The following is a 56109-nucleotide window of genomic DNA, read 5'->3' as shown; positions in this document are numbered from 1 at the left end:
GTCGTCGGCGATGCGATCGAGGATCTCGTTGATGTTGGTCTCGAGCGTTTGCAGGTCATCCTCAAGCTCGTCGATGTCAGTGTCCTCGTCGACGGCTTCAAGCTTCTGCTCCAACTCATCGAATTCACCCCCCAGATCCTCGAAGTCGTCCCCGAAATCGGAGACGTCTCCGACCTCGTAGGAGAGCCCAAGACTGAAGACTCCCATGCGTACGCCGCGCTCACTACCGGCAATCGGGCCGGCGGGGTTCTGCTTGCTGCCCTGGGTGTCGGCGAAGCGGGTGGCGTCGCCGAAGCCGAGCGCCGAGCCCGGCGGCTGGTGGTTGGCGGTTGCGGTCAGGGGGAGCAGCGCGGCCAGCGCCGCGACGGGGAGGGTGTGCCTGCGCATAACGGGTCTGCCTGCCGTTCCGGGGAGCTACCCGAGGGTATCGGCTGGTCGCCTCCGCCCTTGAGCGGTCCGCCGGGGCTTCCGCCTGGCAGCAGACCCGCCGGCTCAGCCGACGTTGACGGCGCGCACGGGCTGGGCGCTGGCTGGCGAGCGCTCCGCCTCCGCCGGTGCCTCGCCGTCGGCCGGGAAGGCCACCAGGTGCTCGGTATCCAGGGTCAGGCCCACGTCGTCGCCGACGGCGTAGTCGCTGTGGCTTGGGGCTAGGGCCAGGAGCTCGACCCCATCCGGCGTGCGCAGGGTGTAGAGGGTCTCCGCCCCCTTGAAGGCCTTTTTCACCACCCGGCCGTAGAGGCCCGAGGGCGCCTCGCCCATGCGCACGTCGTCCGGGCGCAGGAGCACATCCACCCGGGTGCCGGCCGGCCACGGGAAGCCGTGGCTGCCGCGCAGGGTGCCCAGGCTGGTCTGGATGCGCTCGCCGTCGATCAGGGTGCCGGAGATCATGCTGCCCTGACCGATGAACTCCGCGGCGAAGCGGTCCGCCGGCTCGTGGTAGAGATTGAACGGCGTGTCCCACTGCACGATGCGCCCGTCGCGCATCAGGCCGATCTCGTCGGCCATGGCGAAGGCCTCGTGCTGATCGTGGGTGACCAGGATGGCGGTCATCTGCTGGTCGCGGAAGATGTCGTGGAACTCGCGGCTGAGCCGTTCGCGCAGCTCGACATCGAGGTTGGAGAAGGGTTCATCGAGCAGCACCAGCTGCGGCTGCGGCGCTACCGCCCGGGCCAGCGAGACGCGCTGCTGCTGCCCGCCGGAGAGCTCGTGGGGGAAACGATCCCCATAGCCCTGCAGGTCCACCAGCTCGAGCAGCTCGTCGGCGCGGCGGCGGCGCTCGCGGCGGTTGAGCCGGCGCAGACCGAAGGTGATGTTGTCGTAGATGTTCAGGTGCGGGAAGAGGGCGTAGTCCTGGAAGACCATGCCCATGCGCCGTTTCTCCGGCGGCATCACGTAGCCGGGGAGTGAGAGTGGCTCGCCGCGGACGCGGATCTCGCCGTTGCATAGTGGCTCGAACCCAGCGATGGCCCGCAGCGTGGTGGTCTTGCCGCAGCCGCTGGGGCCGAGCAGGCAGGCGATCTGCCCGGGCAGGACGCGCAGGCTGAGCTGATAGACCGCGGTGGTGCCGCCGTAGCAGCAGTGTACGTTGCTGAGCTCGAGCAGGGGGGATGCCGTGTGGTCCACCATGGGCGCTCCCGCGCAATGTGGCAATGTTGAGCCCAGCATGCACGATTTGCGAATAATTCTCAATGCGTGGGGCGCTGCCCGGTGGGGTGGTTTGCTCGCCCGCCCCCCGGATGGTCACTGGCGCAGGTTGGAGCGCACCCAGCGCAGCTGGCGGCGCATCAGCCGGGCAAAGCGCCAGGCCCGGGCCTGGGCGAGGACGTGGGCCAGGACCACCGGCACGAAGAGCACCGCCAGCACCCACTCCGGCACGCCCAGTCCAGTGCCCAAGACGCCGACCCCGCCCAGCAGCACCGTGGTTAGCACCAGCACGGCTACGGTCTGGCCCGGGGTGAAGCCGGCGCGGTAGAAGATGTGGTGCAGGTGCTCCCGGTCGGGCTGGAACGGGTGGCGACCGCGGAGGATCCGCCGCCCCATCAGGGTCAGGGTGTCGAGCACTGGCAGAGCCAGGATCCAGGCAATGGCTACCGGTGGCAGCAGCGCATGCTCGCCCTGAGCGGCCTCCACGGCGAACCACGCCAAGGCGAAGCCGAGCATCATGCTGCCGGAGTCGCCCAGGAAGCAGGCGGCCTTGCGCCGCCACGGGTTGCGCATGTTGAACAGCAGAAAGGCGCAGACCGAGGCGAGAAACAGCGTAGCCAGGATCAGCCAGCTGGCCCCGCCGTTGAAGGCGCCGGCAAGCACCAGCCAGCCCAGGGCGGCTGCCACCGTGCCGGCGGCCAGGCCGTCCACGCCGTCGAACATGTTCACGGCGTTGATCAGCCCCACCACGCAGAAGACGGTGAACGGCAGCGCGAGGGCACCGAGTTCCAGCGACACCTGCGGGCCGAGCAGCTGCCCCAGGTCCGATACAACCAGCCCCGACCAGGCGGTCATCAGCAGCGCGGCCACCACCTGAGCGGCAAACTTCACCCACGCGTCGATATCGATCAGGTCGTCGATGACCCCCACGATGGCCAGCAGGCCCATGCCGGCGAACAGCCCCTGGTAGTCGCGCAGCCCGAAGTCCGCCGGCAGCGACGCCGCCACGAACCCGAGCAGGATGCAGATGCCGCCGATCAGCGGCACCACCCGCCCGTGGCGCTTGCGCGCGCACGGCCGGTCTACCAGCCCGGCCTGCAGGGCCGGGCGGCGCAGGACCAGCAGCAAGAAAGCGGTCAACGCAAAAGCGAAGAAGATCTGGACAGCGATCTGCGTCACAACGCGGCGCTCCGTTGCCAAGCGCGAGGGGGTCAGTGGGAAAGCTGCTAAGCTAACACACCATTGGGTCTCCCGGGGCCGGTTACCGCGGCAGCAGGGGTATCGGCCTTGCCCGTCTGGGATCCGGCCCGTACTCGTTGCTTTCGCCCCTAGGCCGTCCAGCTTCCCTATCATCGCGGATGATGGTAAATACCGCCTGAACGACCCCTACCCCTACGGCCGCGCGGACGCGGCACGCGGTCGCAGACGTTCAAGTGCCCTGTGGTCGGTAGGTGTAGTCGTAGTAGTAGTACTGGTAGTAGCCGCCGCCGGCGCGCTTGGCCTGGAAATCGTTGAGGATCAGGCCCGATACCTGAACGCTGGCCTGTTCCAGGCGGGAAATCGCTGCGCGCATCTCCCGGACCCCAGTGGCCTCGGCGCGGGCCAGCATGAGGGTGGCACCCACGTGGGTGCCGACAATGGCTGCATCCGCCACGGCCATGACCGGTGCCGTATCCAGGATGACCAGATCGTAGTGCGACTCGGCGTGCTCGAGCAGCGTCCCGAAGCGCTCGTGCATCAGCAGCTCGGCCGGGTTGGGCGGCAGCGTCCCGGTGGTTAGCAGATCGAGCTCGGAACCGTCCACGTTGCGCGCCGCCTCGGCCAGGGTGGTCTGGCCGGCCAGGATGTCCGAAAGGCCCGGTTCAAGCTCGCGGTCATCCAGGTAACGGTGCAGCCGGCCCCGGCGCATGTCGCAGTCGATCACCAACACGCGGGACCCGCCGGCGGCCACGAGCGCCCCCAGATTGACCGAGACGAACGTCTTGCCCGAGTTCGCTTGGGGCGATGTGATCATCAGGATCCTGCGGCTCTCGCGCATCAGCGCAAAGGTCAGACTTGTGCGCAGGCTGCGCAGACTCTCTGCCGAAGGTGTCTGCGGCTGGGTGTGGGCCAGCACCTGAACCGACTGCCTGCGTGAGCGTGCCCGGCGCTCCATGCGTCGCTGCTCGGGCGCGTGGGGCACCACCGCATAGACGGGGAGACCGAAGTCCCGCTCCAGCGCGTCGGGGTCGCTGATCCCGCGGCGCAGGAACTCCCGCCCGAAGACCCCCATGACACCAAGCATGCCCCCGAGGACCACGCTCAGCGCGGCGATCAGGTTGCGCTGGGGGGCCACCGGACTGCTGGCGGACTCCGCCTCATCGAGGATGAAGACATCGCCCACGACGCCGGCCCGGGCCACGCGCAGCTCCTGGGAGGTGTTCAGCAGGTTGGTGTAGAGCGAGGTGGTCACATCCACCTCGCGCCGCAGCTGCAGCGCCTGCTGCTGTTTCTCCGGCAGGTTGGCGATCTCTTGTCTACGTCCTCTTTAACGTCGCGTAGCGAGGCTTCGCGCCGGCGCATGGTCTCCATGCGCGGGTGCTCCGGGCCGTACTGGAGTTCGAGCTCGTTGCGCTCGACCTGGAGCTCGGAGAGCCGCTGCTCAATATCCACCGCCTGTTCAAGCAGGGCGCGGGAGTCTTGGTCCAGGTCGACAGCCTGGTGCTCGCTGCGGAACTGGCTCAGTTGCTGCTCAGCGGTCTCCAGCTCCTGGCGGATATCCGGCAGTTGCTCCTCGAGGAACTCCAGGCTGCGACTGGCCTCCTCGCTCTTGCGCTCGACGTGCTGGCGGACGTAGTGCTCGGTCAGGCTGCTCAGGGCGTCCTCGATGTAGGCCCGGTCGGGGTGCTCCATGCGCACCTCCAGCACCCCGCTATCGCTGCCACGCTCACTGAGCGAGAGCTGCCCGCGCAGGCTGCGGATTGCCGCCTCACGGCTGCGCGTGCCCAGCTCAAACTCGGTGCCGGGGCGCGCTTGCAGATCGGCGACGAACAGCGTCACGCCCGCTTGCCCGCCGTACTCCAGGGCCAGTAGCTCATCGACCTCACCTTGTGCGATCGTCTCCTCACCGACGTGCAGCGTGTAGTCTCCAGCCTCCCCGGCGCGCAGGACCAGCGGGTCACCGTCCAGGTCCCGACGCAGGCCAGGTCCGATCTCCAGCCGGGTGACGTCGATGGACTCCCCGCCCCAGGCGAAGTGCTCCAGGCCCAGCCGCGGCGGGGCCGGCTCATCGCCGCCGTGGCGCTGCGCCAGCGCCTCGCCGATCACCGGCAGGTAGCGGGGTTCCGCGTGGACGGTGAGGTTGAGCTCGTCCACCACCCGGCCAAGGAGGCTCCGGGATTTGAGCACCTCCATCTGAGTCGCGACGCCAGGCCCCTCGGTCGGGAAGCCACCCATCTCCTCCAGTCCGCCCAGGGAGCGCTGCTGCGTCTCAAGCTGGATCAGGGCATCACCCTGGTAGATGTTGGTCTGCAGCGAGGCGTACCCGAAACCGGCAGCGCCGGCGGCCACCGTGACGGCCGCAATCAGCCACTTCCCGTTGCGCAGGATGTCGATGAGCTGGCTCAGATCGATCTCGTCCTGGCCTTCGCCGCCGCTCGGGGGGGCGCTGTGCGTCTCGCTCATGCTTGCCTTCGACCTCGCGGGCTAGTCACGGATGATGCGATCGGTCTGCCAAAGGGCCGAGATGATCGGCGTGTACTGCGCGACCACCCGGTTGAAGCGGACCAGCGGCGAGGCGGCCACAAAGACCACATCCCGCGGTTCAAGCTCGAAGCCATCGGCGAAGAGCAGGGCCGGTGCCTCCCGCGCGTCCAGGCGGAAGACCTGCGGGCGCAGGCCCAGCACCTCGCCGCTGTCCTCATCCCGCACAGGCTGACCCCGCAGCACATAGAGTTCCGCGGTGTTGGCCGAGGCCAGATCCACCCCATCGGCTTCGGCCACCGCCTCGGCCAGGGACAGCCGGCCGTCCTTGAGCTCGACCGCCGTCTGCTGCGCCAGCTCGCCGATCATGAACACCCGGTTGGCGTGGTTGTCCGGGATGTGCAGGACATCGTCGTCTTTGAGCAGGATGTCGTTGCTGCCCGTGGCGTAGAGGTTGAGGATGTCGATCTCGATCTGCTCATCACCGCGGGTGAGCACCGCGCGCCGGCGGTCGGCCCGCTCGGAGAAGCCCCCGGCCTCGTTGATGGCGTCCATGACCGTCATCGGGGCATCGCGCAGGTGCAGGGTGCCAGGATCGCGCACCTCGCCGGTGATGTAGGCACGCTTGCTGTGGAAGCCGACCACGCGAACCGCCACCTGGGGGTCGGCTACATAGGGGTCGAGCCGCTCCTGCAGGTCGCGGCGGATCTCCTCGACGTTGCGGTCCTTGACCTCAAGCAGGCCTACAAAGGGGAAGAAGATCGTGCCGTCCTCGCGGACCACCCGGCCGAGTTCGTCCAGGTCCGTGGTGGTGCCCGCTCCAAACGGGTTGGTCAGCTCCTGATGGCCCCAGACGATCACGTTGAGCACGTCACCAACGCCGACGCGGTACTCATGCGCCGCGGTCACCTCCTGACGGGTACGTACCTCGCCCACCTCGAGCGCGGGTGAGACGCGCCGCTCCTGGCGGCGCAGGACATCGGCATCGATGTCGATGATCTCAATATCGAACGCCTCCTCGTCCTCCACGTCTTCGGGGACGAAGCGCTCATCCGCGTCGTCGGACATGCGGATACCGGGGACGATCGCGCAGCCGCTGACCACGGCAAGCAGGGCGAGGGTGCCGGCGCTGCGAGCAAATCGATCCATCACGCGGGCATTCCTTGCCACTGGAAGACAGCCTCCTGCAGTTGATCACGGGCGGCGCGGAACGCGGCCTTCGACCGACGGAACGGATCGGGTACATCCCGCTCCTGCCAGTGACCGATCCGGAACGTGCGTCCGCGCAGCTCAGGGAAGTGTCGCGCCAGCCACGCCTGCTGCCCGCGCTCCATGACCAGGATGAGATCGAAACGCGCCACGTCCACCGAATCGATGGAACGGGCCGTGTGGTCGCGCAGGTCGAGGCCGATCTCGTCCATGACGGCGACGGCGTGGGGGTCCGCCCCGGCGCCGACCAAGGCGCCAATGCCGGCGGACTCGACCCGGTCCGGCCCGTCCGGGCCGGATGCCGCTCGCAGCATGCGCTCGGCCATGGGGCTGCGGCAGATATTGCCCGTACAGACCACGAGAACGTTGCCCAATAGTGGATGCATAGGCCGGGAACCGAACGACTCCTGGGGGGAACGACACCGCGCGCTCCGTTCGCGGAAACCAGTACGTTACCAACGGGTTTGCTCCCGGGTGATTAATCAGGGTTTAACGCAGCGGAAAAGCGCAGTCGCCGAGTGGGGCAAGCAGTCGCACCCGGCGCGGCGGCGCTTTGGTGGGTGGTCGGTGGTGTGGGAGAGCTAGGAAGACGGTGGTGTCGGTGCGTTTTCCGGCGCGAACTGCATGCGGTAGAGACCTGCATAGCGGCCCCCGAGCGCAAGCAGCTCCTCGTGGCTGCCGCGCTCCACCACCTGGCCGTCCTCGAGGAAGAGGATTTGGTCGGCGTTCTCAACTGTGGAGAGCCGGTGGGCGATCACCAAGGCGGTGCGCCCCTGCATCAGGCGCTCGAAGGCGGCGTGGATGAAGCGCTCCGACTCGGTGTCCAGTGAGGCGGTGGCCTCATCGAGGATGAGGATCGGCGCGTCCTTGAGGACCGCCCGGGCGATGGCAATACGCTGGCGCTGACCGCCGGAGAGCAGGCTCCCGTCTTCGCCCACTTCGGTGTCGAAGCCTTGGGGTAGGGCCTCGATGAAGTCGCGGGCGTAGGCGACCTCGGCCGCCCGTACGATTTCCTCGCGGCTGACCTCGCGCTCGGCGCCGTAGGCAATGTTCTCGGCGATGGTGGTGTTGAACAGCACGATGTCCTGGTTCACCGGCGCGATCTGGCGGCGCAGATCGGCCAGACGGTACTCGTCAATGGGCACCCCATCCAGGCGGATCTCGCCGGCGGTGGCGTTGTAGAAGCGCGGCAGTAGACTGACCAGGGTGCTCTTGCCGCTGCCGGAGGGACCGGTGAGCGCGATCATCTCGCCGGGCTCGGCGGTGAGATCGATGCCCTTGAGCACCTCACGCTGGCCGTCGTAGGCGAAGCGCACCCCGCGGAACTCCACCCTTCCCTCGGCCCGCTCAAGGCTCTGCGTGCCGCTGTCCTGCTCGGACTCGGCATCAACCACCTCAAAGATGCTCGCGGCCGCCGTCAGCCCCTTCTGCAGCTCGGCGCTGAGCGAGACGATGTGCTTGAGCGGGCCGTGGAGCAGCGTCATGGCGGCGATGAAGGAGACCACCGTGCCCACGGTCAGTGTCTCGACCACCGCCTCCATGGTGGCCACGGAGATCACCACCGCCAGGGCGATGCCCACCAGAAGGCGGATCAGCGGGACGGTGGCGTATTTGAGGGCGGCCTTGCGCATAGAGGCCTTGCGGTTGCGCTCGTTGTTGTACTCAAAGCGCCGACGCTCGCGCTCGGCCTGGCCGAAGAGCTTGATCTCCTGGTGGGCGTGGACGCTCTCCTCGGCGACGGTGCCCACCCCGCCCACGGCGCCGTGGATCTTGCGGCTGATCTTGCGAAAGCGCTTGTTGACCAGGCCGATGATCCCGGCGATCAGCGGCAGCACCACGCTGACGAGTGCCACTAGCCAGACGGAGAGGTAGAGCAGGTAGCCGAAGATCAGCACCACCTTGACCACGTCCTTGAACAGCGTGAGCACTGCCTGGGTTGAGGCCTTGGCGGTCTGCTCCGCCTCGTAGGTCATCCGCGAGATCAGCCGCCCGGAGGAGAGCTGCTCGTAGGTGCTGAAGGGCATGCGCAGCAGGGCGTCGTGGACGTCCAGGCGCAGGCTCTTGATCAGTTGTCGGCCGATCCAGGTGATCAGGTAATGGGAGACGAAGTAGGAGATCCCCTGAAAGACCAGCAGCCCGAGGATGACCACGGCGAAAAGGCGGATCATCGCCGTGTCCTGCTCGACCAGGCCGTCGTCGAGCAGCGGCTGCAAGGTGGCGATCAGGGCCACCTCGCTGGCGGAGAAGAGCATCGTGACCACGACCGCGATCAGGCCGACCTTCCAGTGCGGCAGGACGTACTGCGTAAACAACCGCTTGAAGACCGGCCAAGAGGGCGTGTCGGGCCGCGGCCCGTCGGGCCCGCCGGCCTCGGTGCGCTTCTGCTGCTGCTTGCGGCGCTTCTTCTCCAGCTTCTCCGGATCGGCCACCGGGTCGAGGTCCAAGTCGGTCGCGGTGTCGCTCTTCGTGCTCAAGGCCACCTCGGCTGCAGGGCGCAGTCTCTCAATCCACAAAGCCCGCCATGATAAGGTATTGAGTCGTCCTACGGTGCGACTAGGTTCAACGCCTGTTAGCTGCAGCCTGGAAAAGGATCGCGCATGAATCGGATGGTGCCTTCGAGGGTGACGTTACACGTCGGCTTCAACAAGACGGCGAGCACTTGGCTGCAGAAGCAGGTCTTCCCGCAGCTGCAGTCGGTGCACTACGCCGGACATGGCAATCGCCCGGTGGCCGGGCTGCGGCGCGACGGGGTGCGGCCGTGTCCGGCCTACCAGACCTTCGCGATGCCCACGGAGCGCTGGGCGCACCGCGCCGGGGATGTGATCGATGCCCTGCTCGATGGCGCACCCGCGGATCGCCCGGCGGTGGTCTCCCACGAGCGGATGAGTTCGCCCTACGATTTCTTCGGCGAACTCGGCAAGCGCTACCGTCACCCGGGCGCCTTCCCCCGTAGCCTGGCAACGCTGCAGCAGGCCGCTGTCGAGCGCGGTATCGAAGAGCTGGGGATCCTCTTCGTCACCCGTCGGCAGGATACGTACCTGCCCTCATTCTACGCCGAGCGCAGCGATCGGATCCCGCAAGCCGGGCAGCGGGACTTCGAGCAGCGCATCGAGCAGCGGGTGCTGGGCCCCGAGTACGCGTCCTACGGCGCCTTCCTCGACTACGGTGGGACTCTCGCCGCCCTGCGTGAGGCGGCGCCAAAGGCGCGGATTACCGTGCTTCCTTTCGAGTGGCTGAAGGCCGACGCCGAGGGGTTTCTGAGCGCGGTGGCCGAGTGCGTGGGCGAGCCGGTGGACGCTCTGCGGCAGCGGGTGGATCTGGGTAAGCGCAACCGGCACCGGCAGGGGGAGCGGCCCAACAGTTGGCGCTTGCGCCCGCTGCGCGGGTTGCGTGGACGGCTCCAGTCGCTGCGGGCAACCATCGGCATCGGTGGCGGCCGGGAGGAAGAGATCACGCTCAACGACGAGTTGCGCGAGCGCATCCTTGCGTGCTTTCGCCCCGCGAACCGGACATTCATCGAGCAGCTGGATGGTCAGTCTGCGGGGCGGTTTCGTGAATGCGGTTACCTGTAGCAATTGCGTCAGCGGCCCAGCATGTGCAATATGCGTCGCCGCAGACGCCGGACGGGGAAATAAGCGCCCCAGAAGGCCAAGCTTTCAGCGGTCGTCAGCGCCTCGCCGCGTTCCTGCCAATAGGCGCTCCAGATGCGCTCGAAACCGACATCACGACCGTAGAGCTTGAGCAGCAGCCGGGCCGCGCGCCACCGGCTCGGGTGGCCTGGCAGCAGGGCTTCCAGGTCGGGCAGGGTTAGGCGCTGCTCCGCTGTCGCGGATGCGGCTGCGGATCGGGTGACCAAGAAGTTGTCCGGCCGGCAGTCCTGCAGGAAGACGCCGCTGCGGTGCAGGCGGGCCAGGAATCGCCCCACCGTCTCCTGAAGCTCAGCGGTGACCGCCCCCTGCTGGCGGAGATCGCGCACGGACACGCCCTTCACGTAGCGACTGACCAGACACGAACCCGTAATCCGGCTTGAGGCGTAATGATCCACGGCCATCAGTGGTTCGGGGATAGCCCCCGGCAGTGCGCGATGCAGCAGCCAGCCGGTCAGAAAGGCCTGGACGGCGGAGCGTCGCCGGGTTTTGCCGGGGTTCGTGTACTTGAGAACGATTGGGCCATGTGTCTGCGTGTCCAAACGGTAGACGTTGTGGCGGCGGCGCTCGGCGAGCACCCGAGCGCTGCCGAGATCGGCCTCCCAACCGGCCAGCTGCTTCGTGGCCGCTTCGGCGGGCACTTGCTCTGCGTGGCTGACAACCAGGCGGTCAGTCGGCGCGTCGGCGCGGAGGACCTCGAGCCCAGGAGCCTCCGTCGCCAGCTCACGCGCGCGTCGCTCAATCCGGTGGGGAGTCTCTCGGATGGACATGCCGGCCATTGTACAGAACAGCCCGGGCGACGTTGGCCCGGTTGGCCGCTCCGGGGGGCTGGTGTAGAGTCGCCGCGATGACGCAGAAAACCGACTATCGCTGGTCCGGCGCAGCGCGTGCGCGACGTCTGGGGCGCTCCGCCGCACGGCACACATTACGGCCGGTGATCAAACGCAGTACCCGGGAGTGGGCAGCCTGGATGGGGCCCGCGTGGAAAGGCGAGGGGCTCCTAGGCGACGAGGAGCGGGTGGTGCGGATGCCCATGCATCGCATCACCCACTACTACGCCGATGTCACCGGTGCCATCGTTCGAGGCTACCTGATCGTCGGTGGGCCCTGGGACTACCTGACGTACCCCATGGAGGATGCCACCTGGCTGTATGCATGCCGGCACACGCGCACGGTCTACCAGATCTTCGACGCCGGACTGAGGCCGGAGGAGACCAGTGAATACCGCAAGCAGGTCTGGAAGCTAAGGCTCGGGAAATCAGGGCGCAAAAAGCTCAAGACGCGGCGCGCGCTGGATGCCTACTTCGATGACATGCGCCGCACCTACCATCGGATGCGAGAGCAGGGGTACTTCGTCGGTTCTGAATAACCGGTTATACCGGAACGCCGGCGGGTTCCGGTGCACCCAGTGCTGCGCGGTGACCACCCAGACGCGAGAGCAGCCACCCCAGTAGAGCGCGCAAAAGAGCTGGCATGGCCCGCAGCAGGAGCCGGATGTTGTGCCCGGCGGCGGCCAGTACGGCATTCATCGCATCACCCAGGCGGCCTTTGAGGCGGCACCGGTCCATGCGCCCATCGGTCTTCATGTGGCCGATCACCGCCTCCACCGCCGAGCGTCGGCGCAACTCTCGACGCAGGCGCCGGGTGTCCACCCCGCGCCGCTGTCCAGAATGGAAGACCTTCATGCGCGGCAACCCCAAGGCGCCCTTGTAGCCGCGGTCCACGTAGCAGTGCGTCGGACGGACACCACCGCTGAGGATCTCCGCCTGCTCCAGGGCCTCGTTGAGGGTGTGGCCATCGTAGGGGCGATTCGGCATCGTCCGGCAGCCGACGACGAAACTCTCGCGGTTGGTCACCGCCACCGAGACCTTCACACCGAACTCCCAAGGCTTGGCCACTTTGCCTTTGCCGATGACCTCCACCTCCGGTGCATGCCAGGCGAGGAGCTTGTCCGGATCCTTGCGCGTTTGCTCAAGGAGCTGCCGGGCCTTGCGCAGCTGCGGCCGAAGGGCCGTGGCCGCGGATTCCGGGGCATCGACCAGTTTGCGCTCGATGTCCCGCGTCAGCCGCCCCAGGTACGTCTTCAGCTGCCGGGTCGCCCGGCGCTTGCGCTTCATCTGTTTGGCCTTGGCGTAGCGGTTGACCTGTAGCAGGGTCTCCGGCGCCTTGCGGGCAAAGCTCTGGCGCAGCGGGATCCCGTGCCGCCTGGCCTCCTTGCCGAGATTGCGGATGGCACGGGCGTAGAGCTTGGCGTCGGTGGGATAGGTGATCGCCTTCTCCTGGACGGTGGTGTCCACCGTGATCCGCTCCAGGCTCTGGCGCTTGACCAGGCCCTCGCGCCGGGCGGTCTCGATCGTCTGCGCGAGCAGCTCTTCGACGCCCTCCTCGCCGATGCGCTTGCGCCAGCGCGTCATCGATGAGGGGTCGATGGGCAGCTCGTGCTGGAAGTACTGCTCACCGCAGAAGTACTGGAAGTACGGCGACTCCAGCCAGCGCTCAAGGACGGCCTCATCGGAGAGGTTGTAGGCGTGCTGCAGGTAGAGCAGCCCGGCGATCAGCCGTGGTGGTGCAGCCGGACGGCCGGTGGTGGAGGTGAAGAACCCTGCCCACTTTTGCTCGAACACGCTCCAGTCGATCCGCTCGGCGAGCTGGACCAGCGGATGCCGCGGGTTGATCAGGTTGGCCAGCTCCATGCGGAAGAGATCGTGCTGCGGCGTCTGTCGATCGTCTTTGGGCCCCATCACAGCCGTCCAAGTTTGCAAGGTTTCGAATCGCAGGATACCAAAACCCGGTGATTCCAGCCGCCCTCAAGGGCCCATAACCCGCGACAGATCAGCGCCTTGCGAGTTTTTCAGGACCGACTACTTCAGCCAGGCCGAGTTGGGTGGTTCGCCGAAGAAGGATGTCCGCGTCGCCATCAGTCGTGATGGCACCGTGGTGCGACTGGGCAATGGGCGGCACCGGTACGCGATGGCCCGGCTGTTGGAGCTACCTGAGATTGCAGTGTACGTCCGGCACGTCCACCCGCTTTGGGTGCGGGACTGCATGCGCCATTTCGATACGGACGCGGCGTCGGCCATCCGGCAGGGGCTGGCCGAGCTTCAGAAGTAGGTTTTTGTGGGGGATGGGAGAAGCGTGACCGAAAAGCAGCGAACCAGGATCGGTTCCAGGCAGTGGCGGATCTGGATCGACCCACAGAGTGTGGTTTGGTATCGCCAACACCCGTTTCGCAATCCGACCAAGAAGAACGCGGACTACTCCGGGTTGTCGGGGTGGGTGACCAAGAAGTACTACCATGTCCAGCGCAGACGGCGTTTCATCGGCGGCACATGGGACGAGGCCGTCGAGCGGTTTGAGGAGCACGGCTCGTATCAACGGCTGCAAAGCCTCTGGGCGTCGTTACCGAATTATCGGGAGAGTGCCTGGTACCAGGAAGTGCTTGAGGACATCGCGTCACGCGGGAGGCACACCCACAAAGGACATCGAGTGACCTCGGAGTCGGAGGCACAGGAACTGTTCGAGGGTTCTCTGATCCCGATGCTGTACAGCTTTCGTGACGAAGGGTACCGGGAGCAGGAAGGGGAGGAGGTGCCTCGCGCGATGATTGGGCGAGGCGGAAGGCTGGTCAAGATCTCAATCGGCCGACATCGTCTGGCCGCGGCGCAGATTACCGGATCGCCCGGAGCCTTTCCATTGAGGATCGTGGCGATCCACCGGGACGTGTTGAAGGAGCAGCGACGTGGCGGGGCCCGCTCGCGTCGCCAGGCGATTGAGCGGTGCCTGGAGCAGGTCCAGGAGGCCTGCGCCCCGGGCGGGGAATCGCGGTAGGGGCGCGTGGCTCTTCGCATCGGCGTAGAGATCGATTACAGGCGAGGGCAGCCCGCCGCAAACCATTGCCCGAGGGCCGCTATCAGGGGCAAGTCGTAACCCTCGATGACCCGCTTCGCCCACGCGGCGTGGATCAGTTCGACCTGGACGGGAACCTCGGCAATGCCCACGGCTCTGGCGATGGCAAGCCGATGGGTGCCTTCTCCGCACTTGAGCAGCGTACCGTCCCGCCCGATCCGGACTTGGATCTCCTTGGCGCCGTGGGTCCGCCCGGGCGAGATCCCATGCTGGCGGATGCTGTCGGCCAGTACGGGGATATTGCTGAAGTACGCGTCGATGTCAGTGGCGCTCTCCAGCCCTTTCAAGTGGGTTCGCCCCTTCTGCCGGATCTCCTGACACAACTCGTCGTAGATGGGGAGTTGCCGATAATCGGCACCCTCGAGCACTGCAACGATGTGGTCATGCTCCCAGCTTGCCGGCATGGTCTCGATGCGGTCCCAGTCGCCCCAGGCGATGATCCAGGGCCACATCTTGATCGTCTCCGGCCACCGGGCGCGCCGCGTCTTATGGTGAATCAGTTCGGTTCGGACCGGGAAGAGCCCCGGGGGGCGCCGGCGGGGGATGGCCAGGGCTGACAACCACCAGGGCCGACGAATGCGATCCGCCCAAGGGTACAGTGCGTAGCACGGTAGTCCCCCGATGTAGAGCACCGGGTAGCGCAGTGTGCGGGGATAACGGCTGTCGGACATAGCTATGAGAGGTTACCTCTTCGCTTGCAAGAGTGACCGGGCCCGCTCCACCTCAAAGCGCTGCTGGTTTCTGGCGATTCGAGAAAATACGCTACGCGCAACACGCTCTCGCAAATCGTAAGGGTCCGTTTTGCCGAGTCCCTCGGCGCAGCCACAAAAAAAATGTTCTACTGCTGAATGCGTCAGTACATCTGGCTCAAAGCGTGAGCTACGGAGCGTATAAAGAAAGGCCTTTCCGAGAAAGTATACGGTCACTGCGGTTGGCACAAAACGGAATCGGCGTAAGCCGTCCACATCAACCAAAGTTATTACTGCGTTTGCGCCGGAATCATGAACGAGGATGTTTTTCGTGCTCGGGTCGATGTGCAGTGTTCCAGCCCGGTTAATTTGCCCAAGAGATAGCCCCCAGAGATAGAATGCCTCTTCTAGAATGTTCGGCGCAAGGTCGTCCGCTCGAAGTGTTTTGTGCAGTGTAGTGCCAGGGCTTTCTAGAGTAATCAATAGGCTCAGGTCGCTTCCCCGAGCTGTTGCAACGGGTTTAGCGAAAGGGATTCCGATTTCTTTTAGTCGAGTCACCTCATCGTAAAGGCGTTCCGGTGGCCTTCCAAGGTCCTGAAGCCGCTCGTAAAAGCTTTTTTTTCTATACGTCTTCAGGATATACGTGAAGTCTTGGGACGGGATAGACCATACTCGAGTCCTGCCATCCTTAAGAAGAACAGCCCGGCCGGTTTTTAGCTCATCCCCCATCGCCGGAGCAATGATAGCTCGTAGTTGTTCAGGAGAGATCGCCCCCCTGGTTAAAGCAATCGGGTTTATCATTTGGCAGCTCGAGGATCGGGCGCCTGTTCGTTCAGAGACGAACGGGCTCGGTTGATCCGGTCGAGAACAGCGCTCCAATCCGGGCCGAGCTCTTCTTCGACCATAACCAGCTGAGTGTCGGATAGCCGAAGCGGGGGCGCGTTTTTGAAGAACGATTTCGCAGCAAGCAGACGTGCCTTGCTGACAGCACCGCGCGACCGCAGTGCCCCGGTCGCGGCGTTAAGTCTGCGTAGAACCGCAGCCTGGCGGGAGTTTACGCCTTCATTTACCCTCTGCCTGTTACTCTTGACAGGTTGTGGCACGGGGGTTCCGAGGAACCTTGCGACCGCACCGTAAAGCGCCTGAGGGCTATCCCGGAGCTCCTCGTAGCAAAAAGGAAAAAGTCGTCCCGGGAACGCTGCTTCCAGGGCGTCTAGGCGTGGCCCGAGTAAAAGCTCGTCGGTTGTCAGGATCGGGTTGTCGTCCCTTGCTCTGCCCACGAACTGATCCAGCGCGGCGGTGCCGCCAAAGCGCAGGTAGTGCTTATAGATGGATAGCAGCCAGCCAACCGGCTCGCGGAAGCCGACTAAGGCATAAGCATTTGGGAACAGTTGGCCTATGCGGATAATCTGCGCGCACTGGCGGTCTCGCCATGAGTGGCCCGATTTGTCATAGGCATCAATAAGGCTGCCGGACAGGCTTTCACTTGAGAAAAGGACTATCCCTTCCTGGCTTTCTGCCATAGTTCTCAGGGAGTCTTTGGGGAGGGGGCGCCCGATATAATCGACCCCCGGCCAGTTGGGGAAGATGCAGCGCTGTAGGAAGCTGCTGCCAGTCTTGTGTAGCCCCAGGTGGAAAACGAGTCGGGGGTGTCCGCGTTGTAGAGACATTAGGACTCTTTGCTCCCCCCAGTATGTAGAGAATATGACTGCATAGTTTCTTCAATTACGTCTGTGGTACGTTGCAAGATGCTGCCCGGGGTTGATCCGAGAAGCGCAGCAACCGCCCTTCGCTTCGGGGACCAAGTCGGGTGGTGCCAGCCTCGATCTTCCCATGCTTTGATCGCGTTTTCGAGCTCCTCATGGGTCGAAGCAGGTTCGCATATGCCTAGGGCCGCATGCGTGGACCCCAAGCGGCCACCCGGGAGGTATGCAAGGTAGTGGTTGGGGTAGCGAAACCGATAGAGCTCAATAACCGGCTTATCGGCCGCCGCAGCGTCAAGGATAACGCTTGACCACATGGCTATGGCGAGTTCCGTCTGTCGAGCGGCCACGTATGGATGCTGATGAGTGATACACCATCTCTCACCTTCACGTCCCGGGAGGCTGGCCCGCAAAAGCTCAAGGTCTTCTCTAGGGTGGGGCTTGACCAGCAACCTTACATCCGGCCGATCGATTAGTGATTTCGCCAGGGCCTCGATGAGCCTGCCATAGTCGGCTGTGTCCATGGCCTCGTTCACAGGTCCCCGGGTCAGGAAAAGCCATGTGCGCCTGTTGTGGGCGGAGCGTGGTTCGTCCTGATCGCCGGCCGTGCTTGAGTCGGTGATGCGCTCGAGCCACTGCGCATCATACTTTAGGAGGCCTACAGCTTGGACAGAGGGCTGCCGTCCAGGAAAACGGACGAGATCAGCCTCCTCCGGGGTTTTGGCCAGGAACAGGTCGGTCGGCGCACCGCGGCCCGGTCGCGGTTGGCTCGCGCGCTCCTCTTTGGCCACCGTAGGGTGCGCACCGTGGTGGAAGCTGACCTTGAGGGCGTCAGGGTTGCGTTTGCGCAAGCAGCGCTCCAAGGGAGTTTCCGCTTTGTGGTTGCGGATAAGTGCACACACTCCCGCTTCTAGGAGTCCTCCGTGCTGTAACAAGCGCAACTCTCGCATCGCCAGGAGTGGCGCACGAACCCTCCAAAATGCGCCGAGCGAAGCATGCCGAATGCCGGATTGCCGCTCCCCGGAAGGTAGGTTCCGTTTGAGCTTGAACGAGCTGCTGGGATCGTGATGAGCCCAGACGCAAACGTCTGTTAAACGCTTTAGCTGAGCGACCAACGCCGGGAACTGTTCCCGCTGCTGGTGCATTCGTGCATCTTGAAATAACGCGACCCGCGGTATGTCCTGGCGCGCCCTAGAGAAGGCGTGCAAAACCGGTAGTCCGGCATCAAGTTCGGCCCAGTTCCGTTTAACTAGGAGGACTATAACCGGCCTGCTGGCTGCCTTTTGGAGGGGGCCTTCAATCGTGAATTCAGCGTGCATGGTGGCCAGCAGGTTCATCAAAGTTTTTTTCGATCATGTGATTGTCCCGGCTTTCGCTTGCCCCTGATCTCCCTAAGCGAAGCGCCTTGAGCCAAAAGGGCAATTGTCGCAGCGAGCTTGCCAATCCCCAGCTTCCCAATTATTCCTGATCTAGTTTTTCGGATCGTTTTCAGTTTGCGCCGGTATGAGGAAACCTCTGTATCTCTTTCTGCATCGCGACCCTTCAGGCTCGCACTAAGCAGCTCAAGCTCTTGTTCAAGTCCTTTTGCGACCTGCGGATATTCGGTAGGAGACCGATAATGGGTGATGGCTGGCGTCTTGTTCTTGTGGGGGATGCGAAGTTCTTCCTTGAACATATGATTCCAAAAGGGATGAAGCGGTAATACACGGACGTCTGTAGATTGTGTGATAGCTGCGTGGAGCGTGGGTTGATCCTTTTGTTTCCCGTCCCGTACGTACCATTGATGCCAGCGCTCAAAAAGCTGCGTCACTGCGCGTTTGTTTCGAGCGAAGAACACACCCCCATTCCATGCTGGGAGTCCCTCGTATGCGGCCAGCTGCGGCGCGATCTCGTAATCTTTATTGGTAAGAGTGCCCTCTGGCTTGGCAGCCAAGTCGAACCAGTCAAGCGCCCGGAAAATTGGGGAAAGGTCGCGGTTGATGGTGGTATCGGCATCAACGTAGCAGAAGAGGGTGCTTTCTACGAAATTACATATTCTGGTTTTATAGTGCCGGTTGTCCAGGTCGTGTGATTCGACTTCAATGGTTTTTTCAAAAGGGCTTGCGCTGCAATCAGCATCAAAGCGAAGGTTTGTAACTAGAGTTTTTTTTAGATTAGGGTTCGAGCGTTGCGCAGTGCGGGCTGAATGCCACGCCATGGTTGCGTACTCAACTCCGAATGCAAGGTAGATTAGCTCCGCATCAATGGCCTGTTCGCGCTGTTGGGGATCGCGGTCTTTTGCATCTTGGTCGGCGGAATGGGGTACGGCTGTCAATAGATCAACTCCTGCTCGATGATCCGGATCTCCTCTTTTTTTAGCAACCGCTTATACTTTTCGATGTTCCGTGCAGAGGCTTCCGGCTCGTATCGCGAGGGTGTGTCCGGATTCAGTTGTAGGTGCTCACAAATCGAATTTGAGGACTGATCGTGATTCTTTATAAAATCCTCGAAGGTGATTTTTTTCAAAAGCGGGCTTTCGATGGCATCGAGGCGTTCTTTTAGAGCCCTGTACCAGCGTACGAATTCGTTTACGTCTTTTGCTTTCTTGTATTGCTTAAGCTCGGAGAACTGATCGCGTGGGTCCCGTGTGACAAGAATAACCTTGCGATTGTGGAAATATTTGGTTGAATGGACAGGGTTCCATCCAGACCCGGCTTGATTTAAAATAACCGGCCTGTTTTCGGTGGGGCGGAAGATGCGGTCATGCATTCTCTGGGCCGCGTCCACAACTGCATCAGGTTGGGCGATAATATGCGTTGGCTGTACTGGGCGTTTTCGTCCTAGGCGCTTCTTCCATTGGTTCATTGCGCGTTGGCTGGTAGATTCAAACATGCGCTGCCAGGCGAGCTTCATCGGCATTCGGGCGATAGTTATATCTTCGATGAAGTCTTCAGCCGCGTTTAAAAAATCGGGTAAGTGGTCGCCATATCCTTTTCCGTATCGGTAACGGCTACGAGGTCTATGTAGTTTTTTGGCGAGATCCAAAAAAGAGTAAACGGCATGGTCTGAGAGCGTGTGGTGGAAAGAAGTGCCTGCAGCAGACTCCAGTGCCATGAGGCCATGAGGTAGTTGCGGGAGCAAATACTCCGATGTGCCAAGGGGGGGCGAGAGGTCGCCTCGTCCAATGAGGTAATCCAAGACTGCGCCCGATCCGGAGTAAGTGGTCCCTAGTATGACGACATAATTGGGTTGTGGGCTTTTATGACTCATAATGATGTAAAAGGCTGGTGGGCGTCTCTCGGTTTTGGGGTAAGTGTCAATGGTGGGGTGACAGGCGAGAGTGATTGGTTGGTGTCGCAGTAGGAATTAATCACCTGTTCTAGCGCGAAGGATTTTCGTTAGTATCCTATCTAAGCGGTCTTTTTTGCGGGCGTTCTTGTTCATATAGATGTCGTTCTGGCGACTCCGTATGGGGGTCCGCCACTCTCCATAGAAGTGCTCTAAATATCGCTCGATGTCGGCGTAAGTTGTCACAGTTACTCCGCGGATGGATACTTCGGTGGAAGGTTCCCATATCATCCGCGGTAGGACCATGTTCGGTCTGCGGCGTCTACCGAGTGAATCTTTTCGCCAACCGAGTAGCTCAAAGTACCCCCCTGGGTGGGAAAAGTCGACCTTGAGGTTGAGTGCTGTCCTTTTTAGTAGGTTCGGAGCGAATCCGGCGGAGGCGGCGTTATCTCGGATTTGGTTGATCCGAGTACGTAGTTGTATGGCACATATATCAAAACCAACATCCCAGTCCCAAGGGATGAAGTCGCCATCACGATATAAACCCAATAAAGCCCCTGTACCGAGGCGATACTCCGTGACGCCGCTCTCTAACAAGACATCCCTCATCGCAGCGACTCCCGCTGCACGAAGCCGTAGGGTCTGTTCGGAGACAGGGGTCAGGTCGCCGGATGGGTGCGAGGTTGGCGAAGTCCTGTTGTTGGCTTTCACGGCGTGCTCGCTGCGGTTGGTGTTCGGGTGGCATAGAGAGGCGGTATGCGATCACTGCGCTGGGAGGGCAGAGCGTCGGAGATGGCTAGCGCCCATTTGTATACCGGCCCTGTCATGAGGGCGTCCAGAAGTGTGTCGCTACTCGCAAATCTAATGGAGAGTCTATCTCTGCCCACCCATTCTCAACAAACGCGGCGCGCGCCTCCCAGCCGCTATCGATGAGATGCTGCAGGAAGCTGGTCATGTACATGTTGTCGTAGTCCTTGCCGTCGTAAGTGGCATCGCGGTCCATGGCGCGCCAGACGGCGGGGATTTGGGAGACGTAGTCGGCCCTTATCTTGACCAGGCCCATGTACTGGCCCTGGATGTCTTCGTAGCCGGTGGGCTTTTTGCCCAATTCCGTGACCCGGTTGCTGTCGGTGAGCTTGAGCGTCTCGGCGTCAGCTAGCGGGTCATCCATGCGAGCCTCCCAGTAACGGCGCCAGGCGCGATCAACGGTCAGGCAAACCGGGGCGTCGCACTCGAGCAGGGCCTGGAGCGCCCGCGGCTCGTAGACGATATCCCCGTAGGCGATGATCAGATCCTCACTGCCGTCCATGATCGACTCGGCGGCGAAGAGGGTGGCGACCATGTTGGTTTGATCGAAGCGCTTGTTGATGTGCAGGGTGATATCCGGGCGCTGCAGCCACTCGGCCCGGTAGCCGCCGACGACGTGGATATCGTCGACACCAGCGCTGCGCAGGACTTCGAGCTGATGCTCAAGTAAAGGCTTGCCCTCGAGCTCGACCATGCACTTCGGCCGATCGTCGGTGAGCGGGCGCAGGCGTGTGCCCTGCCCGGCGGCGAGGATGATCGCTCTCATGGGTTTGCTCCCAGGTGATTCGTGATGAGTTTTTGGTCGGCCTCGGCAGTGGGTGTGTCGCGCTCCGGGTGCCACATGATCCCTAGCCAGGGCAGATCACAGTGGCGCAGAGCCTCGACGCTGCCATCTTCGGCCCAGGCCAACGGCTCGAGCTCCGCGCCCAGCGCGTCACCCGGCACGCCGTGGTTGTGGTAGCTGTTGACGGTGCGTCGGCCGTCGGGGAGCCAATTTCCGGTAATGGTGTGAGCTACGGCTACGTGGCCGGTTTGTGGCACCAGCTCCCCACCCTGATGGACGTGGATCATCTGCATGCCGCGGCAGATGCCGAAGACGGGTACGCGGTGTAGCCGCGCGTAAGCCAAGGCGGCATGCTCCAGATTGTCCCGTTCGGGCGCCTGGCCGATGTCATTGCCGCCGCTGAGCAAGACGCCTTCGGGGGCCAGGGCATCGAGGTACCCCGCGGCGGCGCGGGCGTCCTCCATGGCATCTCCGCAAGCTGAGGCGATGGCGCTGCACAGGGGGATGGGCAGAAAGCCCAGGTTCCAGAGCAGCCCGCCAAGGCGCACGTCCAGGGCATCACGGGTTTCATCGCGCCCGGCGATGGCATCGCGGCGCTGGCTCACGGCGATACGTCTCACCGGATCACCCGCAGGATCTGTCGTGGGGGGTCGAGCTCCAGTACCCGGGCCTGAGCAATCTCGCGGTAGCGCTGTTCGCCCACGCCGATCGCTGCCGGCAGACCAAACTCCGCAGCCCGGATGGCCATGTGCGAATTCGCGCCGCCGAAGAGCGTGATCAGGCCGGCAATCCCCTGGCCGAAGAGCCAATCGTAGCCCGGGTCAGCTTGGGGGATCAGGGCGATGCGCCCGGCAATCGGTGGCGGTTCATCGGCGCTGTGGCGGGCCAGGTCGATGGCCTCGGCGGTTACGGCGCTGGATCCGACGAAGTTGGGGCGGTCGGCCCCGAGCAGGAAGGCGTCGAGCTGCTTGGCATCACCCATCAAAGGCGGCAGCTCGCACGCCTCGGCGATCTTGCGGGCCTCACGGTTGGTCGCCGCCTGGGTACGCAGCGCCTGGGCGGTATCGGCGCCGGGGCACCGGGCATCGCGAGTAGCCAGCAGACCGGGTAGTGGCAGATCGGCCAGCTCACTGCGGCTCAACCCATGCTGGTCGCCGAAGGCTGCCAGCGCCTCAAGGGCGGCGGAAAGATTGCGCGAGAAGACGAACTTGGCGTACTCCCGTCCCTCGATGGCCTGACGGAGGAATGTCTCTACGACTTCGGCCTCGGCGGGCAGCTCCAGCTCCGCAAGCGCGGCCAGGAAGGCGGCACGCTCCCGCTCCCATGCCGTAGCGTCCGCCTCCTCGAGCTCGGCCTCCTTCGCGTGCTCGACCAGCGGGCGGAGAAAGCGCTCCGGGTCGGCGTCGTAGCGCGGCGAGTGGATGTCGTAGGTGCCGGGGCGCAGATGCCCGTAGCGCTCGACAAAGGCCTCCCACGCCAGGGTGCCGTCGGCCGTGGCCCGAGCGTCGGCGGTCAGTTGGTGGCTGACCGTGCGCAGGGTGGAGAGGAAGCTCTCGCGGGCAGCAGGGCTGATCGCACCGGTCGCCTCGGCGCCGCGCAGCAGGGTCACGGCGACAAAGCCGCTGCGCGCCAGGTGGGCGAAGGGCAGCGTGCCCAGGCGCCGACAGTCGTCGAGCAAAAGGCGGGCCCGCTCCAGCGGATCGAGCTCGGCGTGCTGGATGCGCTCAAACCGCTCGGCCAGTCGCTCAATGCCGGCGAGATCCTGCTCGCTGCGGGTAAAGGCTTGGGCGGTGATGCCGTGCAGACCGGCACGCAGCTCGGCGATCTCTTCCTTCTGTAGCCCGGCCTCCCGGCGAAGGCGTTCCTTCCAGCCTTTGAAGCCCGGGGCGAGGCAGGTGGGCACCACCTCAAACTCGACCTTATCGTGGAGCTGCGGCCGCGCGCGCAGCCAGTCCACGTAGAAGCGCAGCAGCTTGCCGGCCACTGGCTCGCTGACACTAGCCGGGATGAACGAGGCAAAGCTGGCGCGGACATCGACAAAGGGGCGCCCTGCGAAGCTCACCAGCAGCGGGGCGGGACGCACGTCGCGGTAGCCGTACTCGGCGCGCTGCTGCGCCCAGACCTCGTCCATGACCAGCTCGCGGTAGAGGCTCTCGGCCAGCTGCCCGGGGGCGGTGCCTATGATCTCGGCTGGGTTCCAGTCGGGCATGACGCCGTAGAGTGGGGGCGCCTCGCCCGGCAACTGCGGTGGGGTGGGGGCCAAGCGCCGCCAGGCGTGATGGGCCTCGGCCAGCGCTTGATTGCAGGCCTCATCTCCGACCCCGGCCTCGGTGCGGTCCACGGCGATGGGCCGGACCTGGAGGATGTGCACCCGATCGCTGCAATCAATGGCGAACTCCACATCCAGGGTATCAAAGCCGAGCAGTCCCTCGATCTCCTGCAGGGCGGTCAGTACCCCCTGCAATCGAGGGTCAGGCAGTTCGGAGACCTCGGCGCCGCGGCGGTGGAGCAGTGTGGCGTGGTTCGTGCTGCTGCCGCTGGTAATCCCTTCGGTGTTGCCGTCGCGCTCGTAGTTGATGACGTACCAGGGGGCGCCACGCTCCAGTGTCCGGGTAAAAGCCACGCCGCTGATTGCGACATCATCGAGCATGGGCTGGACGAGGACCTGATCATCGTCCTGGATGCCAGCGTAAGAGCCGAGCACCTGCTCGATAGACGCCTGTAGGTCGGCGTCGGGATCGACGCCGAGCACGCTGTGATAGGCGCCGGCATTGGAGGCAGTGAAAGCGTCCTCGCTGCGTGCCGAGGAGCGCACCACCAAGCTCTGTCCGCCGAGTTGATGGCGGACGCGCTGCAGGCACTCTGCTGGATTCTGCTGCCAGTCGGCGACGGTGAAGGCGACCTGATCAAGGATCGTGGCGCTGCGGACCATCCCGCGCAGCCGGCTGAGGGTCTCGGCCTTGGTGCCGAGCACAAAATGGGCGATGTCCCGTGGCTCATTGACCTCGGCCCAGTCGCCGCGGGCGTCCACAGCTTCGACGGTGAGCCCCTCAGCTCGCAGGTATTCGATCAGGCCGGAGAGATGCACCGTGCGTAGGCTCTCGGGCATGTGCTCCTGCAACCGGCGCAGGCGATCCACGGCCTCGGGCGCGAAGTAAACCAGGCCGATAAACTCGCCATCGGCCCAGTCGACGGGGATGTCGGATCCCAGCCGCACGGCATGGCCGTTGGCTACAGCAACTTTTTCGCAGCGAACTAGATCCTCTTCACTGCGCCCGGAATAGCGCGTGCGCCAGGCGCTGTCCCAGGCGATTGCTATAGGGGCATGCGTTGCCCGTAATTGCTCCACAAGCCAGGCGCGGAAAAGGATGTCGCCGTAGCTGACCAGGGTCGGCTGGCTAGCGTGTAGTGGTGCTACCAGCAACGAGGCACCGCTACCTGTCTCGGCCCAGTCCGGGTTTTCAACTACCGACAAGGCAGCGTTTTGTGCGCGGATGGTACTCGCTGAGTAACCAGCCACGAAGGTAAGCTGATCAAGGCCAGTATTAATAGAATTTAAGGTCCATTCTAAAACAGTTGTGCCGAATTGTGTCCGCGTAAGTGGTGACGGGGTCTTCCCTTTGTGCGGCTCCCCGGCGCCCAGTATTACGGTGCTTGTTTTTAAAGCGTCCTGCGCAAGGCCTTTCATTTTATATACGCTCGAAGTCCAGCTCTACAAAGTCTCTTTTGTAGAGCTCTGTGACTGCTCGGTATGTTTTTGATGTGTAATAATTTTTTATTTGTGAGCTTGCACCAGTTTGATGGGGTATGTGTAGAGTAAGATCCTGTGTGGAATTGGGGGTGACTCGACTTAACAGGCTTGGGAGGTGTGTCGCTAAATCATCCATCTTTATGATCGAATCAAATTCTATCGGTTTTAGCAAAAGGAGCTCGGTTTGCGGAGTCCAGTGCGGGTCAGCGAAAAGTCCTCCATGCTCCAAGTATGTGCAGAACTCCCCGAAGCTCGGAGGGCTGCCATTTTTCTTAATGAGTTCCTTAGGGCATCTCCCTCCCCGTGCCACCTTGTCCAGGTAGGCAGATAAGGCTCGGGAATACGGGTCGCGGACAACAGTAAATTTTAGCAGATTTGCAAAAGCGTCTACCTGCTCTTGTGTGAGTTCGGAGGGGGATAGGAAGTCCCTTTTTATGTCTCTAATTTCGCGTTCTTGGTTTTCTTTTATCCGTGCAATGGTTGTTACAACTGTCGAGTTGGCGGCTTTAGGTATTCGGTTGTAAAAAATTCCGATATCAAAATCGACAAGTCCCCTTTGATCTGCGCTCCTGATAGAGTGTGCCCCTTCGAAAGGGTGTCTCACGTAAAAAGGGGTTTTTCTTGTTCTCCTTCTGCGCGTTTTTAGCTGGTTTTCTATTTTTTCCCGCTGCTTCGCCGCGCGTAGAAGGAGGGCTTTTCCTGCTTTAGAGCTGTTTATGCGGATCATTGTGGTCTCCCCTGGGGGGGTTCGCAGTTTTTTTTGTTACGACCTGGTGTGCCACGGCCATTCCCAGTGGAACCCAGAACATAAGCCACACTGCGGACGGTGATGCGAGAGGCCAACGCGTATAAGCTAGACTGGTTATGGCATACAGGACTAGTAATCCGAAAATGCAACTCAGCGCGTCCGCGTTCTCAGACTGGAGATCCCTCCTTTTCCAAGCATACCAAGACGCGTACCCAAGAATTGCAATCAAGAGAAGCAGTCCTGGGGCGCCTCCTTGCCGCCAAAAAGAAAGATAGGTGTTGTGCGCGTGGGAGGAGTCGCGATCTCTTAACGTTCTCTCGATATCCTGTGGGGCGAGCATCCCGTAGCCCAAGAGCGGTGCCTGGGTTATGTCGTCCCAAGTCGATTTATAAATATCAGCCCGTGCTTCAATGTTCCTGCTTTCGGTCAGGTCTCGCCCCCCTGTGTCAATATTAAATATTGCGCCGAGTGCGACGATTATAAAAAGTGCGAGAGCTATTAACGCCTTTTTCTTTTGGTGCCAAAAAAGAATAGCTGCGAGAGCAAAAAAGATGGCGATCCAGATGGTTCTCGCCTGAGAGAAAACCACCGGTCCCAGTGCAGCAAGGAAACAAGAAAAGAAAATGACGCGCGATTTCCACTGGCTGCTGGATAAAGCGAGTGCGAAGGCAATGATGCTCGGAGGGGCGAACAGGGTTGCGACCCGGTTTGGGTTGCCGGCAAAAGCGATGTCAAGGCTCAACCGCGAACCAAGTTGAAAGCCGTCAGTAGATTGGATATGGGAAAGGCTAAAGTACAGTCCTGCGATGCCTCCAGAAATGGATATTAAAGAAAAAAACCAGTACGGAAAGCGGGGGAGACGGGTCGAAGCGTGGGTGACGATCGCAAAAAAAGTAAGAATTATGAGAGAATATCGTATAGCGTCCCATATCGCTTCTGTGCCACCATTGTGTAAGGTTAATAAGGTCGATAGCGCGGTCCAGGCGATTAAGGCGCAAACCAGCAAAAAAATCGGGGAGCTCGCAAGGGGGGTCCAAGTGCTCGGGCGCCACGCTAAAAGGAAGATAAAAGGTGCGACCGCCAAGGCATAATATACGTTCCTGACGCCAGGCGAGGAGCCGGTAGCAAAATACATCGAGGCATAAAAAAGGGTGACGATTCCGGCCAAGTAAACCGAGAGTATATGGTTACTGGGAGGTAACCAGGCACGGAGGCGAGTCGTTGTAGGCATGAGCAACCTATGTATGTCGGAGGCGTTCGGTGATGGCTGGCGTGCAGCTGGAATCCATAGGCAGACACGCTACCGCCGAGACGGTCACGCCACGCAAGGTGGCCCGTCTGGCAGGACGGTCTGGCTTGTGAGCGGTATCCAAGCACGCAGACGCGGAAGGAGCAAGGGCTACGGACGCGCTTTAGTGGAGGGCTGCACCGCGCCGCTGTTGGTGCCGTGAGAGGGGTTGCGGGGCTAATAAAGTGGGGTCGCGCGTATATTGGGGAAAACTGGGGCTGTTCGCTCTCAGCCCGCCACGAACACTTCGCCCTATCCGCAGCACCCCCCGCTGCAGCGCAAAGCCCCGCATATCCTGCACCCGTGAAGGCCGGTGGCCTCGCTGGAGGCAACGCACCGCAACGCGAGACAAGGCGGCGCCGCCGCTGATCCGCGCCCGGGCGCTGAGTCGGGTCAGCACCGCTGACCCCGTCACCGTGACAGCGCAACCGTCCCGGGCGCCAGCGACCCGAGTGGGGCGGCTGCGTGGTGGCAGCGCCGCGTGCGCTCGGCCTGCTGAGGGCGGTCAGCGGTGGCCTCTGGGTGGGCTTGTTGCGGTTGGCCGCGCCATCGTAACGCCGGGCGCCCAGGTTGCGCGGGGGCCGGGTGCTGACTTCCTTGCGCGGGAGGTGTATACCTGTACACTAGTGATCAGCGTTCACGGACGATAGTGGAAAGGGTGCGCCATGGCGAGCTTCTGCATTCGGCCCAATGGCACGATTCAGTACGATCTGTGCATCTACGGCCGCCGGTTCCGGGAAAGCTCGGGGCTGCGGGATACCCCGGAGAATCGGCGGCGCGTGCGGCGGAATCTGCGCAAGATCAACGCCGAGTTGGAGATGGGCACCTTCGACTATGCGGCCTGGTTCCCGCAAAGCCGCAAGCTCGAGCGCGCGCAGCGCTGGATCCGGGAGCGGGGCTCGCGCGCCCCGGGGCGGCGCTTCGCGGACTATGCGCGGCAATGGCTGGCCCTGCACGAGGGCGAGTGGAAGGAGAGCTACCGGCGACGCGTCGAGGGCGTGATCCATCAGTACCTGATCCCGCACTTCGGCGACTGGCCGCTCGATCAGATCACCGAGCGCGCGGTGCGCGCCTTCCGACAGGGGCTCATCGATCAAACGGACGCCCGCGGTCAGCGGCGGCTGAGCAACGCACGGATCAATTTCATCCTCTCGCCGCTATCCGGCATCCTGCGCTTTGCCGAGCGGGAGCTGGGGATGCCCTCACCGATGGCCGGGCTCCCGCCCCTGCGCGATGACCGCAACGACCCGATGCCGCTGACCGCCGAGCAGGTCAACGCCTTTTTGGAGGTGGTCGACCCGCGCCTGCGGCTGTACTTCAAGCTGCGCTTCTACACGGGGCTGCGCTCCTGCGAGGTCAACGGCCTCAAGGTCAAGTACCTCGACCTGGAGCGTCGCCAGCTCCGGGTCCGCGAGGCACGCGTCGATGGTCGGCAGACGACGCTCAAGCACCCGAAGACCCGGCGCGAGATCCCGCTCTCGCCGAAGCTGGCCGCGGAACTGGGTCAGCATGTGGCCACCAAGGCGGCCGAGGACTACGTCTTCGTGCGCGAGGACGGACGGGCGATCGAGTCGAGCTGGGTGGCGGAGCATCACTGGAACCCGACGTTGCGCCGGCTCGGCCTCGCTGCTCGTCGCGTCTACCAGACCCGGCACACCGCCGCGGTCCTGCACCTGGCAGCGGGGGAGAACCCGCTGTTCGTCTCCCGACTGCTCGGCCACTCCTCGACCAAGATGCTCTTCGAGCGCTACGCGCCGTTCGTTGCCAATGCGCTCGCCGACGACGGTTCCGCTTTCGAGGCGATGATGGCGCGGTTGGGGACGACTGAAGCAGCTGGCCGAGTCGCATGACGGCCGGTTGGGGGATCTTCCGCCGGGGCATCCGCTGGAGAAGCCGCTTTTGGTGTACATTGCCAGGGTCTACGGCTCGGTCGAGGAGGCGGACGTACGGCAGGCGCTGGAGCAGACGCGGCCGGGACGAGCGGAGGAGTTGGTGATGACGCTAGCAGAACAGTGGCTCAAGCGTGGAGAAGAGCGGGGCATTCAGAGAGGGCGTGAGGAGGGCCGGCAAGAGGGCCGTCGGCAGGCTGCGGCGCAGACGCTGCTCCGTTTGATCGAGCGCAAGTTCGGCCCGGAGGCCAGGGAGGCATCGCGGGCCCGCATCGAGCGCGCCGCGGTCGGCGAACTGGAGATGTGGCTGGACCGGATTCTCGATGCCGAGTGCGTGGAGGATGTCTTCGGCACCGGGTAGGGGCGAACGGGCATTCTTGCTGGTCGGTGCGCGAATCGTGAGTCCGGGCGCCTAGAAACTCGGCCGCTGCCAGCAGTGGAGACTTGAGCCGGCACGAAGCGAGCGCCCAGCTGGTCTTTTTGCTGGAGGCGGTTTATCGGGAGGGCCGCCTCAGGAAGTCGCCGCGCCGCCCCAAGGGAGGCGGCGCGGGCATGCCACGACGGGGCAAGCTCGTAGCGCCGCCAGTTCGCTTTCCGCTTATGTTCCCGGTACGGGGGCGAATGTGGCTGCCCAGGTCACGAACAACGTCGCGCCCGCGAACGCCGCCGCATAGGACGCGCGAGCGAGGGTTTCGCTATTTTGGGCAAGCCGGGCGAGCTCATATAGAACTTCGCCGGTATCGGGTGTCTGGATGCGGCGCAGCACGCGCAGCTCAATCGAGCTGGTACGGGATGTCGCCGAAGCGCTGCATGATTAGGTTACTGTCTCTCAAGTGCTATCATGTGCTAGCACTTGAGGGGGTCGCGAAGAGACAGGCTATGAGCAGCATCAGCGTCCGCCGCTTGGATAAAGAGACGATCGAGCGCTTGCGCGCCCAAGCAGACCGGCATGGCATATCCATGGAGGAGGAGGTGCGGCGCATCCTGCGGTCGGCGGTCTCGGAGCCGGAGCGCCTGGGCGATCTCGCTCAGGCTACGTTCGGCCCGAAGCATGGCGTAGAACTTGAACTCCCAGGCCATGACCCGCACGAGCCATGTGCGCCGGAACGATGATCGTGCTCGGACCTGCGTGAGCGCTTCGACACCTTCATCCATACGGCGTTCGCACAGCGCATCCTGGGTTTCGATCAACGGGCCGCTCGCCACTACGGGCGCATCATGGCGACGTGGCGACGGGAGGGCCGGCCACTGTCGGCCCCGGATGGGCAGATCGCTGCCGTGGCCCGCAGCCGCGGTCTGGCGGTTGCCACCCGCAACGAGCCGGATTTCGCGGGAATCGGCGTAGAGATCCTCAATCCTTGGCGGCTGGATAGCTCTCCCTAAGAAAGACCTCACCCTTGACGGTGCGGCCTCGATCGGCCAAAGCGCGCAGCTGTACGTGGCCTCCAGTCGCGCAGCGCCTGGCCGAAGTGGGCGCGTGGAGGTCGCGCCCGCGGACCCAGCTGTCTCTGCGCAACAGTTTGTCGTGAGCCTCGAGGGCCTGCCGTGCAGGGTCGCTTCTCTTTCGCATGCTCGGTCGCACTATGGGTCGGTACGCAATTCGCAAGTCCTGACACCGAGGAACGAGGCTGACTGCTGGGGTAGCGAGCTCAGTTTATGACAGTGTGGCCTGGTTATCCCCCGGGATCCGCTCTTCCGCCCACCCCATACCGATGCGCTCTTGCTCCAGCCGCAGGGGGCCGGCCTCCGCGTCTCCGGCCTGCAACTCGGCGAGGGTGGCCGCCTCCTCGTGGGTGAGCCGCTCCGGGGGCGCGGCACTGGCGGCGCCGCGCGGGTCGGGGACGCACAGGTGCCGGTGGGCCGCCAGGGTCGCACGGTCCATAAGCAGCGAGCGAGTGTGCGGCCAGACGCCCCGAAGCCGGTCGAGGATGGCGAAGCCATCGCGGTCCAGGTCCCCCCAGTAGGCGATGGGTACGCGCTCCAGCCAGGGCACCGCGCCGAGGGCATCGACCGCGTAGCCGAGACCCAAGATCGCGGCCGTGCCCGACACCGGTGGTAGCGCCAGGCCGGTAGCCTGGTTCTCGGTGATCAGCAGTTGGCGCAGCGGCGGCGTATCGGCGGCCAGGTCCAGACGGGCGAGCTCCTCGACGGGTACGGCGAGATCGGTCAGACCGCGGATGGCCAGCTCCGGGTCGAGCAGCCGCAGCCTTATCCGCGTCGGCGCCTGCCGGAGGCCGTAGCGGGCCTCGAAGCCGCGGGCCCCGGTGTAGCGGGTATCCACCGCCTCGGCGGGCAGCACAAGGTCGAGCAGTTCACCGAGGAGCCGGCGCCGGGACTCGATGAACTTGGTATCAACGCCGGGGATGTCGAGCTGGCGCAGGTAGATCTCGGGGCGAGGGTGGTCGCGGAACCAGGCGCAGACGGCGAGCAGCTTTGGCCAGTCCTCCGCGTGCTCCAGAGCAGTCAGCGGCCGCCGGGCGAGCCACGGCAGCAGTTCCGCGGCCTGCTCTGCGGTGGCGCTCGCGACGGCATCGAAGGCGGCCGCCTCGCGGCGTCGCCCCAGAATTTTGAGGGCGTCCTCCGCGCAGGGCACCACCGCTGCGGTGGGCAGCTCCTGCCGGCCGTGTACGCGGTTGCGCTGCGCCTGCCAGCGCAGGTCGTAGCCAAAGCCCCGGCCCTCGCGGCTGCCGCGGCGCAGGCCGTCGGCCCAGTCGGCCACGGCGCCGAGGTCCTCGTTGATCTCATGGGTCCGCGGGCGCGTAAGGCTGACCTCCACCGGGAAGGGCTCTGGGGCCTCGGCCGTGGGCACGCGGGCGGCGAGCAGCGTGCCGCGGGACCAGAGCCGCTCCAGCCGCTCACGGACGGCCTCCGGCGTACTCCAGCGCCTCAAGCGGTGCCCTCATCCGCCGCCCGCGCCCGCGCTGCCGGGGTCTCGCTCCGGTCCCCGGCACCGTCCACCTCCCGGCCGGCCCCGGGGTCGGCCTGCTCCGCCCGGTACTCGTCGATGGGGATGTGGCGCAGCTTGGAGTGCGCCCCGTCCGGGGCGCTGACCAGGCCGACGCTGGCGACGTAGGGCTCGATGATGTGGATCTTCTGCAGCGGCGTGACCACCAGAAGCTGCAGCCCCAGGCGCTGGAACAGCTCCAGGCCGAAGCGGGCGGACTCGTCCGAGCCGCGGCCGAAGGCCTCGTCGATGAGCACGAACCGGAACGAGCGCGAGCGCTGCCGCTCCCAGTCGAGCCCGAACTGGTAGGCCAGGCTGGCGGCGAGCACGGTGTAGGCCAGCTTCTCCTTCTGCCCGCCGGACTTGCCCCCGGAGTCGGTGTAGTGCTCGTAGGGGGCGTCGTCCTCGCGCCAGCGCTCCTCCGCCGAGAAGGTGAACCAGTTGCGCACATCGGTGACCTTGCGCCGCCAGCGCCGGTCCGCCTCGGCGGTGCCCTCGCGGCCGCGCAGGCGCTCGATGATGGCACGGATGCGGGCGAAGCGCGCCTCCGACTCTGCCTCGGAGGCCTCGCCGTCGTCGTCCACCCAGCCCTCGACGCAGGAGCGCAGGTCGTTCTGGAAGTCGCGGATCTCGGCATCCTGAGTCGGGTCGGCAAGGAGCTCGATGTAGCGCCCCGGGTTGAAGTCGATGCCGTGCAGCGAGCGGTTGATGGTGCTGATGCGCTCGCGGATGGACTGGCGCTGCCGGTGCAGGTGCGCCTGGAAGTTGGCGATCTCGCGCAGGGTGTTCTCGTTGAGCAGTTCCCGGAAGCGGCGCTCGAAGCGGGGGAGGTCGTCGCTCTTGAGGCCGTCGAGCAGCGCCGCGTACTCGCCGTAGGCCTCGACCCGGGCGTCCATCTCCTGCGCTTCCAGCGGCCACTGGTGGCGGAAGTCGGCCATCGCGCTGACCACCTTGTCCGCCAGGCGCCGCAGGTTGCGCTCCACGTTGTCGATGTGCCGGCTCACCCAGCCGCGCACGGCGCTCTGGGCGTTGGCCAAGCTCTCCACGGTCAGCGACTGCTCCGCCAGCGCCTCCTCGCGGATGCCGTCGAGCAGCGGGAAGGCCTCGCTGCGCTGCGTCTCGGTGGCCGCCTGGTGGCGCTCGCGGGCGCTGGCCAGTGCCTCGGCGGTGCGCTCGCTGCGATCGGCCAGCCGGCTGCGCTCGTCGCGCTCCTTGAGCAGCAGCTGCTCGAGCTCTTGGATGCGGGCCTCGACGCCTTCGCGCTGCTCCTGGAGCGTGCGCAGCCGATCGGAGCTGGCCTGGATGCGCTCGCGCTCCGCCTCCAGGCGCTGGATCTCGGCCTCCACGCTGTGCCAGTCCAGCTCCTGGAAGTCGGCGTAGACCTCGATCTTGTCCAGCGCCCGGATCTGCTCCTGCCAGCTGCGCAGCTCCTGCTCCAGGCGGCTCATCCGGTCCGCCAGCTCTTGCATGCGCGTCTGGTAATCCGCCGCCTGCCGCTCCAGGGCCGCGATCTTGGCCTCGTTGGACCAGCCGAGGATGAAACGCGAGCGGTCGTTGATGCCGTGGCGGTCGTCCTTCTCGTGGCGGTAGCCGCCGCTCTTGATCTGACCGGCGCGCGTCACCGCCCGCTGCTCGCGGCGCAAGGTGTCCAGATCGTCGCAGCAGGCATAGTCGAAGCGCTCGGCGAGTTCGGCCTCCAGCCAGGTGTAGAAGCCCGAGTCCGGCCGGATGGCCAGGGCCCGCACCAGGGAGTGCGGGTGGAGCTCCGGCGACCGCTGCTGGCGCTCCCGCACCCGGTAGTAGACCAGCCGGCCGCGCAGGTGGGTGCGGTCCACCCACTCGGCAACGCGCGGGTAGTCCCGGTCCGGGACCAGCAGCGAAAGACCGAAGTTGTGCAGCAGCCGCTCGGCGGCCCCCTCCCAGTCGCGCGCCTCCTTGTGGACCTGGATGAGTTCGCCGGCGAAGGGCAGCTCGTCCGGGTCCAGGCCGGTCTCCTTGCACAGGTGCTGGCGCAGTTCCAGCATCCGGGCGGGGATGTTGGAGCGCCGGGCGCGCAGGGACTCCAGCTCCTGCTCGAGCTCCTGGTGGCGGCTGCGCAGCTCGCGGAAGCTGACCTCCAGCTCGGTGCGCTCGTTCTGGCGCTCGCTCAGCCGCGCCTCGGCGTCCTCGCGTAGCCCGGCAAGGCGCTGTTGGTTGGCAAGGAAGGTATCGGCCTCGTCGGCCCGGTAGAGGCCGAGGTGCTCGGCGAGGGCGTTGTAGGCGTCGGCATTGCGCCGGCGCCGCTCTGCCTCGCGCTGGTGCTCGCCGATCTGCTGCGCCAGGGCCTCCAGGCGGTCGCCGCCCTGCTCGGCGATGGCCCGCTGGAGCTCCTCGCGCTGGCTGCGCTGGCCGGTGAGGTCTTCGTCGAGGCGGCGGATGCGCTCGTCGTAGCGCCGGATGCGGTCATCCAGCCTCTGCCGGCGCTCCTCGAGCAGCCGCGCCTCGATGCCGGCGAACCAAGGCTCCAGGGCCTCGCGCGCCGCGCGCCAGGAGGCGGCCTCCGCGCTGAGGCGATGGTGCTCGTGGGCATCGGCGATGAGCGGCTCCAGGGCCTCGATCTGGGCCCGGGCGCGGATCACCGCCTCGTGGGCGCGGCTGAGATCGTCGAAATGGTGGATGAGGGCGTCTATGCGCTCGTCCACCGGCTCCGGCTCGAGCATGTGGCTGCGCACGAAGTCGGTCAGGTTGCCCACCGACTTCATGGACACCGTCTGGCTGAACAGCTCCAGCGCCTGCTCGCCCTCGATGCCGAAGCGCCGGCGGAAGGCGGCCCCGTAGAGCGGGAAGGTGTCGTGTACCTCGATATCTGGCGCCTCGCGCAGGCGCTTGCGCAGGTTCTTGATGTCGTGGCCGAAGTCGGAGAAGTCCCGGGCGATGGTCAGGTCCCGGTCGGCGATCACGTGCATGCGCTCCGGTTGCCCCGAGCCCGAGAGCCAGAAGACCTGGGCCAGGGTCACGCCGTGCCCGTAGCCCTCATTGAAAAAGTAACCGAGGATGACCGAGAAGCTGTGCTCGTCGCGCAGGGACACCGGGCGGGCGCTGCCGCCGGTCTCCTCGCGCTCGGCCTTGTAGTGGCCGAGCACGTAGGAGCGCAGGGAGCGCTCACGGCCCTCGGCACCGGCGGCCTTGTTGTAGGTGATGCGGTGGGCGGGTACCAGCAGCGTCGTGAGCGCGTCCACCAGCGTCGACTTGCCGGAGCCGTTGTCGCCGGTGAGCAGGGCGCTCTCGCCGCCCGGGGCCATGGACCAGACGCGGCCGTCGAAGGTGCCCCAGTTGTAGAGCTCCGCGCGATGCAGCCGGAAGCCGGTGCGCTCGGAAACGGGGGCCAGGTCAAGCTCTTGCAGCTTCATGGGTGGCGTCACCTCGATGCGGGTCAGCGCTCAGGCTCGGGGCTGGTCTCGGCCGGCGCGCCGGGGCTGTCGCCGTGGTCTGGGCCGGAGGTGTTGCCGTCGCCGGCGCCGTCCGAGGCCAGCTCCGAGGGGTCACGCCCCTCGGCGTGGGCCCGGTAGGCGCGCAGGCGCTCCTCGAACTCGCCGAGCCACTGGGCATCCACGAAGGCCTTGAGGATGCGCTGCACCTCGTAGCGCTCTTCGTCGCCGCGCAGCCGGCGCAGGAAGCCGAGCTCCACGACGCGCCGGATATGGCTGTCCATGCGGTCGAGCAGGCGCGCCTCGTTGGCCGTATCGCGCAGGAAGACGCGCATCAGGTCCACGATCTGCTCCCGCGTCAGGATCAGCCGTGTGTCCCCGCCGCCGGCATCGTGCTCAGCGAGTTTTTTGCGCAGCAGCGCGAGCAGGAGGCTGACCGGGTAGCTCAGCTGGCGACGCGGCACCAGCCGGGGCAGCTGGCTGTCGTCGTCCTCGTCGCGCGCGCGCTGGCGCAGGTAGGCGTAGCCCTCACCCTCGTCGAGCATCAGCTCCAGGCCGAGGACGCCGACGTAGTCCCGCACCCGGGCCTGAAGGTCAAGCAGGTGCTGCCACCGCTGCGGGGCGCTGTCGCGATGCAGCACCCCCCGCAAGAGGTGGACGAGCAGCTGGGAGAGGCGCTCGTCGCCGGGAGTCGTGCCCCAGGCGCCGACGGAACCGGACGCGGCAGGGGCGTGCCCCTCCAGCGGCTGGGCCGTGTGCGGGCGGGTGGCGGTGTCGGGGTCGTCGTGCTCGGTCATTGGGCTCCTGCGGTTGGGTCGCTGGGGCTGCTGCGGAGGAAGGTGACGGCGGGGACGTGGGCGCAGCGCTGTCGGCCTGTCTCCGGCTCCGTCCAGGTCACCGCCTCGGTGCGAGTCTCGTCCACCACCGCGCGCGCCTCGTCGGTGGCGATGGCGAGGTAGGTGACCAACTCCGCCAGGCCCTGCTCCAGCGGATGCTCGGCGAGGAGTTCGCCGAGCGCCACGCGCCGACGCTCCTGCAGGGCGCGGCGGATGCGCCGACGCAGCCGGTCGCGATCCACGTAAGTCTGCTCGAAGAGCTCGGAGGCGTCCACGTCGGAGCCGTCGGCGGCGACCACCTGGTCGGCGATCTGCGGCCGGAACGGCGGCGTGAACAGCGGCCGTTCCATGGGCAGCTCCACCCGCGGCGAGGCCTCGTCGAGCTCGATGAGCGCCTCCCGGGGCGGCTCGTCGCGCACCGCCACGGCGTGGTGCTCGATCTCCCGGATCAGGTCCATGATCCGGCGGTTCTCCAGCCAGGCCTGGTCGTCGAGGTAGCGCCGCAGCTGATGGGAGAGCTGGGCCACCGTGCGCTGGGTGGTCTCGCTGGCCTCGAGCCAGTCGTAGTGGATGCGGCCGATGCGCGGGTCCGGGTCCAGGGCCTGGACCGTCTCCAGGTGAAGGGCGCGCTCCAGAAGCTCGGTCAGTTCCTCCTGCCGCACTGGGGACATGAGGAAGTCCCAGAAGGCGCGGAAGCTGCGGCCCTGGTCGGAGTCGGCGATGGCGTCCTGCTCGCCGAAGATCTCCTCGAGCAGCTCGCCGCGGCTGCCCTCCCACATGGCGATGCGCTCGCGCACTTGCCGGTCCAGATCGCGGAAGTTCTGCTCCACCTGCCGGAAGTCGGCGAGCAGGCCGCGGGCGGTCTGCTCGGCCTGCAGGAAGCGCTCGCGCTGGCGGACCGGGTCCATGAGCGCCACCTCGCCGGCGCGCAGGCGCTCCATCTCGGCGTCGATCTCGGCGCGCTGGCGCTCAAGTTCCTGCAGCCGAGCCTGGGGGTCGGTCTCGGCGCCATGGATGAGTTCGCGCAGCAGATCGAAGACACTGCGCAGACGCGACTCGGTGGCCACGAACTGCCGCCCCCGCTCGAGCTCGGCGACCCAGTGGATGGCCTTCTCGGTCGCCGGCAGCAGGTCGTAGCAGGGCTCGTCGCTGCCGGTGGGGTAGTAGCGGCGCAGCCAGCCGCGCTCGTCGCCCGCCCACTCGGTCAGGTACTCGCGGGCCGGGCGCGGGTACGGGTCCTCATCCGCGCGATCGCGTAGGGCATAGAGATAGTCCTCGAGCTGCGTCTCCAACTCCGTCTCCGGGATGGCGCGGGCGTTGGGCGCGATGAAGGCCCGGTGTAGGAAGCCGATGACCAGCGGCGCGGTCTCGGCAGCGAGCAGCCGCCAGGCGGGGTGGTTGCGCCTGAGATAGAGGATGTCCGCGTGATCCAGATCGCCCATGCGCGCTCGGCTCCGGCACCGCAGCTATAATCGGCCAGTATCGCGCACCACCCGCGCACCGGGAAAGGAGAGGGTGCCCCCAGAGCCGCGGCGGCTTCGGGGCGGCTGCGCGCCTGTTCAGCGATTCGAGTCAGAAACTGAAGCGGCGCATCAGCCCGCGCTGCACTTCGTCCTGCGCATCGCTCTCCTGATGACTACTTGCCATAGTCATTCGCGCGCGCTACCGTTGACGGGCTCCATGACCAGGAGGGGCCATGCGCTCCGAAGAAGTCTCAAAGTCGCAGTTCAAGGCGCGGGCGCTCGAATACTTCCGTCAGGTTGAATCCTCGGGTGAGGCGGTTATCGTGACGGACAAAGGGCGCCCCACGATCGAGGTACGCCGGTACAAGGGCGATCAGCGATCACCGCTTGAGCGCCTGCGTGGCAGCGTCATCGAGTTGGCGGATCCCTTCGAGCCTGTGGGGGAGGAAGACTGGGAAGCGCTCCCTTGATCGTCCTGGATACTCACGCGCTACTGTGGTGGGCAAATGGTGACGACCAGCTCTCACCCCATGCTCTTGCAGCCATTGAGCATGAGATGCAGGCGGATGATGGAGAGGTTCTGATCTCGGCTATCTCTGCCTGGGAGATTGCGCTGCTGGTTGAGAAGGGGCGTCTTACCCTATCGATGACGACCAGCGACTGGTTGGATACGGTTGAGGAAATCGAGGGCGTGCGTTTCATTGCCTTGGACGCTGCCACGGCGGTTGAGTCGACGCGCCTTCCGGGAGAATTCCACAAAGACCCTGCGGATCGGATGATCGTGGCGTTAGCTCGACGCTTCAATGCTGAGCTAATAACAGCGGATGAAAAGATCACAGCGTACCGGCACGTTAAGACGATTTGGTAATAGGCGATGCGGCTGACCAATGCGGAGCGCAAAGTCATTCTGGATGTGGTGCGCGAGGTGTTCGGTCACGACGTCAAGGTTCGCCTGTTCGGGTCGCGTGTTGATGATAGCGCACGTGGTGGCGACATCGATTTGTTGATCGAGTGCGATGAGCAGGTCCCGAACCGCGCGTCAGCGGCGAGCCGGGTAGCGGCGCTGCTGCAAATGCGGCTCGGTGATCAGCGTATCGATGTCCTGATCCTGGACCCGTCGACCACACGACTACCGGTTCATGACGAGGCCCTTCGAGAAGGAGTGGAGATTTGAGCCGGCACGAAGCGAGCCCTCAGCTGATTTTTCTGCTTGAGACCGTTTATCGGGAGGGCGCACATCTTCACTACACGACGGGCCGATTGCTGCGAGAGCCGGTTGATGTTTCCTGGGTCGAGTCTCTTGAAGACGATCCGGAGCGGGCTGAGCGACTTGATGCCTTTCTGGCGCGTTATGGACGTATGCAGGATACGATCGGCGATCGGCTTATCCCGAGCCTGATGCGAGATATCTTGGAAACGCCTGGCTCTGCGCTGGACAATCTAAACCGGATGGAGAAACTGGGTGTCTTGGCTGCGGTTTCCGATTGGGTCGAGGCCAGGAATTTGCGGAATCGGCTTTTCCATGAGTATATGCGCGATGCCGAAGAATTCGCTTCGGCTGTGAATCGTGCTCGTGAATGCGTGTCACTGCTGATATCGACCTATAACAATATCCTCGATTATACTGCGGGACAGCTTGAGCCACCTGACGGTTATTCTTGGCCTGACAAATTGGAAATGGATACGTGTAGCGAATAAGTCCCAGCGCCTAAGGATGTAAGCGGCACTTACAATCAGCAGAAAACATGGCGCGCGCAGCGGGCCTTGGCGCTCAACTCGCCGAGTATACGAAGGAGGCGTCAGGACCTACGAATTGCGCACCAACCAGCGAGAATGCCCGTCTGCCACCTACCCCGTGCCGAAGACATCCTCCACGCACTCGGCATCGAGGATCCGGTCCAGCCACATCTCCAGTTCGCCGACCGCGGCGCGCTCGACGCGGGCCCGCGATGCCTCCCTGGCCTCCGGGCCGAACTTGCGCTCGATCAAACGGAGCAAGGTCTCCGGAGTTCGACACATCCGCTCGTAAGTGATTGATCCGCCGTTCTCGGGCGGTTCAGATTGGCACTACGCGGACGTGATGGCCTCTTTTGTCGGTGGTGTCACCTCCAGTTGGTCGAATAGGTCGAGCTGGACCGCGTCCGGCCGGGTGATCCCGGTCAAGCGGTGGCCCTCAATGTTCACCCCGTGGAATTGCAGTTGCTTCAGAGCCTCGAGGGCGCGCTCGACGCTGATGCTCGCGCCGCGGTGTTTGAGCCGCATGCGCATGACCCGGTGGAGCAGAAGCGCGAGGAAGCAGATCGCCGCGTGCGCGTAGATCCGCTCCGGCAGCCGATGGTAGACCGGGGCGATCTCAAGATCGCGCTTGAGAACCCGGAAGCCACGCTCGATATCGGCCAGCGACTTGTAACGGGCCACGACGTCCTCGGCCCCGAGATCCGGCACGTTGGTCAGTAGCACCAGCTTGCCATCCAGGCGCTGCGCTCGATCGACCGCGTCCTCAAGCACCTCAAACGTAAAGCGCCCGTCCTCGATGGCCATCCCGAAGAAACGGCTGTACTGCTTCTCCAGAACAGCCCGCTGAAAACGCGCGAATGCGCCGGCGTCAGTGGCCTGGCGGCCCCGACTGCGTTCGCCCGCATCCTGGGCATCGAGCTTGGCGACCAGTTCATCCCCAAAGGCGGCCAATTCATCGATCTTCTCCCGGCGGCGCTGGCGCATCGCGGCCGCCGCCTCCGGGTCATGCGCGACGACCAGGCGCCGGCCATCCATGCGGGTCTCGCGGACACTCGGCACTTCGCTGGCAAACTCCAGGGTGTCGATGGCGGCGGCAAAGTCGCTGTATCGTCCCGCGGGCACCGCAAGGATGTACTCCAACTGGTGACCATCGCCGACGGTCATGGCCTCGATCTGCTCGACGTTATCCAGGCTGATTAGCCCCCGGTCGGCGACAACGACGACCCGCCGGATGGGGTAGCGCTTGAGGCAGCGCTGGAGCATCGGCAGCAGCGTACGCACTTCGGCGATGTTGCCCTCGAACAGCTCAAAGTCCAGTGGCAGGCCCTCGGCCGTCTGGATCAGTCCGAGCACGCACTGGCGGGCCACACCGTTCTTGTCCTTGCTCCGCCCGAAACGGCGGAGATCATCCTCGAGCTCCGATTCTCCGTAGCTGTGGATTGACGTCAGATCATAAAAGACAATCGATAACTCTTGATCGATCAGCGGCTTGAGTCGCGCGGCCAGCGTGTCATGGAAGCGCCTGCGGTTACGCTCGATCGCATCCATGGCCCGCAGCAGCTGCTGATGCGTGATCGTGTCGGTCTCGATCCCCGGGAGGACGGCTCGTTCGAACCAGCGCAGGACACCGAGCTTGCTCTCGGGGTCACAGAGGCGGTTGAGCACCATGGCGCGGACCAGCGGTTCCGGCTCCACGCTGCGCGCCCCAACACGCAACGCCCGGCGTAACCCTTCGTCGAGACCAAGTTCTCGCCATAGCTCGGTCAGTACCCATGGCGCACCGAGCTCTCGCGACGGCTCGAACTCCGGCGGGCGCTCGAGCAACATGGACGCATCGGCCCCGGTATGGCGCAGGAGACCGGAGACCAGGCGCTCCACGTCTTTCTGGCCGATCTGGTCGGCACGGCCAAGCTGCGCCACCTGGCGGTGACGAGTCCGCCCCTGCTCGTCTCGGTAGCCCTCGACGAGTCGGAGGTAGACGTGGTTGCCTGAGCGGGAGGCGCGTATGAACATGGTCCAGCATCATAGCGCCTTTCTTGCATCTAACCAACAGCCTGTCTGATTACCCCTGGCACAACGGCCTCTCGCCCGATTTTGCGACTAACCCATTGATCCGCCGAGGCCCGCACCCTCCGGAACCCGCTTTTTGGCCCGTTTACTGTCGAACTCCGGAGGTCTGCGCCGCAGCCTGCCGACGGCCCTCTTGCCGACCCTCTTGCCGACCCTCTTGCCGGCCCTCTTGCCGACCTTCTTGTCGACCCTCCTGCCTTGAGCGGCTTACGATGCCGGTCATGATGGCTTCCTCCTCGGGGTAGCGCTGCCTGAACAGTTTCTGTTCATTCTCATCGAGCTGAGCGTCGCTGGCCACGAAGTCCGGCTACTTGAGCCGCTTGTTCGGGTTGGGGTCGAACTCGTCGAGGCCTGGCTCTATCTAGACGGTACGGATAGGTCCCGGATACTGCGCGAGCTGATGATCGCTGGTCAGCAGCGTGTAGCCCTCGACACCAGCCTGCGCGATCAGCATGCGGTCAAAGGGATCCTTATGGAGGTCCGGTAGGCTGCCTACGGCGAGGGCATGGGCGCCACGGATCGCTAACTCCTCGTAGCCGTGTTCCAAGAGCTCGCGCCGGAGCACGGAAGGCTCCACCCGGAAGTCACTACGGTCGAGACCGCGCTTGATGGTGATCTCCCACAGGCTCGCAACGCTGTAGGCGAGCTGATAGTCCGGATCGAGGAGGAGGTCTCGCGCTTGCTGAGGTAGTCGCGGGGAGTCCGCTGCTGCCCAGAGCAGGATGTGGGTATCAAGGAGCAGATGCATCCGGATCCTCTCCCTGGAAGGCGTCGAGGATTGCTTGCCCGCCGAGCCGGTCGAAGTCGTCAGGCACCTCGATCTGCCCCTTCAGGAAGCCGACGCGCTCACTGGTTCCAGGCTGCGGTGACTCAAAACGGGATAGGCGCGCGATCGGTTGGCCCGATCGAGCGATGATGACCGACTCCCCCTGGCTGACCTTATCGAGGAGGCGGGAGAGGTGGGTCTTGGCCTCATGGATGTTGACGGTCTCTGTCATGGAGCCCCGCTGGTGTTTACGTTGAACTTAGGCAATTAGGCTAGACTACGAGCATCGCCGAGCGCCACGGCTGGATGCGGATCCCCCGCTGCTCACGCGCCTCGCTGCCGGCGTAGATCAGCCGCGCTCCGGCGGCCTCGTCGCCGGCGAGCTCGCACCAGCGCTCCAGACCGCGGAGGGCATCGCGGGTCACCGTCGCCCCGGCCTTGATCTCCACCGGCTGCAGGCGTCCACCGCGCTCGATCACCAGGTCGACCTCGCGCCCGGCCCGAGCGCGCCAAAAGTAGAGATTGGAAGGGCGTCCGGCGTTCCAACGCGCCTTCAGGTGCTCGGCGACCACCCAAGTCTCGAATAGTGCGCCGCGTAGCGGGTGGGTGTCGATCTGCTGCGCAGACTCGATCCCGAGCAGCCAGGACGCCAAGCCGGTATCGAGCATATAGAGTTTCGGCGTCTTGACCAGGCGCTTGTTGAAGTTGTTGTGGTGCGGCGGCAGCCGATGGATGATGTAGCTGGCCTCGAGCACGGAGAGCCACTCCCGGATCGTGTTGTGGCTGACGCCGGTCTCCTCGGCGAGGGCCGATTGGTTGAGCAGCTGCCCGGTCCGTCCCGCCGTCAAGCGCAGGAAGCGCTGGAACAGGGTCAGGTCGCGGACGCCGAGTAGCTGACGGACGTCGCGCTCAAGGTAGGTCTGGACGTAGGAGCCGTACCAGAGGGCGGGCTCCACGGGGCGGTCGTAGATCGGCGGGTAGCCGCCCCGCCAAAGCGCCTCGTTGAGCTGCTCCGGCAGCTGCTGCGCGGCCTGGAGCTCGTCGCGCGCGAACGGCAGGAGCGCCAGCATGCCGACTCGTCCGGCGAGGCTCTGGGTCACGGCCGAGACCATCCCGAACTGTTGTGAGCCGGTCAGGATCCACTCGCCGAGCCGACCGCTCTGGTCGACGCGTCCCTGCAGGTAGGAGAGCAGCGCCGGACAGCGCTGGACCTCGTCCAGAACAGCCCCTCCCGGAAATTGGGCGAGGAAGCCACGCGGGTCGTCGGTGGCGAACTCCCGCTGGTCCGGGTCCTCCAGGGAGGTGTAGGGGTGGTCCGCAAAGAGCGCCCGGACGAGGGTGCTCTTGCCGGATTGGCGGGGCCCGGTGACGGCGACGACCGGGAAGCTGGCAGCCAGCTGCTCGAGCGTGGCCTGGGCGTGCCTAGGAATCATGTGCTGATTGTAAGCGGCACTTACAATTAGCACAAAGCTTGGCGCGTGCAACGCGGTTAGGCGCACGGTTCCGAGTCCACCGTGCAGATCTTGCAATTGTCCTTGCTAGATCCCGTAGTACCACCAATGCCACGCGACGGGCCGCGACACGCCCTCCTCGACGCGGACCTGCGGCCGGTAGTCGGTATCCTGGATCAGGTCGGTGATATCTCGGTGGTCAATCGTCGATGAGCTTCAGCCCGTAGGGCCGGTAGTCGGCAAAGGCGCTGTCGGCGGAGAGTAGGGTGAGGTGCTCCTGGATGGCGCAGTGGATGAGCAGCCGGTCGAATGGGTCGCGGTGGCCGAGGCAGCCATGATGCGAGGCGGAATGCGCTTCGGCGCCATGAGGAACCAGAGCAGGATGTGGGTATCCGCGAGGCACCTCATGGCCCGCCAATCATGTCCTCATCGCTCAAGGCACTGTCCTCGTGGAACGCGAAGGAGGCCCGCTCCTGCAACAGCCCCGGCTTGAGGGCGGTGCTTTGCTGCTGGCGATATTTCTCGTAGGGCACGAGGACGGCCACCTTCTCGTGTCCGCGGCCGAATTCCAGCACGAACTCTTCGCCCTCGGTGCGGATCCGCTCGAGGATCTCCGAGAGGTGCGCCTTCATCTCCCCGACTTGGACGGTGCGCATGGCGACGACCTCACAGTGGGATCCTCTATAAAATTGCTGCGAGAATGACAACTTGTCAAGTTGATGTCTTTGCGCTCATCGCCTTCGTTTGGCCCTGCCTCTAGACCCCGTAGTACCACCGATACCACGCAACGAACCGCCGCACGCCCTCCTCGACGCTAACCTGCGGGCGGTAGCCGGTGTCCCGGGCCAGGTCGGTGATAGCTAAGTGGGTGTCGGGCACGTCGCCGGTCTGCAGGGGCGGGTAGCGCTTCTCGGTCTCGATGCCGAGCTCGCGCTCGAGGACCTCGGACGAAACCGATGACCAGAAAAAGGCGGACGTGGTACTTTCGATCTAAGCGGACGGAGACCGCCATGACGGCGCAAGAGCACGACCCCGGCTACAAGCGGCTCTTCTCCCAGCCGGAGATGATCCGGGAGCTGCTCGTCGACTACGTCCGCGAAGACTGGGTCCGCGAGCTCGACTTCTCCACCCTGGAGAAGCAGAACGGCTCCTACGCCACCGAGGACTATCGCGACCGGCACGACGACGTGATCTGGCGGGTGCGCTGGGGCGAGGACTGGCTCTACGTCTACCTGCTGCTCGAGTTCCAGAGCGGGATCGACCGCTTCATGGCGGTGCGCATGATGACCTACGTCGGCCTGCTCTATCAGGATCTCATCACGCAGGGCAAGCTCACCGTCGAGCGCCGGCTGCCGCCTGTCCTGCCCGTGGTGCTCTACAACGGCGAGCGGCGCTGGTCGGCAGCGGCCGACATCGAGGAGCTGATCCAGTACGTCCCCGGCGGACTCGAGGCCTACCGGCCACAGATGCGCTACCTGGTCCTCGATGAGAAGGCGCTGCTGGAGCAGGAGGACTCCCTAGAGCTGCGCAACCTGGTCCACGCCCTGTTCCGGCTCGAGCACAGCCGGGATCCGCAGGAGATGCTCGCGATCATCGGCACGCTCGGCGAGTGGCTCCACCAGCCGGAGCAGCGCCGGCTGCGCCGCGAGTTCGCCCTCTGGGTGCAGCGCGTGCTGCTGCGCCGCAAGCCCTTCGCCGAGCAACCGCCGCCTCAAGGGCAAGAGATCCAAGATCTGGAGGAGGTACAAGAGATGCTGGCTGAGCGCATGAACCAGTGGGAAAAGGAGTGGGAGCAGAAGGGGCACCAGAAAGGCCGGCAGGAAGGCCGGCAGGAAGGACGTCTGGAAGGCGAGGCGGGATTGCTCCTATGGCTGCTTGAGCAGAAGTTTGGTGAGGGAACTGTCGAGCCCTACCGGCAGCGGATCGAGCAGGCGGATGAAGAGACGATCAAGCGCTGGTCTACCAACATCCTCACCGCCGAACGGATCGAGGGCGTCTTCCAGGAGAGCTGAGCCAATCTCCGCACCGGGGGGGGGGGGGCGGTTTCACTCCAGTCTTGCGACCGGAGCCAGCGCCTTCCCCTCCACAGGCAGACACCGTTGCGAGCAGACCCTGGAGCGGCTGCTCGGGGTCCTGGAGCGCCGGGGATGATCACCCTGCCGCGCTCGGGGCGTTATCCAAATCTGTGTGGGTGACGGCTTCATCAGGTCAGGCCGCGGCAGCACTAGATGTTGTGCGATAGGGTCACGCCGGCGGACGGCTACCCCACTACAAGCCGTTGACACCCCCACAATTCGCGAAGGGGCCGATTTTTCTAGGCGTCAGGACCTACGAATTGCGCACCAACCAGCGATAATGCCTGTCTGCCACCTACCCCGTGCCGAAGACATCCTCCACGCACTCGGCATCGAGAATCCGGTCCAGCCACATCTCCAGTTCGCCGACCGCGACGCGCTCGACGCGGGCCCGCGATGCCTCCCTGGCCTCCGGGCCGAACTTGCGCTCGATCAAACGGAGCAACGTCTGCGCCGCAGCCTGCCGACGGCCCTCTTGCCGACCTTCTTGTCGACCCTCCTGCCTTGAGAGGCTTACGATGCCGGTCATGATGGCTTCCTCCTCGGGGTAGCGCTGCTTGACCAGTTTCTGTTCATTCTCATCGGGCTGAGCGTCGCTGGCCACGAAGTCCGCCTACTTGAGCCGCTTGTTCGGGTTGGGTTCGAACTCGCCGAGGCCTGGCTCTATCTAGACGGTACGGATAGGCCCCGGATACTGCGCGAGCTGATGATCGCTGGTCAGCAGCGTATAGCCCTCGACATCAGCCTGCGCGATCAGCATGCGGTCAAAGGGATCCTTATGGAGGTCTGGAAGGCTGCCTACGGCGAGGGCATGGGCGCCACGGATCGCTAACTCCTCGTAAGTGCCACTTACAATCAGCACAAACCATGGCGCGTACAACACCGCGTACAACGCGGTTAGGGGCACGTTCAGAGTCCACCGTTCAGAGCCTGTCCTCCGCACCCCGTTTGGCCTGGACACCTCCCCCGGGGGTATAGTCAGGGCGCCCTGAGCCTTTGACTGCCCCCGCCTGGACCAAGACGGAGGTGTCAGATGAGCAACAAGAAGGCCAAGAGCAACCAAGGCAACGGCAAGCAGGATAAGGGTCGGTTCTCCTCCAAGCGCAAGACGGAGGTGGTACTGCGCCTGCTGCGCGGGGAGGATCTGGAGGCACTGAGCCGGGAGCACGGAGTCACTGCGGCTCGAATCAGTCAGTGGCGGGAGGACTTCCTTGCCGCCGGTGAGGCCGGGCTCAAGGGCGGCAGCGCGCACGACCCGCGCAATGAGCAGATTCGCCAGCTCCAGGCCAAGGTGGGAGAGCTGACCATGGACCTGGAGGCCTCCCGCGAGGCGGTCAGCCGCCTTAAGGAGGGACGCCCTTTGGCCCCGGGGAGGTCGAGCTCATGAGCCGGGCGTACTCGGTCTCCCAGCGCCGGCCCTTCGGTGTCGCCCGGGTCTGCAGGGAGTGGGGCATCCCCCGCTCGACGTTCTATGCCCGCCGTCACAGCGGCGCACAGCGCGCTGCACAGGTTCATCGCAGGCGTAGCAGGCGGGGGCCCCGGCCTACGCTGAGCGACGAGCAGCTGCACCAGGAGATCCGGACGGTGATCGAGGGCAGCGAGTTCACCGGCGAAGGCCATCGCAAGGTCTGGGCCAAACTGCGCCAACTGCGGGGGGTACGCACCTCCCGCAAGCGGGTGTTGCGGGTGATGCGCGAGCATGGCCTGCTCGCCCCGTACCGGGCCCGGCGCAACCTCGGCCCCGACGTGCACGATGGCACCATCGTCACGGAGGCGCCGAACCGCATGTGGGCGACCGACGCCACCGCGACCTTCTTGCCGGAGTGCGGGCAGGTGACGGTCTTCGCCGTCGTGGACCACTACAACGCCGAGTGCCTGGGTATCCACGCAGCCCGCCCTGGGACCCGCTTCGAGGCGCTGGAGCCGCTTCGAGGCGCTGGAGCCGCTTCGAGGCGCTGGAGCCGCTTCGCCAGGCGGTGCGAAGGATCTTCGGGGGTTTTCACCAGGGTATCGCTGCCGGCTTGGCCCTGCGCCACGACCATGGTAGCCAGTACCTGAGCGAGGTCTTCCAGCAGGAGCTGCGCTTCCTCGGCCTAGAGTCCTCGCCGGCGTTCGTCTACGCCCCGGAGGGCAACGGCGTCATCGAGCGGTTCTTCCGCACCCTCAAAGAGCAGCTGCTCTGGTGCCATGGGGCCCGCAACGTACCGGAACTCAACGAGGCCCTGCAGCGCTGGAAGGAGCAGTATAACCACGGCTGGCTGCTGGAGCGCCATGGGTTCCGGTCGCCGGCGCAGGTTCGTACAGACTACCTGGAAACCATGCCGATGGCGGCGTGATTATGCTTACCGGGTGTCCAGGCAACCGGGTGCGGTACACCTGCTCGGCGGTCGGATGCAGCACATCCCTGTCGGTGGTCAAATGCTACGCACTTGCGGGCTGCGCGGCGCTTCGCTCGCACGTTCTCCAATAAGCCCCACACGGCGCGCCAAGAGGCGGCCCACCGCCCGGGTGACCGGCAGACGACACCGCCCCCTGTGTCCGGTTACGGCGTCAGGACACATTCCCACGCGCGTTGTGGGTCTTCCAGAGCAATGCCGGGTAGCTCTGCACAAGAGCCGTGAGCCGCGGATCCAGATCGAGCACCTCGGCGCGAATCTCACCGTGGTCCAGAATTCTGTCCAGAAAATCTCAGACTCATGCCACCTCGCTCCAGCGCTGCTCGGCCAAGGCCTGCGGGACGACAAGATTCCATTCGGCGATGAACCGGGTCCGCCCGCAGTCCCGGCGGCTGACATACCGCGGTTGCCGCGGCCGCTTCTCCCGCAAGATCCGTAGGTGCTCCTCCTGGACCATCAAGCTCTCTCGATGCAGATCAAGAAACCAACCCACCTTGCCCACCGTCGTGGCGTTACCGAGAAGCAGTGCATACTCCACCACTTGGTCCAGGTCGAAGAATTCAACCATCTCCACCGAGCGCCAGAGTTCTTCCCAGCCGCCGCATAGTTCGGGGCGGTCCAGCACGTCAACCAGTGTGCGCTCCAATCCGGTTACCCGTACGCTCTGCCCGCTCCGATCATGCTCCTCCACTCCAAAGAACAGGTCTCCGCTCTGCTGCAGCACCTTCGGAAACCGCACGGCCCGGAACCGCCAGCCCCGAAAGGTGGTCGTGCGCGCTGCTCGAGCCGTTTGGTATTGAAGCTCGGAAAAACCGGAATAGGCACGGCCGTGGAACTCCAGTGCCGTGTGGTACGCAAGAACCGCGTCGTCCGTCATCTTTGCAGCAACGAGGAATGGGTCGACGGTACAGTTCTCGGGCGTCTCCCCGGCTCGCACCACCCAGTAGAGGCCACGACGAACCGGCAGGATGCGGCCTCGCTGCCGGTAGTATCCGAGCAAAGAGTCACGGCTGCTCGGAGCCAGGTTAAGCGTGGATCCGAACTCGTCCGCAGTGAAGACCCGATGTGTCGCCAGGAACGAAGAAGCAGTCACCGTTTACTTGCTCACAATGCGCATACCTTGCAAATAGTTTGCTAGGTTTGCTTAACAGCATCAAGTCGCGCCACTCCTTACGCATCATTTTCTTGACGTCCTCTCGCCGTGAACGACGAGGATGGCAAGGACGCCGTCTGGCCGCGAATAAGTCCGCGCTATCCCGACCGCCTCAGACTCGCCTGCTTCGGCCTTTTCGGTTCTCGATAAGCATGGGACGATGGAGGTAACCATCGCCCCCGACTGGTGAGCGTCGCAGCCACTCCAGCTCGTCACGCCGCTCTTCTTTCGAGCCGTACTGAGCGATCCGCCGGCGCTCGTACTCCGGCGACCCACCTCGACGCCTCACCGCCTGCCTGGCCGAGACCCCGTAGTACCACCGATACCACTCGACTCGACGAACCGCCGCGCGTCCTCCTGGGTATCCCGCTTGTTGCGCCGTGCCTGCTGCTCGGCAGTCGTTTGCTCCGGTCCGCAAGTGTCGCAGACAGAGAGTAAGAAGGAAGCTCTCCGCGATCTGCTGATGGATCGAGCCTCAGCTCTGGCTGTCCAAGACCTGATCGGCGCTGTCGGCCTGGAAGACGTGGTCGGACCAGGCCCACAGGGTGTCCTCGTCGGCAGAGCGGATGCGCTCGAGCTGCTCCTCGGTCAGCGGGCCAAAGCGTTTCTCGAGCATCCGGGCGAGCATGTGAGCTTCGCCTTCCAGCCGACCCTCCTGCCGGCCCTCTTGCCGACCTTTCTTCAGGCCTCTCTGCTCCCACTCCTTCTCCCACTCGTTCATGCGCTCGGCGAGCATTTGCTGTACCTCCTCCAGATCCTGGATCTCTTCGCCTTGCAGTATGGATCGCTCGGCGAACGGCTTGCGGCGCAGCAGCACGCGCTGCACCCAGAGGGCGACTCGCGACGCAGCCGCCGCTGCTCGGGCTGATCGAGCCAGCGGCAGAGCGTGGCGATGATCGAGAGCATCTGCTGCGGAAGCTACTTGGGGGTTCTGGCGAGTTTCAGGTTTCGGGGGCGTTCGGGTTGGAATAGGTACTCGGGTCGGGAAAGACGCCAACGATCCCGTCCACGTGCTCATGAAGGTCATCGCTGACCTCCTGCCGAAGAGGATCAAGGAGAAGCTCGATACCTTCCCGCCGGGCGAGCTTGGCGGCGGGCACGAAGTCACTGTCCCCGGTCACTAAGACGATGGTATCTGCCTGCTCTTTGAGGGTGATGCTGGCGATATCCAGGCCGATGCGCATATCCACGCCCTTCTGGCGCAGACCAAGGCGGACGTCGCCGTGCCGCAGCTCCCGCCAAGCGCTGATCAATTTGACTAGTTCCTGCTCTTCTTTAGCGGTCAGGTTAGGCGGCGCCTGACCATGGAGAAAGACCTGCTCCATGCGGTCCAGCCAGTTCCGCGTCTTGAGCAGCCTCTTGGTCAGGTTGGCAGCGATTTGCCACTCGCCTTCTTTGTGGGTGTGCCCAAGGCGCAGGGCGAATTTGCGCTTGCGGCGCAATTCGGCGAACAGCTCGCTGCGGAAGGCGGCTACCTCGCTCTTGGCGAATTCAACGCGATAATTGAGGACAGGATGATGGGAGACGCCCTGGAAGGGGCGGGCGTCGTAATAGAAGAGCCGATAGACGTGATCGAGCCAGACGCCGTCGGCGCTGCCGCCCTCCAGGTTCGTTAGGCGCTGGACATGGCGCTTGCAAAGGTGGCGGGCACTATCGGCGGTGGCGGCCGGCGTGTCGCAGAAGCGCGGCTCCACGAGCTTGGGCAGCCGCTTGAGGAAGAAGGCACCATCGATGAGGATGGCGATGCGGCGTACCCTCATGCCCACTTCCAAAAAACAAGATAGCCCCAAGCTTTCGGCACACGCTCAGGATGGGTGAGCGGGCGTACTCGCTTAGGGCGAATGTTGGTGTACGGTGCCGTATCTCGGTTATATGGTCAAGATCGGCGGGGCTGATATCGGCATGCCGGCCTGGGGAGCGTTCCATGCGTGGCTGTCCCCGCGATCCCACCGGGGTCTATCGCCTGATGCTCGATCTGGTGCTCCTCCTCGGTCTACGGGAGCGCGAGTGCCGAGGGGCAAGTGCGGACAGGGAAGGGTGGGGTAGGTGCACCACGGCGCGGAGGATCCCGGTCATTGGGCCTGCATGGATCGAGATGGAAGGGCCCAGGATGAGCGATACCGCTACCTTCTGCAGGCAGCGCCGCAGCGTCCGGTCCAAGACATCGAGCTCGCCGATCTTCTCCCGCAGCTTGCGTCCGACCTTGACGGCGCTGAGCTTCGGGTAGCGGCGCAGCAGGTACTCGATGAACGGCCGGTGCTCATCCAGGCGCCGGGTGCGGCGCGGCCGCGCCCGCTCGAGGGCGATCTCCTCCGCCGACTGGGCGAGATGCTTGCGCACGGTGTTGCGCGAGATCCCTAGCTCGCGGCTGATGGTACGCACCGAGAGCCCGCGGCCCTCGTCGTGAAGCGTCATGATCCGATGAATCATGGCCCACTCCTTCAAGGTTCCCGGCTCCGCCGCTTGGTCCGGCGGCCGTCGGTACGGCCACTCGTGGCCAAGGGGCCACCCGAAGGTGGCTCAATTAAAGCGTTGGCGGAGCTTCGCCGAGCTGCTAGTATCTACACTGTAGATACCAAACCGCGGGGTAGGCTCTATGCGGTCTTCAATCAGCAAATGGGGCAATAGCGCAGCAGTCCGGATTCCTCAGCACCTCTTGGAGCAATCGGGCTTGCGCCTGAAAGACGAGGTCGAGATCGAGGTGGAAGACCAGACTATGATCATCCGCCCGGCCCGGGCCCAGCCATCCTATTCGCTAGATGCGCTTTTGGCAGGGATTACCGAAGAGAACCGCCATGGGGAGACGGATTGGGGCGAGACGGAAGGTGGCGAGCTGTAATGGCCCCGCCGTTGTCAGCGCCCCGACAGGGGGATGTCCTATGGTTTCGGTTCCATCCGCAAGACGGGCGTGAGCAGCGAGGCTGGCGGCCCGGCGTGATCGTCAGCCCCCAAGCCTTCAACCGGAAAACGGGTCTGGCGCTGATCTGCCCGGTTACGAATCAAGCCAAAGGGTACCCCTTCGAGGTCTCCCTGGAAGCCGTCCCGACGCTCTCAGGGGTCATCCTGGCCGATCAAGTCCGCTCCCTGGACTGGCGCGCACGGGCTGGCGAGCCGATAGCCCGCCTACCCGAAAACGTCTGGGCGGATATGGTCGCCAAGATTCGACCTCTTCTGGATTTGGCCGATTATTGATCCCGCCGGCGAGCACAGCCCCCGGGCCGGGATCGAGCCGCTGAGGCCGGGGGCCGAGACGGGGAGCTTCGTGGTGGTGAGCGCCGGCGCCTGATCCGGCCGCGCCGGCGCCCTTGGTGGCCTCAGGCGGGCTTCTCCTCGCGGCTCGGCGGCGCCATGAACTCCGGGCCCACCGGGTCGGTGACGCTCTCCTCGAGGATGCGGTCGATCTCGCGCAGCGCGGCATCGTCCAGCTCGAGCTCCGCCAAGCCGTCGAGGGGCTCGAGCCGCTCGGGCCGCCGCGCACCCCTCAGCGCCACGCCAGGGCCAGGTGGATGGCGCGGCGGCCGAAGCGCTCTTGGGCGAAGGCGTCGAGTCCCTCCACGGCGCGCAGGTACTGGCTGTAGCGCGGCTCCTGGAACTTGGGATCCATCTGCCGCAGGTCGTCGCCCTCGAAGCGGGTATCGGCGCGCATCTTGCCGGTCAGCAGCCCCCGGCAGAGGGGCGCCGTAGGTCAGCGTGGTGATCCCGTGCTCGGGGGCGTAGGGCTGCAAACTGTCGCTTGCCACGACCTTGGGACTGGTCTGACCCGTTGCAGTGGATACCTCTCTAATCAAACGGTCAGGTATCCACTGCAACGGGTTAAGCCCAGGCGCAGCGGAAACGAGCGCAAGCGGTCCGCCGTCTGGTTCAGTGGCTGGAGACGGAGCCGGTGACCCCGGTGGATGCCCTGGTGATACGGTTTCTGCTCACCCTGTTTCTGCACGGTCCCAGCCAGGAAGGGGTGTACGCAGCGTCAACGCTGCGACGCTACGGCGTGGGGCTGAGTCGGCGGCTGCGCGCGGAGTTTGGCTGGGAAGATCCCGCCGAGCTGTCGGCCGAGGCACTGCATCAGCGCCTGGAGCGCGTCCTGGACGCCCTGCCGGAGCAGGATCAGCGGATCGGGCATCGATGGCTGCGGTGGCTGGTGGTCAATGACGAACTGCCGGTAGACCCCCGTGCGCTCCGGCCCGAGCGCTACGACCGCTCCCCCCGTGTGCGCGCAGCCGCGATCAATATGCCGACCTGGGAAGCGTTGCATGCGTGGCTGACCCCGCGCGATCCCACCGGGGTCTATCGCCTGATGCTCGATCTGATGCTGCTCCTCGGTCTCCGCGAGCGCGAGGCCACCGAGCTGTGGCTCGGCGAGCTGCAGCGCAATCTGCTGTTCCACCTCGCGCAGCGCCTGGGCCACGGCTCGCCGCAGGCCACGCTGAGATCCTACATCCACGTGCCGGAGCTGTTGGCCTTCTTCGAGGCGCTGAATATGCGCTACCGCCTGCCCAAGGCCGTGCTGGTTCCTGTCTTCGGTGGTCACGGCGACAGCTACCGTCAGATCGAGGGCGTGGCGACGAAGGGCCAGGCACCTGCGCGTGGGCCGACGGTCATCGGTGTAGACCCCGAGGCTCGGCAGGATACCCAGGTCACGATCGAGGCGGAGCGCCTCTGGGTCAGGCGGGTAAGGCGGTTGCCGGCTTCCTCGCTGAGGGCAGGGCGCCAAGCAAAGGCCCCGGGGGTTGAAGGGGCCACCGGGGAGCCGCTCGAAGTTACGCCGTTCCTCGAGTTCCTTTGGCAGCTGGAGGCGGCACGGCAGGGCGATGCCGAATCAGACACCGACGCGCTTCAGAGGACGCTCGACGCGGTGCAGGCACGCTTCCCCCACGTGCAACGGATGGCGTGGCCCCCTTACGAGGTCGCGCTCCACCGCTGGCGGTGGGATCTGACAGAGCTGATGAGGCCCGCCGACCTGGATCGCCTGAAGGCGTCGTCCCTGGAACGGCTGCTCGGTGGGATGGAGGCGACCGGCCTCGTGACCACCCACAAGCGCGACCTGAGACGGATGGTGCGGGTGCTCCAGCTCTTCCGCGTTCCCCCAACGTACTGGTCCGTCACGCTGGAGGTCCCGGTGCAGGGGTCCGCGTCCAAGGCCGCGCGGGCACGCGAGACCGTGAATGAGGCGATCGGCAAGCCCGGGCGGGGCGAGCCCGCGATCACCGAGGTCGCCCGCGAAGTCCGCAACGTCCGCTATCGCGTCACCGTGGACAAAGACCCGCGTACGCCTTGGCAGGGACTGGTGAGCGGGGTGGTGTGGTTGTGGGCGTGGTTGCAGCGGGCATCATTGCGGGACGAGTAGGGCCGATGCGTATCCCGGACCGGCAGACGCTGTCTACCGCCCCAGCCGCGCTGCAACCAAACCCATGTACTCGTACAGCGCCCGCTCGGTCATGCGCAGGGCCTTGGCCGATGGCACCCAGAAGTCGAGCTCGTCGCGGGGATCCAGACCGGTCTTCTGCCGGGTCGGGGCCGGGATCGGATCCAGGCCCGCTGCGTGGAAGTGCCCGACGGCGCGCGGCATGTGGGAGGCCGAGGTGACAGGCCATCAGACCTTACCCGCCAGCTCCGCTGGCGGCTTCGGCAGCTCAGGGAACACCCGCCAAAAGAGCCGCGAGCGCGGGAAGAGGACGACCCAGGCGGTGATGCCGATGAGCAGGAAGTAGTTCTTCAGGCTCTGGTTGCGCACGTACCAGCGCTCCAGCTCGCCCTTGTAGGGCATGATGACGTGATCGTAGAGCCAGTCCGGGTCATCGACGTCGGCGTACATCTCCTCCTCGCCACGGAAGACAATGGAGCCTACGCCGGAGAGCCCCGGCCGGACGCGCACGATGTGGGTCTGCGCCTCGGCGGGAAAGGCGTCGAAGCAGCGCCGGGTCTGCGGCCTTGGGCCGATGACGCTCATATCGCCGCGGAAGATGTTGATCAGCTGCGGCAGCTCGTTGAGCTTGAGCTTGCGCAGCACGCGCCCGACCGGCAGCACCCGGGGGTCACCGGTGACCGTTACGGTGCCGGTGCCCATGTTCGGGCTGTCCTTGAGCATCGTTGCGAATTTGAGTAACTCAAATGGCTCCCCCCCGCGGCCGATGCGCTGCTGGCGGAAGAAGACCTCGCCCTCGCCGGTGAGCCGCAGCAGGAGCATCAGCCCCAGCAACAGCGGCGAGAGGACCAGCAGGGCGAGGCCGGAGAAGAAAACATCAAGGAGCCGTTGCATATCTACTCAGCCGCTGGGACGAAGCGCAGGGTGGGCAAGGTCATGGTGCCGTAAGGGCAGCGGGCGGTAAGATCAGCGACCAACTCACGGAGCGCACCCGTGACCAGTGAGGCGCCATTGATTTCTACAATAGAGTCGCGCTTGTCTGCATCGACCTCACCGACGAGGCGGAAATAGCCTCGAGCGCTCACATCGATAACGTAAGGCAGGCGGTGTTCCGCCACCTGCTCCTTGGAGATGCTGATTCCAACCTCTATGACGTATTCCGGTCGTTCCGCTTTCGGTTCCGGCAACTGCTGCATCCCGGTACGACACGCGATGTCAACCTCGCCGAACTCGGTGGCTGGTGGTAGCTCTTGTCCATTTTCATCCTGATGGATGAAGGGCTCTACATGAATCCCGGTGTAGGCCAACCTCACCAGCTGGAGTGGTGACATCTCTACATGATCGACGGTCATACCTAACCGATTCCCTCCAGCATATCGTTGTCGACCGGTTCGTTGGCGGCGCGATACTGAACTGTTCCCGTGCTCTGGAGGTGA

The 56109-nt window shown here is 64.6% G+C and carries 57 protein-coding genes and 4 pseudogenes (1 of these 61 only partly in view); 16 read left to right on the top strand and 45 right to left on the bottom strand.

Annotation, left to right across the window (positions count from 1 at the left end):
- From LRG10_RS11245 to msbA, 8 genes are all read right to left on the bottom strand, one after another.
- Positions 1–387, bottom strand: the start of a protein-coding gene (locus LRG10_RS11245; protein ID WP_238635625.1) for a conjugal transfer protein TraF. The gene continues 918 nt to the left of window position 1, outside the view; 387 of the gene's 1305 nt are visible here — the first part of the coding sequence; it begins with the start codon at positions 385–387; its stop codon lies beyond the left edge, outside the window.
- A gap of 105 nt (positions 388–492) precedes the next feature.
- On the bottom strand, positions 493–1626 hold the full coding sequence (locus LRG10_RS11240) for an ABC transporter ATP-binding protein (RefSeq protein WP_238635624.1): 1134 nt from the start codon (positions 1624–1626) through the stop codon (positions 493–495).
- A gap of 114 nt (positions 1627–1740) precedes the next feature.
- Complete coding sequence (locus tag LRG10_RS11235; RefSeq protein ID WP_238635623.1) at positions 1741–2823, bottom strand: MraY family glycosyltransferase; 1083 nt, start codon at positions 2821–2823, stop codon at positions 1741–1743.
- Positions 2824–3073: 250 nt separating this feature from the next.
- Positions 3074–4096 (bottom strand): polysaccharide biosynthesis tyrosine autokinase, encoded by a 1023-nt coding sequence (locus LRG10_RS11230; RefSeq protein ID WP_238635622.1) that lies wholly within the window; start codon positions 4094–4096, stop codon positions 3074–3076.
- Positions 4093–5307 (bottom strand): Wzz/FepE/Etk N-terminal domain-containing protein, encoded by a 1215-nt coding sequence (locus tag LRG10_RS11225; RefSeq protein ID WP_238635621.1) that lies wholly within the window; start codon positions 5305–5307, stop codon positions 4093–4095. Before LRG10_RS11225 ends, LRG10_RS11230 begins: the two co-directional genes overlap by 4 nt.
- A 21-nt stretch (positions 5308–5328) precedes the next feature.
- Positions 5329–6474 (bottom strand): polysaccharide biosynthesis/export family protein, encoded by a 1146-nt coding sequence (locus LRG10_RS11220; RefSeq protein WP_238635620.1) that lies wholly within the window; start codon positions 6472–6474, stop codon positions 5329–5331.
- Positions 6474–6908: a low molecular weight protein-tyrosine-phosphatase gene (locus LRG10_RS11215; RefSeq protein ID WP_305038545.1), complete on the bottom strand. Its 435-nt coding sequence runs from the start codon at positions 6906–6908 to the stop codon at positions 6474–6476. The genes LRG10_RS11220 and LRG10_RS11215 overlap by 1 nt, the downstream gene beginning before the upstream one ends.
- Positions 6909–7115: 207 nt before the next feature.
- On the bottom strand, positions 7116–9008 hold the full coding sequence (gene msbA, locus LRG10_RS11210) for a lipid A export permease/ATP-binding protein MsbA (protein ID WP_238635619.1): 1893 nt from the start codon (positions 9006–9008) through the stop codon (positions 7116–7118).
- A gap of 147 nt (positions 9009–9155) precedes the next feature.
- Between msbA and LRG10_RS11205 the strand changes: the two genes are divergently transcribed.
- Positions 9156–10106: a hypothetical protein gene (locus tag LRG10_RS11205; protein WP_238635618.1), complete on the top strand. Its 951-nt coding sequence runs from the start codon at positions 9156–9158 to the stop codon at positions 10104–10106.
- An 8-nt stretch (positions 10107–10114) separates the two neighbouring features.
- Here LRG10_RS11205 and LRG10_RS11200 read toward each other — a convergent pair whose 3' ends face one another.
- Complete coding sequence (locus LRG10_RS11200; protein ID WP_238635617.1) at positions 10115–10951, bottom strand: phosphotransferase; 837 nt, start codon at positions 10949–10951, stop codon at positions 10115–10117.
- A 77-nt stretch (positions 10952–11028) separates the two neighbouring features.
- On the opposite strand from LRG10_RS11200, the gene LRG10_RS11195 reads away from it, so the two are divergent.
- The gene (locus LRG10_RS11195) at positions 11029–11550 is read left to right on the top strand and encodes a hypothetical protein (RefSeq protein ID WP_238635616.1); all 522 of its coding nucleotides are present in this window, start codon (positions 11029–11031) and stop codon (positions 11548–11550) included.
- A gap of 4 nt (positions 11551–11554) precedes the next feature.
- Here LRG10_RS11195 and LRG10_RS11190 read toward each other — a convergent pair whose 3' ends face one another.
- Positions 11555–12922 carry an IS5 family transposase gene (locus LRG10_RS11190; protein WP_238635615.1) on the bottom strand — a complete coding sequence of 456 codons (1368 nt, stop codon included), beginning with the start codon at positions 12920–12922 and terminating at the stop codon, positions 11555–11557.
- Between the two features lie 139 nt (positions 12923–13061).
- On the opposite strand from LRG10_RS11190, the gene LRG10_RS11185 reads away from it, so the two are divergent.
- Together LRG10_RS11185 and LRG10_RS11180 are read left to right on the top strand one after the other, a co-directional pair.
- The gene (locus LRG10_RS11185; RefSeq protein ID WP_238635614.1) at positions 13062–13292 is read left to right on the top strand and encodes a hypothetical protein; all 231 of its coding nucleotides are present in this window, start codon (positions 13062–13064) and stop codon (positions 13290–13292) included.
- A 24-nt stretch (positions 13293–13316) separates the two neighbouring features.
- Complete coding sequence (locus LRG10_RS11180) at positions 13317–14009, top strand: hypothetical protein (RefSeq protein ID WP_238635613.1); 693 nt, start codon at positions 13317–13319, stop codon at positions 14007–14009.
- A gap of 35 nt (positions 14010–14044) precedes the next feature.
- Here the strand turns inward: LRG10_RS11180 and LRG10_RS11175 are convergent, their stop codons facing one another.
- The 10 genes from LRG10_RS11175 to LRG10_RS11130 form a co-directional block, all read right to left on the bottom strand.
- Complete coding sequence (locus LRG10_RS11175; protein ID WP_238635612.1) at positions 14045–14539, bottom strand: hypothetical protein; 495 nt, start codon at positions 14537–14539, stop codon at positions 14045–14047.
- A 231-nt stretch (positions 14540–14770) separates the two neighbouring features.
- On the bottom strand, positions 14771–15577 hold the full coding sequence (locus LRG10_RS11170) for a hypothetical protein (RefSeq protein WP_238635611.1): 807 nt from the start codon (positions 15575–15577) through the stop codon (positions 14771–14773).
- Positions 15574–16299: a hypothetical protein gene (locus LRG10_RS11165; protein ID WP_238635610.1), complete on the bottom strand. Its 726-nt coding sequence runs from the start codon at positions 16297–16299 to the stop codon at positions 15574–15576. The genes LRG10_RS11170 and LRG10_RS11165 overlap by 4 nt, the downstream gene beginning before the upstream one ends.
- A gap of 1516 nt (positions 16300–17815) precedes the next feature.
- On the bottom strand, positions 17816–18793 hold the full coding sequence (locus LRG10_RS11160; protein ID WP_238635609.1) for a putative nucleotide-diphospho-sugar transferase: 978 nt from the start codon (positions 18791–18793) through the stop codon (positions 17816–17818).
- Positions 18790–19656: a sulfotransferase family protein gene (locus tag LRG10_RS11155; protein ID WP_238635608.1), complete on the bottom strand. Its 867-nt coding sequence runs from the start codon at positions 19654–19656 to the stop codon at positions 18790–18792. The genes LRG10_RS11160 and LRG10_RS11155 overlap by 4 nt, the downstream gene beginning before the upstream one ends.
- Before the next feature lie 913 nt (positions 19657–20569).
- Positions 20570–21319: an NTP transferase domain-containing protein gene (locus tag LRG10_RS11150; RefSeq protein WP_238635607.1), complete on the bottom strand. Its 750-nt coding sequence runs from the start codon at positions 21317–21319 to the stop codon at positions 20570–20572.
- The gene (locus tag LRG10_RS11145; protein WP_238635606.1) at positions 21316–21957 is read right to left on the bottom strand and encodes a gamma-glutamyl-gamma-aminobutyrate hydrolase family protein; all 642 of its coding nucleotides are present in this window, start codon (positions 21955–21957) and stop codon (positions 21316–21318) included. The genes LRG10_RS11150 and LRG10_RS11145 overlap by 4 nt, the downstream gene beginning before the upstream one ends.
- A complete protein-coding gene (locus tag LRG10_RS11140) occupies positions 21954–24554 on the bottom strand; it encodes a PEP/pyruvate-binding domain-containing protein (RefSeq protein ID WP_238635605.1) in 2601 nt (866 codons plus the stop codon). Before LRG10_RS11140 ends, LRG10_RS11145 begins: the two co-directional genes overlap by 4 nt.
- Positions 24555–25026: 472 nt before the next feature.
- Positions 25027–25815: a sulfotransferase family protein gene (locus LRG10_RS11135; protein WP_238635604.1), complete on the bottom strand. Its 789-nt coding sequence runs from the start codon at positions 25813–25815 to the stop codon at positions 25027–25029.
- Entirely contained in the window at positions 25793–27004 is a 1212-nt protein-coding gene (locus LRG10_RS11130; RefSeq protein ID WP_238635603.1) for an O-antigen ligase, read from the bottom strand. The genes LRG10_RS11135 and LRG10_RS11130 overlap by 23 nt, the downstream gene beginning before the upstream one ends.
- A 785-nt stretch (positions 27005–27789) precedes the next feature.
- Here LRG10_RS11130 and LRG10_RS11125 point away from each other — a divergent pair.
- Together LRG10_RS11125 and LRG10_RS11120 are read left to right on the top strand one after the other, a co-directional pair.
- Positions 27790–28974, top strand: coding sequence for an Arm DNA-binding domain-containing protein (locus LRG10_RS11125; protein ID WP_238635602.1), 1185 nt, complete (start codon positions 27790–27792; stop codon positions 28972–28974).
- A 52-nt stretch (positions 28975–29026) separates the two neighbouring features.
- On the top strand, positions 29027–29374 hold the full coding sequence (locus LRG10_RS11120) for a DUF4351 domain-containing protein (protein ID WP_238635601.1): 348 nt from the start codon (positions 29027–29029) through the stop codon (positions 29372–29374).
- A gap of 485 nt (positions 29375–29859) precedes the next feature.
- On the opposite strand, the gene LRG10_RS11115 is transcribed toward LRG10_RS11120, so the two are convergent.
- Positions 29860–30204 carry a hypothetical protein gene (locus tag LRG10_RS11115; RefSeq protein WP_238635600.1) on the bottom strand — a complete coding sequence of 115 codons (345 nt, stop codon included), beginning with the start codon at positions 30202–30204 and terminating at the stop codon, positions 29860–29862.
- Between LRG10_RS11115 and LRG10_RS13285 the strand changes: the two genes are divergently transcribed.
- Entirely contained in the window at positions 30139–30396 is a 258-nt protein-coding gene (locus LRG10_RS13285) for a type II toxin-antitoxin system VapC family toxin (protein ID WP_338018484.1), read from the top strand. The two genes, LRG10_RS11115 and LRG10_RS13285, sit on opposite strands and share 66 nt — an antisense overlap.
- A gap of 271 nt (positions 30397–30667) precedes the next feature.
- Here the strand turns inward: LRG10_RS13285 and LRG10_RS11105 are convergent, their stop codons facing one another.
- The 4 genes from LRG10_RS11105 to LRG10_RS11090 are packed head-to-tail and all read right to left on the bottom strand — an operon-like array spanning position 30668 to position 37642.
- On the bottom strand, positions 30668–31903 hold the full coding sequence (locus tag LRG10_RS11105) for a DUF3322 domain-containing protein (RefSeq protein WP_238635598.1): 1236 nt from the start codon (positions 31901–31903) through the stop codon (positions 30668–30670).
- Entirely contained in the window at positions 31900–35346 is a 3447-nt protein-coding gene (locus LRG10_RS11100; RefSeq protein WP_238635597.1) for an ATP-binding protein, read from the bottom strand. The genes LRG10_RS11105 and LRG10_RS11100 overlap by 4 nt, the downstream gene beginning before the upstream one ends.
- Positions 35347–35369: 23 nt before the next feature.
- Positions 35370–36161, bottom strand: coding sequence for a DUF4194 domain-containing protein (locus tag LRG10_RS11095; protein ID WP_238635596.1), 792 nt, complete (start codon positions 36159–36161; stop codon positions 35370–35372).
- Positions 36158–37642, bottom strand: coding sequence for a DUF3375 domain-containing protein (locus LRG10_RS11090; protein ID WP_238635595.1), 1485 nt, complete (start codon positions 37640–37642; stop codon positions 36158–36160). The genes LRG10_RS11095 and LRG10_RS11090 overlap by 4 nt, the downstream gene beginning before the upstream one ends.
- Before the next feature lie 254 nt (positions 37643–37896).
- Between LRG10_RS11090 and LRG10_RS11085 the strand changes: the two genes are divergently transcribed.
- From LRG10_RS11085 to LRG10_RS11070, 4 genes are read left to right on the top strand one after another with little or no spacing between them, the layout of a single operon-like run.
- The gene (locus LRG10_RS11085) at positions 37897–38133 is read left to right on the top strand and encodes a type II toxin-antitoxin system Phd/YefM family antitoxin (protein WP_201173616.1); all 237 of its coding nucleotides are present in this window, start codon (positions 37897–37899) and stop codon (positions 38131–38133) included.
- The gene (locus tag LRG10_RS11080; RefSeq protein WP_201173618.1) at positions 38130–38531 is read left to right on the top strand and encodes a type II toxin-antitoxin system VapC family toxin; all 402 of its coding nucleotides are present in this window, start codon (positions 38130–38132) and stop codon (positions 38529–38531) included. The genes LRG10_RS11085 and LRG10_RS11080 overlap by 4 nt, the downstream gene beginning before the upstream one ends.
- A gap of 6 nt (positions 38532–38537) precedes the next feature.
- Complete coding sequence (locus LRG10_RS11075; protein ID WP_238635594.1) at positions 38538–38837, top strand: nucleotidyltransferase domain-containing protein; 300 nt, start codon at positions 38538–38540, stop codon at positions 38835–38837.
- On the top strand, positions 38834–39361 hold the full coding sequence (locus LRG10_RS11070) for a hypothetical protein (protein WP_238635593.1): 528 nt from the start codon (positions 38834–38836) through the stop codon (positions 39359–39361). The genes LRG10_RS11075 and LRG10_RS11070 overlap by 4 nt, the downstream gene beginning before the upstream one ends.
- A gap of 150 nt (positions 39362–39511) precedes the next feature.
- Here LRG10_RS11070 and LRG10_RS11065 read toward each other — a convergent pair whose 3' ends face one another.
- From LRG10_RS11065 to LRG10_RS11025, 9 genes are all read right to left on the bottom strand, one after another.
- A complete protein-coding gene (locus LRG10_RS11065; protein ID WP_238635592.1) occupies positions 39512–39661 on the bottom strand; it encodes a hypothetical protein in 150 nt (49 codons plus the stop codon).
- A 69-nt stretch (positions 39662–39730) separates the two neighbouring features.
- Positions 39731–41413, bottom strand: a complete 1683-nt coding sequence (locus tag LRG10_RS11060; protein ID WP_238635591.1) for an IS1634 family transposase — start codon at positions 41411–41413, stop codon at positions 39731–39733.
- Between the two features lie 142 nt (positions 41414–41555).
- Positions 41556–41768, bottom strand: a complete 213-nt coding sequence (locus LRG10_RS11055) for a hypothetical protein (protein ID WP_238635590.1) — start codon at positions 41766–41768, stop codon at positions 41556–41558.
- A gap of 63 nt (positions 41769–41831) precedes the next feature.
- On the bottom strand, positions 41832–42218 hold the full coding sequence (locus LRG10_RS11050) for a type II toxin-antitoxin system VapC family toxin (RefSeq protein WP_238634073.1): 387 nt from the start codon (positions 42216–42218) through the stop codon (positions 41832–41834).
- Positions 42202–42468 (bottom strand): type II toxin-antitoxin system Phd/YefM family antitoxin, encoded by a 267-nt coding sequence (locus tag LRG10_RS11045; protein ID WP_096407609.1) that lies wholly within the window; start codon positions 42466–42468, stop codon positions 42202–42204. The genes LRG10_RS11050 and LRG10_RS11045 overlap by 17 nt, the downstream gene beginning before the upstream one ends.
- A 40-nt stretch (positions 42469–42508) precedes the next feature.
- A complete protein-coding gene (locus LRG10_RS11040; RefSeq protein WP_238635589.1) occupies positions 42509–43669 on the bottom strand; it encodes an ATP-binding protein in 1161 nt (386 codons plus the stop codon).
- Between the two features lie 217 nt (positions 43670–43886).
- Entirely contained in the window at positions 43887–44090 is a 204-nt protein-coding gene (locus LRG10_RS11035) for a hypothetical protein (RefSeq protein WP_238635588.1), read from the bottom strand.
- A 1-nt stretch (position 44091) separates the two neighbouring features.
- On the bottom strand, positions 44092–44343 hold the full coding sequence (locus LRG10_RS11030; RefSeq protein ID WP_201173926.1) for a type II toxin-antitoxin system Phd/YefM family antitoxin: 252 nt from the start codon (positions 44341–44343) through the stop codon (positions 44092–44094).
- A gap of 100 nt (positions 44344–44443) precedes the next feature.
- Positions 44444–44566 (bottom strand): hypothetical protein, encoded by a 123-nt coding sequence (locus tag LRG10_RS11025; RefSeq protein WP_370645267.1) that lies wholly within the window; start codon positions 44564–44566, stop codon positions 44444–44446.
- Between the two features lie 131 nt (positions 44567–44697).
- Here LRG10_RS11025 and LRG10_RS11020 point away from each other — a divergent pair, with 131 nt between their 5' ends.
- A complete protein-coding gene (locus LRG10_RS11020) occupies positions 44698–45699 on the top strand; it encodes an Rpn family recombination-promoting nuclease/putative transposase (RefSeq protein ID WP_238635587.1) in 1002 nt (333 codons plus the stop codon).
- A 358-nt stretch (positions 45700–46057) separates the two neighbouring features.
- Here LRG10_RS11020 and LRG10_RS11015 read toward each other — a convergent pair whose 3' ends face one another.
- Positions 46058–46366: a DUF4351 domain-containing protein gene (locus LRG10_RS11015; protein ID WP_238635586.1), complete on the bottom strand. Its 309-nt coding sequence runs from the start codon at positions 46364–46366 to the stop codon at positions 46058–46060.
- Positions 46367–46429: 63 nt separating this feature from the next.
- Positions 46430–46603, bottom strand: a pseudogene (locus LRG10_RS11010) (type II toxin-antitoxin system VapC family toxin); the annotation flags it as partial.
- Between the two features lie 192 nt (positions 46604–46795).
- Here LRG10_RS11010 and LRG10_RS11005 point away from each other — a divergent pair.
- Positions 46796–48098: pseudogene (locus LRG10_RS11005) on the top strand (IS3 family transposase).
- Between the two features lie 358 nt (positions 48099–48456).
- Here LRG10_RS11005 and LRG10_RS11000 read toward each other — a convergent pair.
- From LRG10_RS11000 to LRG10_RS13280, 4 genes and pseudogenes are all read right to left on the bottom strand, one after another.
- Positions 48457–49251 carry a type IV toxin-antitoxin system AbiEi family antitoxin domain-containing protein gene (locus LRG10_RS11000; protein ID WP_238635585.1) on the bottom strand — a complete coding sequence of 265 codons (795 nt, stop codon included), beginning with the start codon at positions 49249–49251 and terminating at the stop codon, positions 48457–48459.
- A 535-nt stretch (positions 49252–49786) separates the two neighbouring features.
- Complete coding sequence (locus tag LRG10_RS10995) at positions 49787–50137, bottom strand: DUF4351 domain-containing protein (protein ID WP_238635584.1); 351 nt, start codon at positions 50135–50137, stop codon at positions 49787–49789.
- Positions 50138–50252: 115 nt separating this feature from the next.
- Positions 50253–51077 (bottom strand): NYN domain-containing protein, encoded by an 825-nt coding sequence (locus LRG10_RS10990; RefSeq protein ID WP_238635633.1) that lies wholly within the window; start codon positions 51075–51077, stop codon positions 50253–50255.
- Between the two features lie 469 nt (positions 51078–51546).
- Positions 51547–51726 (bottom strand): annotated as a pseudogene (locus LRG10_RS13280) (helix-turn-helix domain-containing protein); the annotation flags it as partial.
- A 181-nt stretch (positions 51727–51907) separates the two neighbouring features.
- Between LRG10_RS13280 and LRG10_RS10980 the strand changes: the two are divergent.
- Together LRG10_RS10980 and LRG10_RS10975 are read left to right on the top strand one after the other, a co-directional pair.
- Positions 51908–52150 (top strand): AbrB/MazE/SpoVT family DNA-binding domain-containing protein, encoded by a 243-nt coding sequence (locus LRG10_RS10980; RefSeq protein ID WP_255772262.1) that lies wholly within the window; start codon positions 51908–51910, stop codon positions 52148–52150.
- Entirely contained in the window at positions 52150–52503 is a 354-nt protein-coding gene (locus LRG10_RS10975) for a type II toxin-antitoxin system PemK/MazF family toxin (protein WP_238635581.1), read from the top strand. The genes LRG10_RS10980 and LRG10_RS10975 overlap by 1 nt, the downstream gene beginning before the upstream one ends.
- A gap of 122 nt (positions 52504–52625) precedes the next feature.
- On the opposite strand, the gene LRG10_RS13120 is transcribed toward LRG10_RS10975, so the two are convergent.
- Both LRG10_RS13120 and LRG10_RS10970 read right to left on the bottom strand, forming a co-directional pair.
- Positions 52626–52751: a hypothetical protein gene (locus tag LRG10_RS13120; RefSeq protein ID WP_255772261.1), complete on the bottom strand. Its 126-nt coding sequence runs from the start codon at positions 52749–52751 to the stop codon at positions 52626–52628.
- A gap of 41 nt (positions 52752–52792) precedes the next feature.
- A complete protein-coding gene (locus tag LRG10_RS10970) occupies positions 52793–52957 on the bottom strand; it encodes a hypothetical protein (protein ID WP_238635580.1) in 165 nt (54 codons plus the stop codon).
- 237 nt (positions 52958–53194) lie between these two features.
- On the opposite strand from LRG10_RS10970, the gene LRG10_RS10965 reads away from it, so the two are divergent.
- Entirely contained in the window at positions 53195–54655 is a 1461-nt protein-coding gene (locus LRG10_RS10965) for a hypothetical protein (protein WP_238635579.1), read from the top strand.
- A gap of 33 nt (positions 54656–54688) precedes the next feature.
- Here the strand turns inward: LRG10_RS10965 and LRG10_RS10960 are convergent.
- The 3 genes and pseudogenes from LRG10_RS10960 to LRG10_RS10950 all read right to left on the bottom strand — a co-directional run.
- Positions 54689–54883, bottom strand: a pseudogene (locus tag LRG10_RS10960) (hypothetical protein); the annotation flags it as partial.
- Between the two features lie 18 nt (positions 54884–54901).
- On the bottom strand, positions 54902–55567 hold the full coding sequence (locus tag LRG10_RS10955; protein ID WP_238635577.1) for a sugar transferase: 666 nt from the start codon (positions 55565–55567) through the stop codon (positions 54902–54904).
- Positions 55568–55569: 2 nt separating this feature from the next.
- Entirely contained in the window at positions 55570–56025 is a 456-nt protein-coding gene (locus tag LRG10_RS10950; RefSeq protein ID WP_238632210.1) for a protein-export chaperone SecB, read from the bottom strand.
- Positions 56026–56109: the final 84 nt, after the last annotated feature.

This window comes from Halorhodospira sp. 9628 (assembly GCF_022228075.1).
Lineage (GTDB): Bacteria > Pseudomonadota > Gammaproteobacteria > Nitrococcales > Halorhodospiraceae > Halorhodospira > Halorhodospira halophila_A.
The sequence above is the reverse complement of the archived record's forward strand: the minus strand, read 5'-3'. Positions and strand labels throughout refer to the sequence as shown.

Excerpts from the sequence above, each read along its gene's own strand:
- LRG10_RS11240 (WP_238635624.1), bottom strand. The coding sequence starts at position 1,626 with ATGGTGGACCACACGGCATCCCCCCTGCTCGAGCTCAGCAACGTACAC.
- LRG10_RS11225 (WP_238635621.1), bottom strand. The coding sequence starts at position 5,307 with ATGAGCGAGACGCACAGCGCCCCCCCGAGCGGCGGCGAAGGCCAGGAC.
- LRG10_RS11220 (WP_238635620.1), bottom strand. The coding sequence starts at position 6,474 with ATGGATCGATTTGCTCGCAGCGCCGGCACCCTCGCCCTGCTTGCCGTG.
- LRG10_RS11200 (WP_238635617.1), bottom strand. The coding sequence starts at position 10,951 with ATGTCCATCCGAGAGACTCCCCACCGGATTGAGCGACGCGCGCGTGAG.
- LRG10_RS11195 (WP_238635616.1), top strand. The coding sequence starts at position 11,029 with ATGACGCAGAAAACCGACTATCGCTGGTCCGGCGCAGCGCGTGCGCGA.
- LRG10_RS11190 (WP_238635615.1), bottom strand. The coding sequence starts at position 12,922 with ATGGGGCCCAAAGACGATCGACAGACGCCGCAGCACGATCTCTTCCGC.
- LRG10_RS11175 (WP_238635612.1), bottom strand. The coding sequence starts at position 14,539 with ATGTGGCCCTGGATCATCGCCTGGGGCGACTGGGACCGCATCGAGACC.
- LRG10_RS11170 (WP_238635611.1), bottom strand. The coding sequence starts at position 15,577 with ATGATAAACCCGATTGCTTTAACCAGGGGGGCGATCTCTCCTGAACAA.
- LRG10_RS11165 (WP_238635610.1), bottom strand. The coding sequence starts at position 16,299 with ATGGCAGAAAGCCAGGAAGGGATAGTCCTTTTCTCAAGTGAAAGCCTG.
- LRG10_RS11150 (WP_238635607.1), bottom strand. The coding sequence starts at position 21,319 with ATGAGAGCGATCATCCTCGCCGCCGGGCAGGGCACACGCCTGCGCCCG.
- LRG10_RS11135 (WP_238635604.1), bottom strand. The coding sequence starts at position 25,815 with ATGATCCGCATAAACAGCTCTAAAGCAGGAAAAGCCCTCCTTCTACGC.
- LRG10_RS11125 (WP_238635602.1), top strand. The coding sequence starts at position 27,790 with ATGGCGAGCTTCTGCATTCGGCCCAATGGCACGATTCAGTACGATCTG.
- LRG10_RS11100 (WP_238635597.1), bottom strand. The coding sequence starts at position 35,346 with ATGAAGCTGCAAGAGCTTGACCTGGCCCCCGTTTCCGAGCGCACCGGC.
- LRG10_RS11095 (WP_238635596.1), bottom strand. The coding sequence starts at position 36,161 with ATGACCGAGCACGACGACCCCGACACCGCCACCCGCCCGCACACGGCC.
- LRG10_RS11090 (WP_238635595.1), bottom strand. The coding sequence starts at position 37,642 with ATGGGCGATCTGGATCACGCGGACATCCTCTATCTCAGGCGCAACCAC.
- LRG10_RS11085 (WP_201173616.1), top strand. The coding sequence starts at position 37,897 with ATGCGCTCCGAAGAAGTCTCAAAGTCGCAGTTCAAGGCGCGGGCGCTC.
- LRG10_RS11075 (WP_238635594.1), top strand. The coding sequence starts at position 38,538 with ATGCGGCTGACCAATGCGGAGCGCAAAGTCATTCTGGATGTGGTGCGC.
- LRG10_RS11060 (WP_238635591.1), bottom strand. The coding sequence starts at position 41,413 with ATGTTCATACGCGCCTCCCGCTCAGGCAACCACGTCTACCTCCGACTC.
- LRG10_RS11050 (WP_238634073.1), bottom strand. The coding sequence starts at position 42,218 with ATGCATCTGCTCCTTGATACCCACATCCTGCTCTGGGCAGCAGCGGAC.
- LRG10_RS11045 (WP_096407609.1), bottom strand. The coding sequence starts at position 42,468 with ATGACAGAGACCGTCAACATCCATGAGGCCAAGACCCACCTCTCCCGC.
- LRG10_RS11040 (WP_238635589.1), bottom strand. The coding sequence starts at position 43,669 with ATGATTCCTAGGCACGCCCAGGCCACGCTCGAGCAGCTGGCTGCCAGC.
- LRG10_RS11030 (WP_201173926.1), bottom strand. The coding sequence starts at position 44,343 with ATGCGCACCGTCCAAGTCGGGGAGATGAAGGCGCACCTCTCGGAGATC.
- LRG10_RS11020 (WP_238635587.1), top strand. The coding sequence starts at position 44,698 with ATGACGGCGCAAGAGCACGACCCCGGCTACAAGCGGCTCTTCTCCCAG.
- LRG10_RS10980 (WP_255772262.1), top strand. The coding sequence starts at position 51,908 with ATGCGGTCTTCAATCAGCAAATGGGGCAATAGCGCAGCAGTCCGGATT.
- LRG10_RS10975 (WP_238635581.1), top strand. The coding sequence starts at position 52,150 with ATGGCCCCGCCGTTGTCAGCGCCCCGACAGGGGGATGTCCTATGGTTT.
- LRG10_RS10970 (WP_238635580.1), bottom strand. The coding sequence starts at position 52,957 with ATGCGCGCCGATACCCGCTTCGAGGGCGACGACCTGCGGCAGATGGAT.
- LRG10_RS10955 (WP_238635577.1), bottom strand. The coding sequence starts at position 55,567 with ATGCAACGGCTCCTTGATGTTTTCTTCTCCGGCCTCGCCCTGCTGGTC.
- LRG10_RS10950 (WP_238632210.1), bottom strand. The coding sequence starts at position 56,025 with ATGACCGTCGATCATGTAGAGATGTCACCACTCCAGCTGGTGAGGTTG.